Source organism: Andreprevotia chitinilytica DSM 18519 (assembly GCF_000711875.1).
GTDB classification, from domain to species: domain Bacteria; phylum Pseudomonadota; class Gammaproteobacteria; order Burkholderiales; family Chitinibacteraceae; genus Andreprevotia; species Andreprevotia chitinilytica.
Window position 1 is genome coordinate 1 of sequence record NZ_JONM01000022.1, and the last position, 57,671, is coordinate 57,671.

General features: G+C 61.3%; 50 protein-coding genes (1 of these 50 running past the window's edge). 42 read left to right on the top strand and 8 right to left on the bottom strand.

The features are described 5' to 3' along the window. Positions 1 to 141 (top strand): integrase core domain-containing protein (locus BR41_RS23755; protein WP_156970779.1); only part of this gene is annotated, 141 nt, incomplete at its 5' end. Positions 142 to 254: 113 nt separating this feature from the next. On the opposite strand, the gene BR41_RS17925 is transcribed toward BR41_RS23755, so the two are convergent. The 4 genes from BR41_RS17925 to BR41_RS17940 are packed head-to-tail and all read right to left on the bottom strand — an operon-like array spanning position 255 to position 2,874. Next, on the bottom strand, positions 255 to 533 hold the full coding sequence (locus tag BR41_RS17925) for a DUF7660 family protein (protein WP_035059786.1): 279 nt from the start codon (positions 531 to 533) through the stop codon (positions 255 to 257). After that, on the bottom strand, positions 530 to 1,612 hold the full coding sequence (locus BR41_RS17930; protein ID WP_035059787.1) for an AAA family ATPase: 1,083 nt from the start codon (positions 1,610 to 1,612) through the stop codon (positions 530 to 532). Before BR41_RS17930 ends, BR41_RS17925 begins: the two co-directional genes overlap by 4 nt. Further along, positions 1,609 to 2,169: a nicotinamide riboside transporter PnuC gene (pnuC, locus tag BR41_RS17935; protein ID WP_035059789.1), complete on the bottom strand. Its 561-nt coding sequence runs from the start codon at positions 2,167 to 2,169 to the stop codon at positions 1,609 to 1,611. The genes BR41_RS17930 and pnuC overlap by 4 nt, the downstream gene beginning before the upstream one ends. Before the next feature lie 45 nt (positions 2,170 to 2,214). Then, complete coding sequence (locus BR41_RS17940) at positions 2,215 to 2,874, bottom strand: NUDIX hydrolase (RefSeq protein ID WP_035059870.1); 660 nt, start codon at positions 2,872 to 2,874, stop codon at positions 2,215 to 2,217. A gap of 213 nt (positions 2,875 to 3,087) precedes the next feature. Between BR41_RS17940 and BR41_RS17945 the strand changes: the two genes are divergently transcribed. The 7 genes from BR41_RS17945 (at position 3,088) to BR41_RS17975 (ending at position 9,892) form a co-directional block, all read left to right on the top strand. Continuing rightward, positions 3,088 to 3,900 carry a cysteine hydrolase family protein gene (locus BR41_RS17945; RefSeq protein ID WP_035059791.1) on the top strand — a complete coding sequence of 271 codons (813 nt, stop codon included), beginning with the start codon at positions 3,088 to 3,090 and terminating at the stop codon, positions 3,898 to 3,900. Between the two features lie 25 nt (positions 3,901 to 3,925). Then, entirely contained in the window at positions 3,926 to 5,134 is a 1,209-nt protein-coding gene (gene pncB, locus BR41_RS17950; RefSeq protein WP_035059793.1) for a nicotinate phosphoribosyltransferase, read from the top strand. A gap of 269 nt (positions 5,135 to 5,403) precedes the next feature. Beyond that, complete coding sequence (locus BR41_RS17955) at positions 5,404 to 7,086, top strand: NAD+ synthase (protein ID WP_035059795.1); 1,683 nt, start codon at positions 5,404 to 5,406, stop codon at positions 7,084 to 7,086. 9 nt (positions 7,087 to 7,095) lie between these two features. After that, on the top strand, positions 7,096 to 8,145 hold the full coding sequence (locus tag BR41_RS17960; protein ID WP_035059797.1) for a bifunctional nicotinamide-nucleotide adenylyltransferase/Nudix hydroxylase: 1,050 nt from the start codon (positions 7,096 to 7,098) through the stop codon (positions 8,143 to 8,145). Beyond that, positions 8,145 to 8,696: a hypothetical protein gene (locus tag BR41_RS17965; protein WP_035059799.1), complete on the top strand. Its 552-nt coding sequence runs from the start codon at positions 8,145 to 8,147 to the stop codon at positions 8,694 to 8,696. The genes BR41_RS17960 and BR41_RS17965 overlap by 1 nt, the downstream gene beginning before the upstream one ends. Continuing rightward, positions 8,693 to 9,340 (top strand): DUF695 domain-containing protein, encoded by a 648-nt coding sequence (locus BR41_RS17970; RefSeq protein ID WP_035059801.1) that lies wholly within the window; start codon positions 8,693 to 8,695, stop codon positions 9,338 to 9,340. The genes BR41_RS17965 and BR41_RS17970 overlap by 4 nt, the downstream gene beginning before the upstream one ends. Before the next feature lie 42 nt (positions 9,341 to 9,382). After that, positions 9,383 to 9,892 (top strand): hypothetical protein, encoded by a 510-nt coding sequence (locus tag BR41_RS17975; protein ID WP_035059802.1) that lies wholly within the window; start codon positions 9,383 to 9,385, stop codon positions 9,890 to 9,892. An 85-nt stretch (positions 9,893 to 9,977) separates the two neighbouring features. Here the strand turns inward: BR41_RS17975 and dkgB are convergent, their stop codons facing one another. Beyond that, positions 9,978 to 10,784, bottom strand: a complete 807-nt coding sequence (gene dkgB / locus BR41_RS17980) for a 2,5-didehydrogluconate reductase DkgB (protein WP_035059803.1) — start codon at positions 10,782 to 10,784, stop codon at positions 9,978 to 9,980. 83 nt (positions 10,785 to 10,867) lie between these two features. Further along, the gene (locus BR41_RS17985; RefSeq protein WP_035059805.1) at positions 10,868 to 12,070 is read right to left on the bottom strand and encodes an MFS transporter; all 1,203 of its coding nucleotides are present in this window, start codon (positions 12,068 to 12,070) and stop codon (positions 10,868 to 10,870) included. Between the two features lie 638 nt (positions 12,071 to 12,708). On the opposite strand from BR41_RS17985, the gene BR41_RS17990 reads away from it, so the two are divergent. From BR41_RS17990 to BR41_RS18100, 23 genes are all read left to right on the top strand, one after another. Beyond that, on the top strand, positions 12,709 to 13,701 hold the full coding sequence (locus BR41_RS17990; RefSeq protein WP_035059807.1) for a sigma-54 interaction domain-containing protein: 993 nt from the start codon (positions 12,709 to 12,711) through the stop codon (positions 13,699 to 13,701). A gap of 162 nt (positions 13,702 to 13,863) precedes the next feature. Continuing rightward, the gene (locus tag BR41_RS17995; protein ID WP_035059809.1) at positions 13,864 to 14,097 is read left to right on the top strand and encodes a hypothetical protein; all 234 of its coding nucleotides are present in this window, start codon (positions 13,864 to 13,866) and stop codon (positions 14,095 to 14,097) included. Positions 14,098 to 14,536: 439 nt separating this feature from the next. Beyond that, positions 14,537 to 17,074 (top strand): type VI secretion system contractile sheath large subunit, encoded by a 2,538-nt coding sequence (gene tssC / locus BR41_RS23760; RefSeq protein ID WP_084187384.1) that lies wholly within the window; start codon positions 14,537 to 14,539, stop codon positions 17,072 to 17,074. A 32-nt stretch (positions 17,075 to 17,106) separates the two neighbouring features. Continuing rightward, positions 17,107 to 17,673 carry an Hcp family type VI secretion system effector gene (locus BR41_RS18005; protein ID WP_035059811.1) on the top strand — a complete coding sequence of 189 codons (567 nt, stop codon included), beginning with the start codon at positions 17,107 to 17,109 and terminating at the stop codon, positions 17,671 to 17,673. A gap of 219 nt (positions 17,674 to 17,892) precedes the next feature. Continuing rightward, the gene (locus BR41_RS23170) at positions 17,893 to 18,300 is read left to right on the top strand and encodes a GPW/gp25 family protein (RefSeq protein WP_051711302.1); all 408 of its coding nucleotides are present in this window, start codon (positions 17,893 to 17,895) and stop codon (positions 18,298 to 18,300) included. Next, positions 18,297 to 20,135 carry a type VI secretion system baseplate subunit TssF gene (tssF, locus tag BR41_RS18015; protein WP_035059813.1) on the top strand — a complete coding sequence of 613 codons (1,839 nt, stop codon included), beginning with the start codon at positions 18,297 to 18,299 and terminating at the stop codon, positions 20,133 to 20,135. The genes BR41_RS23170 and tssF overlap by 4 nt, the downstream gene beginning before the upstream one ends. Beyond that, positions 20,099 to 21,280, top strand: coding sequence for a type VI secretion system baseplate subunit TssG (gene tssG / locus BR41_RS18020; protein ID WP_035059815.1), 1,182 nt, complete (start codon positions 20,099 to 20,101; stop codon positions 21,278 to 21,280). Before tssF ends, tssG begins: the two co-directional genes overlap by 37 nt. Next, positions 21,277 to 23,907, top strand: coding sequence for a contractile injection system protein, VgrG/Pvc8 family (locus BR41_RS18025; RefSeq protein WP_051711304.1), 2,631 nt, complete (start codon positions 21,277 to 21,279; stop codon positions 23,905 to 23,907). Before tssG ends, BR41_RS18025 begins: the two co-directional genes overlap by 4 nt. 223 nt (positions 23,908 to 24,130) lie before the next feature. Next, entirely contained in the window at positions 24,131 to 26,881 is a 2,751-nt protein-coding gene (locus BR41_RS23175; RefSeq protein ID WP_051711306.1) for a DUF2169 family type VI secretion system accessory protein, read from the top strand. After that, positions 26,878 to 27,966 (top strand): pentapeptide repeat-containing protein, encoded by a 1,089-nt coding sequence (locus BR41_RS18035; RefSeq protein WP_035059817.1) that lies wholly within the window; start codon positions 26,878 to 26,880, stop codon positions 27,964 to 27,966. Before BR41_RS23175 ends, BR41_RS18035 begins: the two co-directional genes overlap by 4 nt. Further along, positions 27,966 to 28,520 carry a DUF3540 domain-containing protein gene (locus BR41_RS18040; RefSeq protein ID WP_035059819.1) on the top strand — a complete coding sequence of 185 codons (555 nt, stop codon included), beginning with the start codon at positions 27,966 to 27,968 and terminating at the stop codon, positions 28,518 to 28,520. Before BR41_RS18035 ends, BR41_RS18040 begins: the two co-directional genes overlap by 1 nt. A gap of 156 nt (positions 28,521 to 28,676) precedes the next feature. After that, on the top strand, positions 28,677 to 29,075 hold the full coding sequence (locus BR41_RS18045; RefSeq protein ID WP_035059820.1) for a DUF4150 domain-containing protein: 399 nt from the start codon (positions 28,677 to 28,679) through the stop codon (positions 29,073 to 29,075). A 194-nt stretch (positions 29,076 to 29,269) separates the two neighbouring features. Beyond that, the gene (locus BR41_RS18050; RefSeq protein ID WP_156970780.1) at positions 29,270 to 29,722 is read left to right on the top strand and encodes a hypothetical protein; all 453 of its coding nucleotides are present in this window, start codon (positions 29,270 to 29,272) and stop codon (positions 29,720 to 29,722) included. A 70-nt stretch (positions 29,723 to 29,792) separates the two neighbouring features. Next, positions 29,793 to 31,244, top strand: a complete 1,452-nt coding sequence (tssK, locus tag BR41_RS18055; RefSeq protein WP_035059822.1) for a type VI secretion system baseplate subunit TssK — start codon at positions 29,793 to 29,795, stop codon at positions 31,242 to 31,244. Further along, a complete protein-coding gene (locus BR41_RS18060; RefSeq protein WP_051711310.1) occupies positions 31,234 to 32,058 on the top strand; it encodes a DotU family type IV/VI secretion system protein in 825 nt (274 codons plus the stop codon). Before tssK ends, BR41_RS18060 begins: the two co-directional genes overlap by 11 nt. Positions 32,059 to 32,261: 203 nt before the next feature. Beyond that, on the top strand, positions 32,262 to 36,275 hold the full coding sequence (locus BR41_RS18065; RefSeq protein WP_035059824.1) for a type VI secretion system protein: 4,014 nt from the start codon (positions 32,262 to 32,264) through the stop codon (positions 36,273 to 36,275). Positions 36,276 to 36,277: 2 nt separating this feature from the next. Then, positions 36,278 to 37,402, top strand: coding sequence for a type VI secretion system protein TssA (gene tssA, locus BR41_RS18070; protein WP_035059826.1), 1,125 nt, complete (start codon positions 36,278 to 36,280; stop codon positions 37,400 to 37,402). Positions 37,403 to 37,484: 82 nt separating this feature from the next. After that, complete coding sequence (locus tag BR41_RS18075) at positions 37,485 to 38,675, top strand: hypothetical protein (protein ID WP_035059828.1); 1,191 nt, start codon at positions 37,485 to 37,487, stop codon at positions 38,673 to 38,675. 41 nt (positions 38,676 to 38,716) lie between these two features. Next, on the top strand, positions 38,717 to 40,828 hold the full coding sequence (locus BR41_RS18080) for a GNAT family N-acetyltransferase (protein ID WP_035059830.1): 2,112 nt from the start codon (positions 38,717 to 38,719) through the stop codon (positions 40,826 to 40,828). Beyond that, entirely contained in the window at positions 40,821 to 41,660 is an 840-nt protein-coding gene (locus tag BR41_RS18085) for a hypothetical protein (RefSeq protein WP_035059831.1), read from the top strand. Before BR41_RS18080 ends, BR41_RS18085 begins: the two co-directional genes overlap by 8 nt. A 108-nt stretch (positions 41,661 to 41,768) precedes the next feature. Continuing rightward, positions 41,769 to 43,151: a hypothetical protein gene (locus BR41_RS18090; protein ID WP_156970782.1), complete on the top strand. Its 1,383-nt coding sequence runs from the start codon at positions 41,769 to 41,771 to the stop codon at positions 43,149 to 43,151. A 54-nt stretch (positions 43,152 to 43,205) separates the two neighbouring features. Then, on the top strand, positions 43,206 to 43,949 hold the full coding sequence (locus BR41_RS18095; protein WP_035059834.1) for a hypothetical protein: 744 nt from the start codon (positions 43,206 to 43,208) through the stop codon (positions 43,947 to 43,949). 109 nt (positions 43,950 to 44,058) lie between these two features. Next, positions 44,059 to 45,087, top strand: a complete 1,029-nt coding sequence (locus BR41_RS18100; protein ID WP_035059836.1) for a hypothetical protein — start codon at positions 44,059 to 44,061, stop codon at positions 45,085 to 45,087. A gap of 18 nt (positions 45,088 to 45,105) precedes the next feature. Here BR41_RS18100 and BR41_RS18105 read toward each other — a convergent pair whose 3' ends face one another. Beyond that, positions 45,106 to 45,432, bottom strand: coding sequence for a hypothetical protein (locus tag BR41_RS18105; protein ID WP_035059838.1), 327 nt, complete (start codon positions 45,430 to 45,432; stop codon positions 45,106 to 45,108). An 81-nt stretch (positions 45,433 to 45,513) separates the two neighbouring features. On the opposite strand from BR41_RS18105, the gene BR41_RS18110 reads away from it, so the two are divergent. Next, positions 45,514 to 45,792: a 7(1) septoil knot domain-containing protein gene (locus BR41_RS18110; protein ID WP_035059840.1), complete on the top strand. Its 279-nt coding sequence runs from the start codon at positions 45,514 to 45,516 to the stop codon at positions 45,790 to 45,792. A 119-nt stretch (positions 45,793 to 45,911) separates the two neighbouring features. Here BR41_RS18110 and BR41_RS18115 read toward each other — a convergent pair whose 3' ends face one another. Continuing rightward, complete coding sequence (locus BR41_RS18115; RefSeq protein ID WP_156970783.1) at positions 45,912 to 46,472, bottom strand: SPOR domain-containing protein; 561 nt, start codon at positions 46,470 to 46,472, stop codon at positions 45,912 to 45,914. A 152-nt stretch (positions 46,473 to 46,624) separates the two neighbouring features. Here BR41_RS18115 and BR41_RS18120 point away from each other — a divergent pair, with 152 nt between their 5' ends. The 10 genes from BR41_RS18120 to ssuE form a co-directional block, all read left to right on the top strand. Further along, positions 46,625 to 47,404: an SDR family oxidoreductase gene (locus BR41_RS18120; RefSeq protein ID WP_035059844.1), complete on the top strand. Its 780-nt coding sequence runs from the start codon at positions 46,625 to 46,627 to the stop codon at positions 47,402 to 47,404. Between the two features lie 781 nt (positions 47,405 to 48,185). Beyond that, positions 48,186 to 49,304 carry an N-acetyltransferase DgcN family protein gene (locus BR41_RS18125; protein ID WP_035059846.1) on the top strand — a complete coding sequence of 373 codons (1,119 nt, stop codon included), beginning with the start codon at positions 48,186 to 48,188 and terminating at the stop codon, positions 49,302 to 49,304. A 119-nt stretch (positions 49,305 to 49,423) separates the two neighbouring features. Then, a complete protein-coding gene (gene aroA / locus BR41_RS18130; RefSeq protein ID WP_035059848.1) occupies positions 49,424 to 50,803 on the top strand; it encodes a 3-phosphoshikimate 1-carboxyvinyltransferase in 1,380 nt (459 codons plus the stop codon). Between the two features lie 235 nt (positions 50,804 to 51,038). Further along, on the top strand, positions 51,039 to 51,899 hold the full coding sequence (locus tag BR41_RS18135) for a phytanoyl-CoA dioxygenase family protein (RefSeq protein ID WP_035059850.1): 861 nt from the start codon (positions 51,039 to 51,041) through the stop codon (positions 51,897 to 51,899). Positions 51,900 to 52,097: 198 nt separating this feature from the next. Next, complete coding sequence (locus BR41_RS18140; RefSeq protein WP_051711312.1) at positions 52,098 to 53,234, top strand: pyridoxal phosphate-dependent aminotransferase; 1,137 nt, start codon at positions 52,098 to 52,100, stop codon at positions 53,232 to 53,234. Next, positions 53,231 to 54,475, top strand: coding sequence for an ATP-grasp domain-containing protein (locus BR41_RS18145; RefSeq protein ID WP_035059851.1), 1,245 nt, complete (start codon positions 53,231 to 53,233; stop codon positions 54,473 to 54,475). The genes BR41_RS18140 and BR41_RS18145 overlap by 4 nt, the downstream gene beginning before the upstream one ends. Before the next feature lie 185 nt (positions 54,476 to 54,660). Next, a complete protein-coding gene (locus tag BR41_RS18150) occupies positions 54,661 to 55,989 on the top strand; it encodes an ATP-grasp domain-containing protein (RefSeq protein WP_035059852.1) in 1,329 nt (442 codons plus the stop codon). A 66-nt stretch (positions 55,990 to 56,055) separates the two neighbouring features. Beyond that, a complete protein-coding gene (locus BR41_RS18155; protein ID WP_035059855.1) occupies positions 56,056 to 56,799 on the top strand; it encodes an iron-containing redox enzyme family protein in 744 nt (247 codons plus the stop codon). 178 nt (positions 56,800 to 56,977) lie between these two features. Further along, positions 56,978 to 57,259 carry a 2Fe-2S iron-sulfur cluster-binding protein gene (locus BR41_RS18160; RefSeq protein WP_035059857.1) on the top strand — a complete coding sequence of 94 codons (282 nt, stop codon included), beginning with the start codon at positions 56,978 to 56,980 and terminating at the stop codon, positions 57,257 to 57,259. 203 nt (positions 57,260 to 57,462) lie between these two features. After that, positions 57,463 to 57,671, top strand: partial view of an NADPH-dependent FMN reductase gene (gene ssuE / locus BR41_RS18165; protein ID WP_084187388.1) — the start only. Its footprint extends 454 nt past the window's final position; only the first 209 of its 663 coding nucleotides appear in the window; the start codon lies at positions 57,463 to 57,465; its stop codon lies off the right edge, out of view.

Genomic DNA, 57,671 nt, shown 5'->3' on the forward strand with positions numbered 1-57,671 from the left:
CATGCCCGAGTGATGATCGACGCGTGGCGGCGGGAGTACAACGAGGAAAGGCCGAAGAAGGCATTGGGCGGGCTAACCCCGCTCGCTTATGCGCGGCAGTTGGCCGCAGTGCAACCAGCCATATCGGGAGTAGGACTCTAAACCTAAATGCTACTCAAGGTGGGGGGACGTCGGATTTATTCTCAACCCCGGCGCAGGCTCTAAGCTGCACGCAAGCCCTCGATGCCCCTCTTGTCGAGTAGCGTGCTGGAGCGCTACTCATACATCTTCCCGCAGTACAAAAACATCGCAAACCGCTTCCACGGTGAGGCCTCGTTCAGGCCTTGTGTTTTGCCGAGGTGCGTGGTTTCCGCCCAGCGCAATGCGGCATCAAGGAAGTCTTCGATGGTGTGATTCTCCCAGCCATTGCTAGCGTGCCCGGTGTCATCCGCAGGCTGATTGGCTTCGGCTCGACGGTCGGCGAGTAGTGCATTGGCAAAGGTGAGAAAGGAGCTTGGATCGGTCACGTTCTGGAGTTGCTCATACAGGGTCATGTGACTCCTTGGGGGCTGTGCTGTGAACCGGGCAGGGGACGGAGATGCGTAGCAACCTTGACTATCCGTTGCGTCATCGATCCAGTCACCGCCAGCCACGGGGTGCCACGTTGAGTCAGCTCGGCCTCGTACCAGCGATGTTGTAGCAGTCTGAACTCATTGCCTTGCCGCGTACCATCTTGCACGAAATCGAAGTCCGGCGCGCATAGCACGACCAGATCATATGGGCGCTGGGCGAGTTCGATCAGCGCCGGTTCGGCTTTGCCAAACAGATGCTGACAATAGAAGAGCGTGGTGAGCGGCGAGGTATCGCAGATCAGGTAGCGGTTGGCGTGGCCGATGCTGCCGACCTCACGGGCAACCTGTTTTTGCGCGATGTGCAGTAGATCGTCATAACTCAATTGGCCGCCCTGTTGCTCCCATAATTCGCGCCCGTATTCCGCCACGTATTTCGTATCCAGATGCGCGGCGAGGGCGATGCTGAGGGTGCTTTTGCCCGTTGATTCGCCGCCCAGCAGGCAAACACGCTGGACGAAATCGCCATAGATTTCCGGTGCCATCGCGGCACGCTGACCATGAATATCTGCCCGTAATTTCGTGCCGGATACGCGGTTTGCGGTTTGGCTGCGATCAATGCGCACGTGCGTCACTTGGATCGGATGGCCAGCCTTGGCGGTGAAGTCGTCGGATAAAACTGCCGCAAAGCCATCGCCGTAATCTTCGCCAGTAAATGCCGCATCCACCATGCAGCCAAGAACTTCCAGGCATAACTGCGCTACGAAATGCCGATGAACATCGGCCGGCGCATCGTTATCCGACATGGGGTCGATTTGCCTGCCCGCCGCCCGCCATGCAGCGATGCGATCCGGCGTGACGACCAGTATTTCGGCCATCGGGAAGCGGGTTTTCAGCCAGCGTTCGCGCTTTTCCGGCTCACAGCCGGGCAATTCCGGTTGCGAGTAACTGATGATGAAAAGCCGCTCGCATTGAGCCTGCGCGGCGCGGATCAATGCCTCGTGGCCGATGTGCAAAGGAGCAAACTTGCCGACGATCAGCCCGGTCTGGAAGCGCGCGCTCATTGCTGCGCCAATTCCCTGCGCCAGCGATAGAGGCCATACCAGGCGTTGAACCAGAAGATCAAATACAGCCCGGCAGTAAAGTACAGTTCGCGCGCGGCATACAGCGGCACGGCGATAGTGTTGACCACCAGCCAGGCGTACCAGTTTTCCAGCCGCCGGCCCATCAACATGAATTGCGCGAGCACGCTGAAGGTGAGGATGAGTGAATCCAGCCACGGCGACCAGGCATCCGTAAAGCGATGCAACAGCGCTGCATAGCCGGCAGCGACTAACAGTGATAGCACCACCAGCGTTATGCCGAGTTGCTGTGAGGTACGGCGAATTGGCACTTCAGCACCTTGGTTGCCCTTCACCCAATTGATCCAGCCAAGGATGCTGCTGACGATGAAAAACACCTGCAGCGTCACGTCCGCATAAAGCTTGGCCTCAAAGAACACCCAGCCGTAGAGCACGCAGCCGATCAGACCGATCCACCATGTATGGACGTTATTGCGCGCTGCAAGCCAGACCGACGCGGCGTAACTGCCGCAGGCGGCGAGTTCTGGGGTGGACATCATGGGGCGGCTCCTTTGCCGGTATGGGGCAAGCGCAGTGCGCAGGCATCACATGGTCTTGTTGAATAACGCCAGCTTGGCATCCGGCCGTAAACGGTACAGTTGGGCTGGGCGGTGTTTGCCTTGGCGCATGGCATCCGGCACCGCCTCCAGAAAATCCAGCTCGCCCAGCTTGCGGCGGAATACGCTTTTGTCCAGCGAGATGTCGAGTACTTGCTCGTAAGTGTGTTGCAGCTCGGTCAATGTGAAGGCTTCCGGCAGCAGATGGCAGGGCAGGGATGAATAGGTCGATTTATCGCGCAGCCGTTTTACCGCATGGGCGGTGATGCGGTTATGGTCGAAGGGCAGGTCGGGCAGGACGTCGACCGGCAGGAGTTCGAAGCGATGTTCGGCATCTGCGATCAGCAAACTTTCGTGCACCAGCGCGTAATAGGCAATGCTGGCTGACCAGCCACGCGGGTCACGCACGCCGCCGCTAAAGGTGAAGAGCTGTTCCAGATACGGCGAGACAAGGCCGGTTTTCTGTTGCAGCACCCGCTCGGCAGCGGCCAGACTATCGCGATCTTTCTCGGGATGGATGTAGCCACCGGGCAACGCCAGTTGATGGGCATACGGGTCGCGTTCACGCCGCAGCAAGACGATCTTCAACACATCGCTGCTCAGCGTGAACAGGACGATGTCGACGGTAACGATGAGGGAAGATTCCATGACCATGCCTTTTAGTTATGTTCATAATAAAACTAAGATTGACCGTGGCGCAATCGGCATCAGCTCCTTTATGTGTAAAGAACTGGTTTTGTGGTAGTTTGAAATTTCCAAGTGTTGTTGGCGGTTTGCTTCTTTTATTTTTTGTTAGTTGCAAAATAAAAATAAGTCTGCCAAGATGGCTTCACCCACTGACCCTCGTATAGGGAGCGCATCATGACCAGCAAGGCCGCCAACGTACAACTCTTGATCATCGATCCGCAGAACGACTTCTGCGATATCGACGGCGCAGCACTGCCTGTCCCCGGGGCCAATGCAGACCTGCAACGCGTGGCTGCCTTGGTGGCGCAGCAGGGCGAGATGTTTTCCGCAATCCACGTCACGCTGGATTCCCACAATCCGCTCGATATCGCGCACCCAGCGTGGTGGCGTGATGCCACCGGGCAATCGCCATCCCCCTTCACCTTGATCAGCGTGGCCGATGTGCTGGAGGGCAAATGGCTGGCGCGTGATCCGGCGCAACAAGCCACCAGCCTTGCCTATGTGCAGGCGCTGGCCGAACGGGCGCGCTACCAATTGATCATCTGGCCAGAACACTGCCTGATCGGCAGCTGGGGCCACAATCTCCAGCAAGACTTGTTCGATGCCTTGGCGACTTGGGGCCGGACTCAGCTAAAGGCCGTGAACTACGTCGGCAAGGGCACCAACCCGATCACGGAACACTATTCCGCCATCCAGGCCGAAGTGCCGGACGCCACTGACCCGACCACCTTGCCAGATGCGCGCTGGATCGCGCAGCTGGCGCAGGCCGACACCATCCTCATCGCCGGGGAGGCGCTCTCGCATTGCGTTGCGAGCACGGTGCGCGATCTGGCGGATCAGTTGGGTGCGGCGAACGTCAGCAAGCTGGTGTTGCTGACCGATTGCGCCAGCCCGGTCGCCGGTTTCGAAGCCCTGGGCCAAAGCTTCATCGATGAAATGGTGGCGCGCGGCATGCGGACTGCTACCAGTCAGAATTGCCTAGCCTGACCATAACAGAATACGAGACCCCATCATGTCCACCTTCAACCCCGTGATCGAATCCCTGCTCGATACCGATCTCTACAAATTCACGATGATGCAGGAGATCCTGCACAGCCAGCCGGAGACGCAATCCGCATACGCCTTCAAATGCCGCAATCGTCCGACCACGCCGCTGGCATCGTTCCAGCGCGAGATAGAAGCGCAGCTCGATCACTTGTGCAGCTTGCGATTTGCCGAAGACGAGCTGGCTTATCTTGGTGGTCTGCGTTTCATCAAATCGGATTTCGTCGATTTTCTGCGCCTGTTCCAACTGCAACGCCGTTTCATCACCGTCTCGGTCGCGGCCGGTCGACCGGATGAGCTGGATATCCGTGTGCAGGGGCCGATGCTCCACTGCATGTTGTTCGAGATCTATCTGCTGTCCATCGTCAACGAAGTGTATTTCCGCCAGTTTCCGGTGGACGCGGCGCTCACCATCGGCCGTGAAAAGCTCGCGACCAAAGTCGCACTACTCAAGCAATTCGCCACGCAGCCACCGCTGCGCAACCCCTTCATCTTTTTCGACTTCGGCACCCGCCGCCGCTTTTCACGGGCATGGCATGAAGAGATGGTGCGAACCCTCGCGCAACAAGCCGGCACCTTCATGCGCGGCACCAGCAACGTCTTGCTCGCCAAACGTTATGGCCTGACGCCGATCGGCACCATGGCGCACGAGTATCTGCAGGCGTTCCAATGCTTCGGTTCGCGTTTGCGTGACTTCCAGAAAAACGCACTGGAACACTGGGTGCGCGAATATCGCGGCGACTTGGGGATCGCGCTGACCGATGTGGTCGGCACCGATGCCTTCCTGCGCGATTTCGATCTGTATTTCTGCAAGTTGTTCGACGGCGTGCGGCACGATTCGGGCGATCCGTTTGAATGGGGCGAGAAAATCATCGCTCACTATCAAGCCATGAAGATCGACCCCGGCACCAAGCAGCTGGTGTTCAGCGATGGTCTGACTCTGGAGCGTGCCTTTGCACTGCATCGCCATTTCGCCGACCGGGCGCGGACTGGTTTCGGCATCGGCACCGATCTATCCAACGATTGCGGGCATGAGCCGCTGCAGATCGTGATGAAGCTGGTGGCGTGCAACGGGCAACCGGTCGCCAAGGTGAGCGACACGCCGGGCAAGGGCATGTGTGAGGACGTGAATTTCCTCAACTATCTCTCTGACGTATTCAAGATCGCGCGCCAGTGAAGAATTGATTTTCAAAATAAGAAAACGGTTGTGACACCGGCGTCATGGATTTTGACCTCCCCTTCTTAAGTGGGATTGTGCGCGTGCGAATCTCATCACTGGGCAAATCAAAGATTTGCACGAAGAGATTCGCTTAGCCCGAGGATTTCGACGTTGGTAGAAATTTGAGGGGCCGCAGAAATCCCCCCTAGCCCCCTTCAAAAAGGGGGGATGTGGCGCTGAAATATTTTGAGGGCACGTTCTAAAACGCCATCGAAAGGAAAACCAAAATGACCCTCCGCATCGCCATGGCACAGCTCAACTACAAGCTGTGCGATTTCAGCGGCAATCTGGCGCGCATTCGCGCTGCCGTCGCCAAAGCGCAAGACGCCGATCTGATCGTGTTTACCGAACTGTGCCTGTCCGGCTATTACCCGCAGGATCTGGTCGAAGAGCCGGATTTTCCGGCACGGCAACAAATGGCGTTGGACGCTGTGTTGGCGCTCTCCCGCGAGACAACTGCCGCACTGGTAATCGGCGCAGCCACCCGTAATAAAGGCATCGGCAAGCCCCTGCACAACAGCCTGCTGGTGATCCAGCGCGGCGAGGTGCAGCTGGCCTATCACAAGCAATTGCTGCCTACCTACAACATCTTCGACGAGCGCCGCCACTTCGAACCCGGCCCAAACCAGCCTGCGTTGCTGACGTTGAACGGCACGCGCATCGGTTTCGTGATTTGCGAAGATGCGTGGAACAACACCGGTGCCGAATACGCCATCGACCCGGTGCAAAGCGTGGTCGATGCCGGAGCGGAATTGATCGTCAGCATCAATGCCAGCCCATCGAACGTCGGCAAGCCGGCGCAAAGGGCCGAGTTGTTCGCCGGCATCGCCAAGCACTGGAACGTGCCGCTGGTGTATGTGAATCAGGTCGGCGGTAACGACCAGATCGTGTTCGATGGCGCGTCTTTCGTGGTCGACCCGCGCATCGGCCTGGTGCAGCAATTGCCACTGTTTGAAGAGGCCGTCGAGATGGTCAGTTTCGATGGCGGATTTCTGCGCGATGGCGAGCGCTTGCAGGATGCCGTCCCACAAACGCTGGCCGACAGCGAGTTCTACTACCGCCAGATCGTGCTCGGCTTGCGCGACTACGCTGCCAAGATCGGCTTTCGCAAAGTGGTCATCGGCAGCTCCGGCGGCATCGACAGCGCCTTGACGCTGGCCTTGGCGGTCGATGCACTGGGTGCGGACAACGTCTGTGGCATTACCATGCCGTCGCAATATTCCAGCGCCGGCAGCGTGTCCGATTCGGTCGATCTGTGCCGCAATCTGGGCGTGCAACTGCTGGAGCACCCGATTGCCGATCTGGTCGGCGGTTATCGCGCCAGTTTCGAACGGGATTTCGGCGCGGTGCCGTCAACGCTCACGGTCGAGAACCTGCAAGCGCGGATTCGTGGCACGATCTTGATGGAATATTCCAATCACTTCGGCCACCTGCTGCTCACCACCGGCAACAAGTCCGAAATCTCTGTCGGCTATTGCACGCTTTATGGCGATACCAATGGCGGCCTCAATATCATCGGCGATTTGTACAAGACTGAAGTCTTCGCGCTGGCGCGTTATTTCAACCAACGCCACGGCCGCGAGCTGATTCCGCAAGCCATCATCGATAAAGAGCCATCGGCCGAATTGTCGGAAGGGCAGCGCGATACCGATTCGTTGCCGCCGTATCCGGTGCTCGATGAAATCCTCAAACTGCATATCGAAGGCACGCGATTGCGCCCGGCTGAATATGCCGCTGCCAAAGCCTTCGTAACCCAACTGCAGGCAAATGGCGAACAAGCGCTGATCGACCGCATCTTGGGCTTGGTCGCCAAATCCGAATTCAAACGTCGCCAAGCGCCGCCAATCATCCGTGTGCGCAATCGCGCCTTTGGCAATGGCCGGCAAATGCCGATCGCAGCACAGTATTAAGGAAACCCAATGAGCGAATCGCGTTACGACTATCTGGTTTACATCGGCCGCTTCCAGCCCTTCCACAATGGCCATTTGGCGATGCTGCAACAGGCATTGCGCCGCGCAGACAAAGTGATCCTCGTACTGGGTTCCGCCGGCGCCGCACGTAATACCAAGAACCCGTTCAACATGGCCGAACGCCAAGCCATGATCACGGCGGCGATTGTCGAGTGGGACGCCAGTCGCGTTGCCGATATCCAGTTCGTTGGCGTGCGCGATTATTACGATGGCGCTCGCTGGGTAGCCGCCGTGCAGCAAGCCGTTGGCGCTGTTGTGCCGGCTAACGCCAGTGTCGGCTTGTTCGGCCACTTCAAGGATGCCTCGTCGAGCTACCTGAGCGACTTCCCGAATTGGCCTTTGGTGCATCAAGACAACTTCGGCCAACTCAACGCAGCCGACTTGCGACAGCAGTGGTATGCCGATGGCGGTGATGTGACTGCCATCGCCGATCGACTGCCCGCCGCCGTCACCGCGCTCCTGCAGCAATTTCGCCGCCAGCCCCACTTTGCCGATCTGCTGGCGGAGTACCGCTACCTGGAGCACTACCGCACCCAATGGGCCGCTGCGCCATATCCGCCCATCTTCGTGACCGTCGATGCCGTCGTGCGCTGTTGCGATCACGTATTGATGATTCAGCGGGGCGGCCAACCGGGGCGCGGCTGCTGGGCGCTGCCGGGCGGTTTTCTCGATCAACGCGAACGCGTGGCCAATGCCGTGATCCGCGAACTGATCGAAGAAACCTGCCTCGCCGTGCCGTCAGATGTATTGCTGGCCGCCAAGCAAGACCAAGCCCTGTTCGACCATCCCGACCGCAGCCTGCGCGGCCGCACGCTCACGCATGCCTACTACTTCAATCTGCCGTTGAATGGACTGCCTGCCATCACCGCCGCAGACGATGCCGCCGCCGCCCGCTGGATTCCGGTGCGAGATTTGCTGGGCATGGAAAGCGCGTTGTTCGAGGACCATTTGATGATTCTGGATCGGTTTTTGGAGTTGTTTGACGGGGCGGAACGCTAATGGGTGTGGTCCGTAAACGTGGTGGCAGGTTTCTATCTGCACTTATGCTCGTTTATTTGAGTGGTGCATTGCCATTGGCAAGCGCAGCAGACCAATCACTTTCCTCCGTCGAATACCAGGGGCAGCGCGTGCCATTGGCACAGACCTATCGGGATTTTCGCGAGTATAAGGATGCCCCACACAATCTCACTGACAAGGCCATTCAACAGATTGAGCATCTTGTTCGCCAAGCCCGATTTGGCCCGGAGTTTTCTGGCATCGCAGATCTAAGCGCCGCGCTCGATCACCTTACCTTTCCCGGCTATGGGTCGTTCTACGCGAATCAGTTAGGCGCACGTCTTGATCCGCAGCTTGAGTTTGTTTATGTCGAAATTCCGGGGCGGCATCTGAATCGATACATTGCGCTTGAACGACAGTCAAATCAGCATCTGCGCGTTGTTGATGATTTTATTGCGGCTGATATGCCTGAAATAATCCGGGTTCATCGAAAACGTGGCGTGCTTGTCTATGAGACATCGAATGGAGCCAAGATTGATCCGCTTCGTAAATGAATTTACAGCAAGACGCTGCTCATTATTGGCGAATTCGTCATATACAGAACGCTTCTGCAGTGGCGGGGTTGTCGAATTGGATATGCGCGGGTAAATGTATGTTTACGATGTTTGTCACGTTCTTTCGAGCAATATTTTCTAAAGTGAAGTTGCTAATACATAGCGAAGTTACGATTGAAGTTTTGGCCGAGTCTCGGGAGTGGGCTGCGGTATCGAATACGAAGTCCAAGAATCCGTTGAGATTGATTCATAAGAAGCCATTTGTTATTCCACGTGATAAGAAGGGGTTTGATGGTTTCGTATCATTGTCTTGGGCGTATGATGAGGAAGGCTCCTCTCGATTACCTACGCAAGAAGAGCAAGTATTCATTGATGAATGGACAGATAGAATAAAAGAAAAATTTGAACACGACGGTGCGAGTTTCTTGTTGCTGTCTATGTCTTCAGATGGACTGCAGCAATGGGTCTTGATGACAAAAAAACCTGATACGGCTCAGTTTGAATTGATTGACGCAATGGGTGGTAACGAACGCGTGAAAGCGTTTTTAGGCGGGAGGTATCCAGCATTTGAGTTTTCATTGGTTCACGATGTGGAGTGGACTCATATGCAGCAGGTGCAGAAAATAATTCAAAGAAACACGTGAGCTGATCATTGAACGCTACGAATATTCAAGAGCCCTTTCGCAATGCTCGATCTAAATAGCCCCCGCTGGTCCGAATTACAACACGCATATGGTCCTGCCGGCGATATCCCCGCTCTCCTACGCCAATTAACCGAGCTACCAAGCGCAAAAGATGACGAGGAACCTTGGTTTTCCCTATGGAGTGCACTAGCCCATCAAGGTGATGTCTTTTCTGCCTCGTTTGCAGCGGTGCCGTACGTAGTCCATGCGCTAGCTAGTGCGCCAGATCGGGCCGACTCGGTTTATTTTCAGTTTCCCGCCTGGATTGAGGTGTGCCGGCAGAAGAGGGATGTTGAGGTGCCGGTTGATTTGCAAGCGGCGTATTTTGCGGCCTTGCAGCAGCTTCCGGCGCTGGTAGCTGTTGCCGCTAGCCGTGAATGGGATGCAGATTACATGCAATGTGCCTTGGCGGCGATCGCCGCAGCCAAAGGGCAGGCAAGCGTTGCTGAGGCGGTGATGGAACTCACGCCAGAGATTGCCGAAGAATTCATGGCGTGGTTCTACGAGCGCTGAGATAGCAAACGCGATGGCAGTGGAGGATGAGGAGGGCCGGCCGCCGATCCTCCCCCAATACTGGTCAATTGGGCTTACTAAAACCTCAATTCCAAACCGGCGCCAGCCCCTCCGGATCAACCAGCCGCTCGCCCCGATCCAGCCCAGCAATCCGGGCCATCTCCTCATCAGTCAGCCGTAGCGCTTGCGCCCGCAAATTACTTTCCAGATTGGCTCGTTTGGTTGAAGACGGGATGACCGCATAACCCAGCTGCAGCGCCCACGCTAACGTCACTTGTGCTGGCGTTGCGCCGTGGCGTTGGGCGATTTGCTGGATCACCGGGTCTTGCAGCGCTTTGCCGTAGGCCAGTGTCATGTAGGACGTGATCGGGATGCCGTGGCTGCGGGCGAATTCGGCGACTTTGCGGTTTTGCAGGTAGGGGTGTAGTTCGATCTGGTTGGTGGCGATTGCTGCTGCGCCGACTGCATCGATGGCCTGTTGCAGCAAGCCGGTCGTGAAGTTCGATACCCCGATCAGGCGCGTCAGTCCTTGGGCTTTGGCTTCGGCCAAGGCACCCATGAATTCGGCGACCGGCACGGCGTTGTCAGGGGAGGGCCAGTGGATCAGCGCCAGGTCGACATGATCGGTGCGCAGCTTGGTCAGGCTGTCTTTCAGGCTGGCGATCAGCTTGTCTTGGGCGAGGTTGTCGGTCCAGATCTTGGTGGTGAGGAACAAGTCTGTGCGGGCGATGCCACTTTCGGCAATCGCTTGGCCGACTTCGGCTTCGTTGCCATAGATTTGCGCGGTGTCGATCAGGCGGTAGCCGACGTCGAGACCCGCTTTGACGGAGTCGATGACGATTTGGCCTTTGAGGCGGAAGGTGCCTTGGCCGAAGGTGGGGATGGTCTTCATGGTGATGTCCTTTGGGTTGTCAGGCCCCTCACGCATTGGTCGGCGAGGGGTATTGATTGATGTGGAAATGTCGGGTTGTTGCCTTAGTGAGCAACGGGGATCGCCCCACCTGTCCGGGCTGCAAAACCGCTGCGCTTGTCCAGTACGCCGCTCCAGGTGGTGATCGCCAGCGACAGCAACACCACCAGCGCGCCGATCCACGGGGTATGCATCAGGCCGAGGTGAGTCACGATCAGGCCACCGGCCCAGGCTGCGCCGGCAATGCCGAGGTTGAAGGCGGCGATGTTCAGGCCGGATGCCACGTCGACGGCTTGCGGCGTAAAGCGCTCGGCTTGTTGCACTACATAGACCTGCAACCCCGGCACATTGCCGAATGCCACCGCGCCCCACAGCAAGACCGTCAACAGCGCCAGCCACGGGTTGTGGGCGGTGAAGGTGAACAGCAGCAGTACTAAGGCCAGCAAGGCAAAGATGATCTGCAGCGCCGGAATCGGGCCCTTGCGATCGGCCAGACGCCCGCCCCACAGATTGCCGGCCGCGACCGATACGCCGTACACCAGCATCACCCAGCCCACGGAGCCGGCGCTAAAACCAGAGACTTGCTGCAGGATCGGGGCGAGGAAGGTGAAGGGGATGAAGGTGCCGCCGTAGCCGATGGCCGTCTTGGCATACACCATCAGTAGCCGTGGCTGAGCCAGCACCTGTGCTTGCTTGGCGAGCGAGGCCGGCGGGGTGTGGCGGATATTGTTCGGCACGAAGATCAGGCTGCCGACGAAGGCGACCACACCCAAGGCGGAGACGGCCAGGAAGGTTTCACGCCAGCCGAAGTGCTGACCGATGAAGGTGCCCAGCGGCACGCCAGTCACCAAGGCCACCGTCAGACCGGTGAACATGATGGCAATCGCACTGGCGGCTTTTTCCTTGGGGACGAGACCGGTGGCAATGGTCGATCCGATCGAGAAGAATACGCCGTGGGCAAGGCCGGTCAGCACACGGGCCAGAACCAGCGATTCGTAGCTTGGTGCTTGCCACGCCAGCAGGTTGCCAAGGGTGAACAGCGCCATGAGCCCGAGCAGCAGCGTTTTGCGCGGAATGCGGCCGGTGAGGGCGGTCAGCAGCGGCGCGCCGATGGCAACGCCGAGCGCATACAGACTGACCAACAGGCCGGCCGAAGGAATCGTGATGCCAAGGTCGGTGGCGACGGTGGGGAGCAGGCCAACGATCACGAACTCGGTCGTGCCGATGGCAAATGCGCTGAGGGTCAGCGCGAATAGGGCAATGGGCATGGTGGTACTCCTTTCTCAAGTGAGATGGAGTGTGCCGCTGATTCATTTGCAGAAAAACGTGGTTTTCGTCAAAAGATTGTTGATTTTAGATCCACAATTGGACGGGCGTAGGGGGGCTGCATGGACCGTAGACGCCATCCCCTTAAAGCCTGTTTACGATCTTTTTCCGCGATGATGTCGGGGTGCTCCCCCTTTTTTGAAGGGGATGTAAAACCCCGGACCGCTCCAAGTTGGCAGTTTGCGAGCCTTTGAACAGCCTCTTAGCGTGCTTGCATGCAGCTGCAAGATCGGTGGATCAGCGTCAGGTATTTGCCACTTCTGACGCCGGTCTGTTCGCGCTTGGTAACAACACTGACGCAATAATGCAAAAATTGGCTGCCACCTCAGACAGATTTGTATGCGTGCAGATTATCTCGGATCGTATTCTGCTCGCACTGATCTCGCTTCCAGCCTGTCTTGCCGCCGTGGTGTAGGACAATTTCCGCACCACATTGCATGTAAGCAAATCAAATAGTGCCTTGCACCAAAAAATGGTCTACATATGAACGGTTTCTCTTTTGCTTACAACGTGGTGTGCGTGCCGGCCGGGTTTTGATCGGGTTTGGCTGCTCTTGTTGCCAATAGATCAGGTGCCGTGCATGGATAAGTTCTCCCAATTGAATCTGATTGGTTCTTCGCCGTCGTTTCTGCAGGTGCTCAAGCAAATCCAGAAGATCGCCACGGTCGACGTATCGGCGTATGTGGTAGGCGAAACCGGCACCGGCAAGGAGCTGGCCGTGCGGGCAATCCACTATCTGGGGGCGCGCCGCGACAAGCCGTTCGTGCCGGTCAACTGTGGTGCCCTGCCGGAGACGTTGATCGAAAGCGAACTATTCGGCCACGAGCGCGGGGCGTTTACCGATGCCAAGAACGCATCGCGCGGGCTGATCGCCGAAGCCGATGGCGGTACGCTGTTCCTGGATGAAGTCGATTCGCTCGGCCTCAAGGCGCAAGCGGCGCTGCTGCGGTTTTTGCAGGATCGCACCTACCGCCGAGTGGGCGGGTCCACGCAGCGTCAGGCTGATGTGCGCATCATTGCCGCCAGCAATGTGCAACTGGAAAAGCTGGCCGAATCCAGATTGTTCCGCCGCGATCTGCTGTACCGGCTGAACATCCTCACCCTGCGTGTGCCACCGCTGCGCGAGCGGGGTGAAGATGCGCAGGAGCTGGCGCATGTGTTTCTCGACCGCTTGCGCCACCAATACCGCATGCCGGACAAGCATCTCCACCCCGATGCATTGGCTTATATCGCCCGGCACGATTGGCCCGGCAATGTGCGCGAACTGGAGAACATGATCCACCGCGAATTCCTCATGTCCGATGATCAGTTCGTGCGGCTGGGGCAGGGGGAGCATCATCCCGTTGCTGCAATTGAGGCGTGCAGCAGCGAGAGCGGCACAGGTAGCGGCAACGTCGAATACAAGATCGCCAAAGCGCAGGCCATTGCCCATTTCGAGCAGCATTACGTGCGGGAGCTGCTGGTGCGCACCAACGGCAATCTGTCACGCGCCGCACAACTGGCCGGGCAAGACCGCAGCGCCTTTGGCAAGTTGGTGCGCAAGCACGGCTTGAGTTACGACAACTCCAATTGAATCCGGCATCGGGTCGGGCATTGCATTAGATGCCTTTGGGCCGCGGATTGGAGCGGCGCTGCCCAGGCTTTCCCGCATAGGCGCGGGCAACGTTCGGCCCGATGATGCAATGCGCTGTGCAACCGCCTTGCTGTCCGGCATTCACGAACGAATACTCCACGCATGAACACAGATTTGATCAACAGCACCGCCATGCTGATCCAGCGCTATCTTGCCAACCGTCCCGATGCGGCGGATACGTTGGAGGGCATCCACATGTGGTGGGTGGATTGGCCACGCTCGCCGGAATGCATGTCCGTGACGCTGGCTGCGCTGGAGCAACTGGAGGCGGACGGCTTCGTCGAACGTGTGCGCATTGCCGGCAACGAGCTGTGGCGACGTCCGCGCGGGGATTGAGTTGTGGGCGTTTGCCATCATGAAAAGGCCGTCATTGACGGCCTTTTTGATTTTTACCGCCACGTTTTTCCCGGGCATTTACCGTCTTCCTCCTGGGTAAAAATCCTCCCGCCCGGGTAAAAAAATCCTCCCTCCCTTGCGCTTTTCATCTTCCCTCTGTGCGCTACGAGTTTTGAGAAACTCGTTCCAAATCAACGTCTTGATCTGCCTGATGCCGCTGGCATGGAAATTGTTAGATCAATGCCCAGTTGATTCCGCATTCCACCCGGCTCGCCGAACCTAATGCCGGAATCCACCGTTGGCGAGCTGAACCCGATGTCGGCGCAATCCGCGCCTGGCATTAGAGCCAAAACAAGACGGAGCCCCGTTCGGGGCGGTGGGGCGGCGTGGCGCAACTTGTTTGCGTGGCGCGGCTAATTCAGGTCATGGAGCGTGTTAGATGAATTTGACGAATGACGATAAGGTCCAACAGAAGCTGCTGCGGGTCCGCCCGCCGCGCGTGAAGATCACCTATGAGGTAGAAACGGGCGGAGCGATCGAGCAGGTCGAGATTCCGTTCATCGTCGGTATTTTCGCCAGCTTGTCGGGCGATACCGCAGTAGGGACGGGGGTATTGCCCAGCGCCAGCAGCCAGGCACCGGATAGCGTGCAGCCGGCCACCAAGCCGCTGTCGGCCTACAAGGATCGGGCGATGGTCGAGATCGACCGTGACAGCTTCAATACCGTGCTGAACAACTCGGCGGTCAGCGTCAATCTCTCGACGATCAACAACAGCATCGATGCCCTTACCCCGCCGATTCCCGGTGCGCCACCGGCTTCGCCGACGCTATCAGGGGCCTTGTCATTTTCCACCTTTGACGACTTTCTGCCCGGTAACGTCGTTTACAACATTCCCAAGTTGCGCGAATACGCCAAGGCTCGCGCCGGCATTCGCGAGCTGCAATCCAAGGCCGATGCCTCGGACGCAATCGCCCAACTGCTTGATGCCATCGTGGCCCTCAACAACGCCACCACGCTGAAAGCCAGCATTACCAGCCAGCTGCCAGCCGCAACGGCCACTGATACCCTCGGCACGCAAGCGGCATCCTGGGGGATTACCTCCGGCGCGGTCGGTGGCTCGGCCACGTTTACCGGCGCGGATGTGAATACCTCGGGCGCGGTGAGCATTCCGGTAACGGCGACCTACGCGGCATCGGGCTCGGGCTCGGTGACCGTGAGTGGGACGGTCTCGCTGGCGTTGGCCGCGCCAGCCAGCGGCACGCTCACAGGCGTCATCAGCGGCACCAACGTCATTGACGGTTCGGGCACCATCCAGCTGAAGGGCACGCTCACCGGCACTGTGACGGCCAGCGGCAGCTTCAGCGTCGCGGTCTCCGGCAGCGCCAGCGTCGCCGGTACCTTGCTCACTCCGCTGCAACCGTCCTTCGATACCAGCTGGCCGCCTGCATCCGGCACCATTGCGCCGCGCTTGCTCGGCGAGATCGTCGGCCCGGCTCCCGCCGCAAGCGATACGGTTGCCAGCGCAGCTTATGAGCAGAGCATCATCAATGCCTCCACCTTGCTGGGCTATTTCTCGCAGCAAGTGTTGAGCCAGCCGGTGCCCAGCAGCGGCAAAGCTGCCCGTGCCACACAGTTGATCGATCAACGCGTCGTCGCGATCGATGCCGGCCTCAGCCAGCAGCTTTCCACCATTCTGCATGCCCCGAATTTCCAGCGCCTGGAAGCCACTTGGCGCGGCCTGCACGATCTGGTCTTCAACTCTGAGACCGGTGGCCTGCTCAAGCTGCGTGTCTTCAACGCCGCCAAGCAAGACCTGATCGACGATCTGGATCAAGCCGTCGAGTTCGACCAGAGCAAGCTGTTCAAGATGATCTATGAGGCCGAATACGGCACTTACGGCGGCTTCCCGTATAGCCTGTTGATGGGGGACTACGAATTCAGCAGCAGCGATGCCGATATCGATCTGTTGAGCAAATTCACGCAAGTGGCTGCCGCTGCCCACGCCCCATTGATTTCGGCCGCATCCCCGGCACTGTTCGGCCTGCCGGATTTCAGCTTGCTCGCCAAACCACGCGATCTGTCGCAAATCTTCGAAGGCATCAGCTGGGCCAACTGGAACGCCTTCCGTGATACCGAGGATTCGCGTTATGTCACGCTGGTGTTGCCGCACACGCTGCTGCGCCAACCCTACGACTACCGTTTGGCTGCCGTGCCAGGCTTCAACTTTGTTGAAGACATCACCGCCGGCGGCACGCCACTCGATGCCACCGTCAACAATCCGGGTGACCCTGCCACGCCGATTACCCCCGGCAACAAGAATTTCCTCTGGGGGAATGCGGCCTACGCCTTGACCGGCCGCATCACGAACGCCTTCGCGCTCTATCGCTGGACCGCAGCGATCCGGGGCGAAGAGGGCGGTGGTCTGGTCGATGGCCTGCCGTTGTATATCTACCCGTCCGATCTGGGCGCACCGGTGGCTTTCTGCCCGACGGAAGTCTCGATCACCGACCGGCGCGAGAAAGAACTGAACGATCTCGGGTTCGTGGCGCTGTGCCACCGCAAGAACACCGCGCAAGCCGTGTTCTTCGGCGGCCAGACCGTCAACCTGCCCAAGCGCTACGTCAGCGATTCGGCCAATGCCAACGCCAAGACCTCGGCCATGCTGCCGTACATGCTCGCCGCCTCCCGCTTTGCGCATTACATCAAGGTGATGATGCGCAAGAAGATCGGCAGCTTCCTCACTCGCGGCAACATCGAGTCGTATATCAACACCTGGATCGCCCAGTACGTGCTGCTGGACGACAACGCCAGCCAGGAAGTGAAGGCCAGCTATCCGCTGCGCGCTGCCGAAGTAGTGGTGACCGAAATCCCTGGGGAACCCGGCTCCTACAACGCCACGCTCTTCATCAAGCCGCACTTCCAACTGGAAGACCTGCATACGTCGATCCGCCTCGTGGCCGATCTGCCCAAGGTCTGATCGTTGAAACTACCTGACAAGGAACAAGCAACATGGATCTGATTCTCTTAGAGCCGGGCGACCAGGACATCTTCGGTGGCGACAACAGCTGGACCAACGGTGGCAGCCTGATCGACAACACCTGGCGCGATGGCGTGCTCAACCTCAAGAAATGTATCGAGCTGGTCTCGATCCATCACGGCATGAAGCAGCAGGTGACCACTGACGTGAGTAACTCGGCGCGGACATCCGGCCGCCCGGTCATCACCGAATTCACCTGCGTGAAGTACGTCGACAAGACCTCGGTCAAGTTCTACGACTACTGCCTGCGCGCCCAGCCACTCGGCAAGGACAAGGGCCAGCCGACCAAGATCTATATCGCCCGCAACTCCGGCGATAAGACCGCCAACATCATGACCATCGCCCTGCGTGATGCGCTGATCAGCGAAATCCAGTTCCAGTCCCACCCGGACGACATGCCGACTGAGCAGTTCAAGATCAGCTTCACCGAAATCGTCTGGACCTACACGGTTCAGCTGGCCGATACCGGCACCGCCGGCAATATCTCGTCCGGCTGGAGCGTGTCGCGCAACCGGCCGATCGGGCAGTTTACGGATTGATGGTGGGCTGAGCTGTCTTGTGATTTCCCCTCGCCCACTTGTGGGAGAGGGGCTAGGGGAGAGGGTGTTTGTCAAGGGCGCGGTCCTTTTCAGCACCCTCTCCCTAACCCTCTCCCACTAATAGCTGAGCAAGGCGAAGCCTTGCACGCGAGGGCGAGGGAACGAAAAGCCTTGGTCAGATACTTGATAAGCCCTTTGTGCCGTCGCTGGAGTGTCGTCATGTATTTCCTGCTGGAGCGTCTGGCGGCCAGTCCGCAAGCATTGCGGACCATCGCCATGCCGCACGATGCCGAGTTCGCCCAGGGCGAGCTGGAAGCGCTGATCGTGGCGCAGATCACGCGCATCGTCGCTAACCGCCCCTTGGACAAGGACGACGCCAACCTGCTCTACAACTTCGGCATGCCCAGCGTGGTCGAGGTCGCCATGCACAGCGATGGGCAGCTGGCCCGCTATGCCGCCCGGTTGGAAGCCATGATCCGCAAGGCCGAGCCGCGCCTGGAAAACCCTCGCGTCAGCATCGTCCCCGGTGAAAACGAATGGAACCAGAAACAGTTGTTCATCACCGGTTCGATTCGTTGTGATCAGGAACTGCATCCGTTTCAGTTCACCGTGAACGAATCCGCATGAATACCGCCGATACCAAGCTCAAGGATTTCTTCGTCGAGGAGCTGCAAGCCCTGCGCGAAGACGCGACCGAGTTTGGCCGCAATTTTCCGGCAGCGGGGCGCGCGCTCGATCTGGGGCGCGGCGTGTCGGCCGACCCGCAAGTCGAGCTGCTGCTGCAGTCCTTTGCCTATCTGTCTGGCCGGCTGCGCTATCAGGTGGAAACCGGGCTGGCGGACGTGCCCAACTTCCTCACGTCCTACCTCTATCCGCATCTGTCCGCGCCAATTCCGTCAATGCTGATCGCCAGCATCGACGTCAAGCCGGATGGGGCCAATTTCACCCGCGAGACGGTGCTGGAGCGGGGGCGCTATTTCACCGTCACGGCGCGCAACAACGCGCAAGACCAGTTCAAATGCCGCTTTCGCACGCCCTGCGATACGCAGCTGCTGCCGCTGCTGATCACCAAGATCGAGCTGCTGGCGCAGGACGAATTCCCGGCCGATCTACAGGGCAAGAACCCGACCTCCATCCTACGGGTACGGGTGCAGCGCCAATGCAATGAAAGCGTGAAAACACTCAATCGCCGGCGCATGCGTTTTCACATCAAGTCGGACAGCATGGATGCCTTCCGCATCTATGAATGGTTTGCGCTCAATCGCTATGAAACCGGCCAGAACCCGATCGGCGTGTGCGGCGATGGCGATACCAGCACCATTCAATACCTGCCGGCCGAAGGGTTCCGCTGGGTGGGTTTTGGCGACGACGAAGCGCTGTTCGGCGATACCCTCAACACGCATCCGGGTTTTCGGCTGCTGCAGGAGTACTTCTCCTTCCCGGAGAAATTCTTCTTCTTCGATCTGGAAAACCTGCCGCTGGATCAGGCGCGGGATTCGTTCGATCTGCTGTTCTTCAGCGATGCCGCTGTCGATAAAACGCTGGAAATCCGCCAGGACTCGCTGTTGCTCAACTGCGTGCCGCTGGTGAACCTGTATTCACAACGTCTTGAGCCCTTCCAGCTCGACCAGACCCAATACGAATACCAGTTGATGGGCGATATGCGGTTCCACCGCTTTTGCGAAATCCACACCATCACCGAACTGACCTCGACGCGACCGGGTGGCGTGCCGCGCCCCATTGCGCCGTATTTCTCGCTCAACGATTTCGAAAACGACGATGCGCTCGATTACTTCTATATCGCGCGTCGCAGCGAGAACCCGAGCGGCGCCGTGCCCGGTACCGAAACCCATGTGTCCTTCCTCGATACGCAGTTCACCCGTGATCAGACGGTGGACGAAGTGGTTGGCGGCACCGCGCTCTGCACCAATCGCTGGTTGCCGGAACAACTGCGCATCGACGACAGCCTGCGGGTGGAGGGGGCGGCGCCCATCGTGGCGACCACCATCATCAGCAAGCCCACGCCGCACCAGACCCCCCGCTTGATCGGCGAGCACCCGTGGGCGCTGGCCTCGCAACTGGCGCTCAATCACCTCTCGCTGGCGGACGGCCCGCAGGCGCTGGGGGCGCTCAAGGACATTTTGCGCACCCACGTGCCGGCCAAGAATCAGGAGGCGCAGCGCCAGATCAACGGCTTGCTCGAATTGAAATGCACCCGCGTGCGCCACCACCGTGGCACCGATGCCTGGCGTGGTTTCGTACCGGGGCTGTGCATCAAGCTGGAAGTCGATCACAGCCAGTTCGGCAGCGGCAGCGCCGTGCTGTTCGGCGAAATCCTGCACCACTTCTTCACGCTGTATGCGCCGATCAACATGACCGTGGAACTCGCGCTCAGCACCAGTGACGTCAAAGGAATATTGAAAGAATGGCCACCGATCCTCGGCACCCAGAACCTGCTCTGAACGGCGCAGGCGGCGGGGCCAAGGGGCCGCGCCTGAATGACCTGATGCGCGCGCAATATGCGCGCTTCGACCCGTTCCAGCTGGTGCGCCTGCTGTGTTGGCCGGAAGGCCATGCCGGTGGCGAACCGGCGATGTCCGGCCATATCGGCAAACGTGTCACGTTCAAGGCCGACTGGTCGGCGGCGTTCCCCGGTGTGGAAGTCACCGCCTGCCGCCCGGTGGTCGCCCCGGTGACCGATGTCGTCCGCGCCAGCAGCAAAGCCAGACAGCCACAGCGCTGGTCGCTGGCGACGCCGAACTATTGCATTGGCGGCGAGCTTGGCCCGCTGCCGGAAACCTATACCGAATGGCTGCGTGATCAGCAACGCAACGGCGATGTGACCGGCGCGGCGTTTCTGGACTTGTTCAACCATCGCTTCAACGTACTGCGGCACGAGCTGAAATCCGCGCAGGACATCAGCCTCAACCGCATGCCGCCGGAGCACTCCACCCAAGCCGATTACCTCGCTGCCTTGGCCGGCCTCTATTCGCCGCACGTGCAGCAGCAGATTCCGCTGCCGCGCCGCGTCTGGCTGGGCTTGACCGGCATGCTGGCCATTGCGCGCCATAGTTCCGCCACGCTCAAGCGGGCGCTGCAGCTCTATCTGGGCGCACCGGTCAGCATCGAGCCCTTGGTCGGCGGCTGGTTCCGGCTGGAAAGCAACGAGCAGCAACAGCTGGGCCGCTGCAACAACGCCCTCGGCCGCAGTGCCGTGATCGGCTCGCGGGGGTGGGACGAAAGCGCCGGCATCCGCGTGAACGTGACCGAGCTGGACTACGCGCGTTTTTGCAGCCTGTTGCCCGATCCGGCGGATGCGGGCGGGCAGGGCGGCGAGGTGAACAAAACGCCGTTCAATGGCTTCGCCGGCATGCTGCAGCTATTGCTGGATCGTCGCCAGGATTGCCACGTGCGTCTGCAAGTACGCACCGATACTTGCCCCCAATCCCGTCTGACCGGCAACGCCAAGCGCACTGATGCTTATATCGGTTTGCGGCTGGGCCAGACCGCGTGGCTATCTGCCGAGGAGCCGGCGAAAGCAGAGAGGTCGGCACGGCGCGAAGCGAACTATCTGCTGATGGCCTTCCCTGATGAGGTGCCGGCATGAGCCTGCCCAGTTCCGTGCTTGGCCGCACCGCCATCCAGCCGCTCGCCCCGGCGGGTAGCCCGCCATCGAGCCAGTTCCCGCTGCTGTTTCTGCACGTGGCGTTTTTCCTGTCCGGGCAGCGCATCATCAGCGACGAGACCTTCCGGCTGGAAAGCTTCCAGGGCCAGGAAACGGTATCGGACCTGTTCGAGTACACGCTACAGCTGAACGGGAATAGCGACGCCAATGCCACGCCGCTGCAGTTTGGCGACCTGATCGGCAGCAGCGTGACGGTAGGGATTCAGTATCCGCACGATGTGTTCCAGTACTCCGAGCTGGAGCGGGAATCGATGACGGCCCGCTTCCAGAGCGCGATTCGCGGTGACGCGAATGTGGCGGGGCTGTCGCTGTTCAACGGCATCGTCACCTCGTTCGCCAGTGACGAACCCGGCGTCTACCGCGTCACAATGAAGCCGGCGCTGTACCGCATGATGCTCACCAACAGCTATCAGGTGTACCCACAGATCAGCGTGCGCGACCTGATCGCCCAGCTGATGAAAAAGCACGGCATCACTTACTCGGTGGATGGCATCAGCGGCGACAACAACATGGCGATCAGCCGCGTGCAGGATTGGCTGCAAGCCGGCGAGAGCGACTTTGCCCTGCTGCGCCGCCTGCTCGGCAAGGCCACCATCTATTACTACGTGACGCACACCGCCACTGATCATCAGGTGGTGTTCGCCAACCGCGCCCATTACACCGACGTCTACCCGGCCGATCTCTATCCCCCTGAGCTCTACCCCAACGGCCGCGCCCTGCGCTATACCTTCACCGGAGAAGACGAGCTTGGGCTGGCGCAGGAAGACGTCGTTACCCAATACAGCTACCAGCAATCGCTGATCAGCAGCAGCGTGCAGACCGTGTTCACCCGGCAAGAGGAATCGTGGGAAGTCGACCCGATCCCGGTCTATCACAGCTACGCCGCCGGCGATGTCAGTACGCCCGGCGAGTTGCCGTTCAACCAGTACCGCATCTTTCCCTACGGCGTGAGCCAGCAAGAGGTGCAGCAGGCCGTGTCACTCACCGGCCAATCGCTGCAGACATCCGGCAGTCGTTTGTCCGGCGGCAGCCATTGCACGCTGTTCCGCGTCGGTGCCCGCTTCACCCTCACCGGCAAGGACACGCTGCCGTTGCCGGTGCTGCCGGAGCTGGACGACCAGCAATTCGTGCTGCTCGAAGTCAAGCACGAAGCCTCGGCCGATGGCGGCTACAAGAACGATTTCCAGGCGGCGGAAGCGGCGGGGCTGCTCACGCCGTTCTCCATCGAAGAGACCCAGCAAGGCTCCGTGCTGGCCAAGGTGGTCGACCACGGCGATGGCACCGTGCCGAGCGATTGGCGCTATTACACGCCCGACAATTTCGACCCGGAAAGCTGCGCGCTGATCGATACCCAGGCATCCCCCGGCACGCTGCAGGCCAAGGGCGTGTACGTGCGTTTTTCCAATGCCGAGGAAGATGCGAAGCCGGTCTGGATCAAGCTCGCCTCGCACATGCAGACGGTGCCCGAGCTGGGCGTAACCGTGGTGGTGGCGCGGGCGCAGGATGAGGCGGAACTGCCGGAAATCCAGAGCATCGTCCACGCCAACGGCAGCCGCGTCGTCACCCCATCCGGCTGGACGGCCGATACCCGCGTCGGCAGCAGTTACTCCACCAGTTATGGCGACGGCAAGAGCATCCGCTTTGGTGCAAGCTCGGCCTACGATCTGCAAGGCGCGGTGGACATCGTCACCGACGCCTATGGCAGCGGCCAATTCCGCGAGGCCAGCTTTTCGCAAGGCGCGAGCTACAGCTATTCCCGCTCCGAGACGATGGAGCAGGGCCTGCTGAACGAATCGCACTCCTACGGCTCATCGAACGGTTTCAGCTGGGCCAAGCAAAACTACAACTTCAGCGCCGTGGGCACGAGCTTCAGCGAATCGGTGCACGGCACCTACGATTCGGCCTCGGTGCAGCCCGGCAACCATCCCGAAGCTGCCGGTGCGGTGCTCGCCAGCGTCACCACGGTGAACGGTAAGACCTACACCGAAAACACCAATAACGATGACGTGACCAACATCAGCACCACCACGGGCAACACCGACAGCACCAGCACCTATAACGGCGACCTGAGCAGCACGACCACCCATAACGGCGACGTGAGCAACACCACCACGCACCACGGCTCGGTCAGCTCGACGACGACGATTTCGGCCGATTCGGATAACACCAACACCATCACCGGCACCAGCACCTCGACGAACACGACCGGCTCATCGGTGAGCACCAATCTGACGGGCGCGGCCTTGAATACCAACCTGACCGGCGCGCAGATGAGTACCACGCTGCAAGGCGCCACGCTGTCGATGGAGCTGACCGGTTCCAGCGACAACCGCTCGATCACCGGCTTGAGCAACCGCCTCAGTGTCGTCGGCGCGTCCCTCGATACCACCATTACCGGCTCGGCCACGCACGTCACGCTCACCGGCAACAACAACGTGATCGAACTCGTCGGCCCCGGTTTCAAGATGACCGAGCAGGCAGAACGGCCGGGCGTGGATATGACGGATGTGAACATCACGATTATTGCTGTGGCGCAGATTTATCTATGAACAGCCCTCGTTTGCTCACTTCACAAGCGCTACCTGTTCCCCCCTTCCGTGAAGGGGGGCTAGGGGGGATTTCTGCGCCCGTGGAATCTGCAATGGCGTTTGCTATGGCGTCGAAATCCCCCCTAACCCCCCTTCATAGAAGGGGGGGATATCAGTGGAACCTGGCGCGTGTAATGGATGTTTTACCGGCATTGGGAACGGCTTCCCAACAAGGCCGCACCCCATGAAATCCATCAAACCCCTCAGCCTCGGCCTGCTGCATCGCCCCTATCGCATCGGCGACGAAAACCGCTTCGTTGTCGCGGCGTTGGGCTTTTTCAAGCTGGGGGAGACCAACGAGCGCTTCCTGATCGACAACCTGCAATGGCCGCAAGTCGCCAAGGCATTGGCCCCCGGTCAGATGCTCGATGAAGTCATGCCCAAGCCGGTTGGCGAAGTGCTGCTTAACGGCACCGCCCATGCGCCGGAAGGCAAGCCGGTCGCGGCGATGGCCGTGTCGCTCAAGGTCGGCACCCTCGAAAAGACCCTGCGCGTGGTCGGGGATCGCACCTGGAGTTACGGCCTGCTGCCGTTCTATCGCATCAGCAAGCCCAAGCCGTTCACCAGCATGCCGCTCGATTACGCGCACGCGTTCGGTGGCAAGAAGCTCCCGGCCAATCCGGTGGGCATCGGCTATAGCGGCAACCCGTTCGCGGCCTTCGTCGGCAGCAATCAAGGCGTGTTGCCGAATATCGAAAACCCCGCCCAACCGGCGCGGCTGCACTGGCGGCGTTATGACCCGGCCGGCTTCGGCCCGATCAACATCAGCTGGACCCCGCGCATGACCCTGCTGCGCGCCATGCAGCGGCCGGACGTGAGAAAACTCACTGCGCAATCGCCGCTGCCCGGTTTATCGGCCAATGTGGACCGCACCTTGTTCCAGCTCGCGCAGCCGGATCAACGCCTGCCCGGCTTTTTCAGCGGTGGCGAGCCGTATCGCCTCACCGGCATGCACCCGGACAAAGCAGCGATCGAAGGCCGTCTGCCCGATCTGACCGCCCGCGCCTTTATCCAGCGCACCAGCCAGTCCGGGGAAGTGGCTGACGAAGTACCGATGCACTGCGACACGGTCTGGTTCTTCCCGGAGCTGTTGCTGGGTGTGATGATCTGGCACGGCGAAATCGCCATTACCGACAGCTTGGGGCTGGACGTGAGTACGGTGCTGGTGGCCTACGAGCGCATCGGCTCACCCCGGCCGGTTGACCACTACGGCCGCGCCATTGCCCGCCGCAACGACCCGGCCACGGCGGGGCACGATGTCTTCAATGAGTCGCAACTGGCTGCTGATTACACGCCGGTCGAACAAGCCCGCCGCCAGGCCACGCAACACATGGAGCAAGCGGCCTCCTCGGCTAAACAGCAAGCCGTGCTCGACGAGCAGATGGCGGATTTCTGGGCCAAGAGCGGCCTGAAGCCGCCGGCCGATTTCGTGCCGCCCAAAGTACCGGCGCCCCCCTTTGCCATGCCTGCGCCGCAGCAAGTGAAAGACAAGGATTTCGATGTCGGCGCGCTGCTGGATGCCGCCAAGGCCTATACGGCCCAAGCTCAAAAAGACGCCGAACAGCAACAGAAAGAAGCCGGGAAAAAACTCGCCGCGCTGCCGCCCGTGCCACCGCCCACGGTGCGCGAGCAGCAACAGAAAGTGCTGGCGCGGGCCAGTGTGACGGCGAGTGATTTGCAGGGGCAGGCGGTGTTGTCGCCGGAGTGGCGCAGTTTGTTGGATGCGGCCGCATCTGCTCCCCCCTTCCCCGAAGGGGGGCCGGGGGGGATTTCTGCGCCGGTGGATAAGGCGATGGCGGTTGATACATCGTCGAAATCCCCCCTAACCCCCCTTCGGGGAAGGGGGGAACTAGAGGCGACCATCGCACAGCTGCCGGCCCAACAACGCAAAGCCCGCCTCATGTCCCCCGAAGGCGAAAAAGACGCCGCCAAGCTCGATCCGGTCGTCGCCGCGTGGCTGGGGCAGCAAGTGGCGCTGTGGCATGCCGGTGGCGCATTCCTCGCCGGCCGCGATCTGGCGGGGGCGAAGGTGGCCGGCATGGATTTCTCCGGTGCGGATTTGCGCGAGGTGATGTTCGATTACGCCGACTTGAGCGGGGCGAAGTTTGTCGGCGCGAATCTGCAAAACGCCGTGCTGACCGGCGCAGTGCTTGATGGCGCGGATTTCTCCGGCGCGAATCTGCAAGGGGCCAACCTGAACCTCAGCCGGGGGCGCTCCATCTGCTTTGCCGGGGCGAACATGAGCCGTGCCCAGTCCGACAACGCGCACTGGCTGGCGGCGGATTTGAGCCGGGCAAAGCTGGCTGGCTGGCGTGCCTCCAGCATCGATCTTTCCGGGGCCTCGCTCGACGACGCCAGTCTGGTGGGCGCGGTGCTGCCGAGCGCCAACGCACCCGATAGCCAATGGCGGCGCGCCAATCTCGACAAGACGGTGTTGTTGCGCAGCACCTTGCGCGGGGCGGATTTCAGCGGCGCGGTGCTCAATCGCGCCACCTTGATCGAATCGCAACTGGCCGGCAGCGATTGGTCTCGCGCCTCGTTTACGGCCGTGGTCGCTGGGGGCGAAAAAACCGACTGGCGCGGCGCGATCTTGCGTGGTGCGAGCGGCGAACGCAGCAATTGGCAAGGTACGTCCATGACCGGTGCCGATCTCTCGGGCGCGCGGCTGAACGCCTGCGATTTCAGCCGCTGCGACCTCTCCGAAGCCACCTTGGCCGGCGGCGTGTTCGGGTCATGCGTGTTCATGGCCGCCAAGCTTAATCGTGCGCAGGCGGCGGGGGCGGATTTCTATCAGGCGCTGGCGCAGAAAGCGGATTTCAGCGATGCCGATTTGAGCGGGGCCAGCCTCGTACAGGCGAATGTGGCCGAAGCGTTGTTCGTGCGCACGCTGCTGACCGGCGTCGTGATCGAACCGACACGGAGGATTGCGCAATGACCGCATCCACCATTGATTGGGCCGCTATCGACAAGGCCTTGCGCCTGCAGCAGCCGATCGAAAAGCAATCCTTCGCTGGCGTGGATGCCCGCGGCCGCTCGTTCAGTGGCGCGGTATTCAGTGCGGTGGATTTTCAGGGGGCGCTGCTGGCCGGGGCGGATTTCTCCGGCGCACGGTTTATCCAGTGCGATCTCACCAAAGTCGATTTCACCCAGGCCAAGCTCGGCAAGACCAGCTTCATCAAATGCGCGGCAAGCGGAGCGCAGTTCCCCGCCGGGCCGCTGAACCTGCTCAATTTCATCGAATGCGATCTGCAAGGCAGCGTGTGGTGCAAGGCGCAGCTGGAAATGTGCTCGTTCGCCAACAGCCCGCTCAATCGCTCGGTGATGCAGGCCGTCAAGCTGGAGCGCTCGGTGATCAACGGCTGCACGCTGGCGGGGGCGCAATGGCAAGACCTGCTGCTGGATCAAACCGCGCTCAACGATGTGGATTTGCGCGGCGTCACCTTCATCGGCCTGCGGGCCGAGCGGGCGGTGCTGATGCAGGCCAATCTCAGCGGCATGGCACTGGCCGGGGTGTCGCTGCGGCAATGCGTGCTGCAGCAAAGCGATTTCACCCAGACCGATCTATCCGGCGCGGACTTGAGCGAATCCAACTGCCACGCCGCCATCTTCCACGGCACGCGCATGGCCGGGCTGGTGGCCACCAATGCCATGTTCTTCAAGGCTGATCTGGTCGGACTCGATCTGCGCAATACCAAGCTCGACGGCGCAATTTTCAAGCAGGCCACGGTGAGTGGTTGCCGCTTTGACGGCGCGAGCCTGCCGCAAAGCATCTGGCACGACGCCGTCCTCAATAACGTGTCGTTCGCTGGCGCGGATTTGCGCTACAGCCAGTTCGACCATGCCCGTGGCAGCGATGTGAGTTTCGATCTGGCCAAGCTCGATCACGCCAGCCTGCATGACCTGGTGCTGGATAACGCGACCTTCAAAGGCGTGCGCCAAAGCACGGTGCGCCCGACCGACCCCTTCAAGCTGGCGGCGCAACAGCGCAGCCGCGCAGCGACGACCACGGAGACTTCTTGATGCATACCTATCGTCAGCCCCACAAAACGCAGTCGCCCGCGCAACCGGCCTGGAACGAATCCACGGTGGTGGTCGAGCTGGGGGAAGGGCGCTTCTTGCTGGAAGACGGCCGCATGGCGATGCAGTCCTTGTCGTGCCTGGTCGAAACGCACATCGGCGACCGGGTGCTGGTGGCGGCATGCGGCAATGGCGATTGCTACGTCGTGCACGTGCTGGGTCGCCCGCAACTGGAAGAAGTGTCCTTGTCTGTGCCGGGTGCATCGCTGCTGCGTATCCAGCAGTCGATGCTGGATCTCGCCAGCACCGGCCATATCGCACTGCGCTCGCTGGCGGACGTGGAAATCAGCGCCAGCGGCGGCGCCATCCGCCTGACTGCGCAGGATTTGTTCCAGAACGTGAGTGGCTCGGTGGTGGAGAACATGCGGCATTACGTGGCACAGGCCGAGCACTACTTGCTGGAGGTGAAACAGCTGCTGCGTCAGCACGGGCAGCAGGTGATGGTGACGGCGGATAGTGATGTGAAGGTGGATGGGGAACGGATTTCAATGGGGTGAGATCGGTACCTGCGATGGTTTTCTCCCCTCTCACACTTGTGGGAGAGGGGCCGGGGGTGAGGGTCGTGCAACCTGCTACGTTCTCGTTAGCACCCCCTCCCTAACCCTCTCCCACCAAGTGGGAGAGGGGACAAAAAAACAGAGCAAGGACCAAAAATGTTTGCCAACACCAACCTCGGCGTCATGAATTTTGCGTTTCCCGATTTCTGTAACACGCCCACGCCGATCGGGCCGATTCCGCTGCCGTATCCGAACATCGCGCTGTCGTTCACGCATATCCCGTCGCAGTTCCAGGTGATCTTCGGCGGCGGGCTGGCGGAGAACCTGCTGACGGAAGGCACGATCAGCAACGGTGATGAACCGGGGGTGTTGGGCGGGCTGATCTCCGGCATGTTCATCGGGCCGGATCGGCAATTGCTCGGCAGTTTCAAGGTGTTGATCTGCGGCATCTTCGGCACCCGCCTGACGACGCTCACGGGCCAGAACGGCATGATCCCCAACATGGTGGGTATGTCGATCACGCCGTCGCAGTTTCGTGTGATTTTGCTGGGGTAGGGGTGATGGGATTGTTTGGGAGGTTGGTTTCGATGGTGGTGAGCCCCCGCTCTAATGAAGGAGCCGCTGCTGTTATTCCCCCCTTCCTTGAAGGGGGGTTAGGGGGGATTTCTGCGCCGGTAGAACCTGCACTGACGGTTGTGATGGCATCGAAATCCCCCCTAACCCCCCTTCAAGGAAGGGGGGGATGGCGTTTGCGTTGCTTTTCGATATTGCTGGCCGTACTCACCCTGAACCTCTCCAGCTGCGGCCTCTACACAACCGTCTTCGGCCCACCCACCACCACGATCAGATCGATCCAGGCGGTGGCGGAGCTGAACGCCAACCAGAACATGGCCGCGACCGTGGATGCGGTGTTCGTTTACGACAGCACGGCGCTGACCTTGCTGCCGAATAAATCCAGTGATTGGTTCGCCAACAAGGCCGCATTGCAGAGCGCCCTGGGTAGCCGTATCGAGGTGGTGTCGGAGCAAGTCGCACCGCCGAGCATCGTCGATTTCGTACTGCCGGCGCGCCACAGGAGGGCGCTGACCGTTTACAGCTACGTGGACTACGTGGCGGGCAATCTGGGCGTGACCGACATCACGTTTTACAGGGCAGCGCAGATCCAGCTGACGCCAAGCAAAGTGGTATACACCGGCCAATGAAGGCCTGGGCGTTTACACCGGCCAATGAAGTCCGACGACTGACCTCGGCCAGTGAAGGGAAGGAATGACAATGCAGACCGAATATCTACCGAATGCCTTGCAGTGGTCCGAAGGCTTGTTGCTCTCGCCGCAGCACTTGCAGCAGAACGACATCCTCTGGCATGAGCGCCTGCATTATCTGGCGCAAAGCCTCGACCCCACGTTCTGGGGCGTGCGCAAGCTGGTGCTGGATACGGGGCGGCTGGTGCAGGGGCAGGTGTTCATCTCCGAGCTGGAAGCGATTCTTTCCGACGGAACGGTGATCCAGTTTCCCGGCAACTTCAGCAATGCCCAGCCGCCGGTGCAACTGTTCGCCGATACCGCTACCGTCATCACCACCGGTGTGCCGCTGCGCATCTGGCTGGTGCTGCCGGAGCGTGGCCGGATGGCGGCGGCGCGCAACAATCCGCAGCGGCGTTTTTTGTCGTTCAGCGACAACGATGTCTATGACGAGAGCGCGGAATCGGAAAAAGAAGCGGTCGCCGTGGATCGGCTGCTGCCCAAGGTCAGCCTCTATGCCGGCGTGGTGCCGCCACCGCTGAACGATGTCTGCCCGCTGCTGGAAGTGACCCGCGATGCCGACAACCACTACAGCCTGACCACATTCCACCCGCCCATGCTGTGCATCGGCGCATCGGATTTTTTGGGCGAGCGCAGCTTGCAGCAGCGGCTGGCCGACCTCAAGCAGACCATGTGGGAGAAGCTGCGCGAGCTGGTGCGTGAAACCGGCGCGGATTCGGACAATGCAGATGTCTCGGCCGACAATGCCACGCAGGGGCAGCTGACCATTGCCCGCCACCTGGCGATGAGCCTGCCGCTGCTCAGCATCATGGCGGATAACCCGCAATCGCGGCCGATCAACATGTACGCCATGTTGGCGCAGGTGGCCGGGCAGGTGGCCCCCATCGGCGCGAACCCGATGCCGCCGCTGCTCGATGCCTATAACCACCTGCAGTGCTACGAGCAGTTCGATACCGTCATCCGCTACATCTCGCGCAAGCTCGATTCGGTCAATACCCGCTACCAGACGTGGACCTTCGCCCGCGTGGGCAGCGCCGGTTTCGGTCGCCGCCTGCCGGACAACCATCCCGACAACGTGGTGATCGAGCTGCGGCCGCGCGATGGTCAGACGCTGGAGTCGCTGACCGCGTGGCTGAACGACTGCGCCATCCACGGGCTGTCGCTGCTGCAGGATCTGCAGGACCGTCGTGTGCTGGGTGCGCATCGCGCGCCGATGTCCGCCGCCGAGATCGCACAACGCGGCCTGCGCAACGGCGGTCTGTTCTTCCTGCTGCGCAACAAGCCGCTGGATGCCGGCGGCAAGCTGGTGCCGGCCTACCGTGCTGGCGATACCTTGCTGATCCGCGGGCTGGGCGATAACAAGCAGGCCCCGGCCGACATTGTGCTGCACTACTTGCGCGCTGGCAGCAGCCGGGACGGGGTGATCCCGACCGTTTCCGAAGAGGTGACGGATGCGGTCTGAACTGGCTGAACCCACATTGCTGCCACGGCGGGTGGCGACCCGGGCCGGAACGGATGCGGTGGTCGAACCGGGCCCGCCGCTGTCGCTGTTCGGGGCGTTCTGCGCCTTCTATGAAGAGGTCGCCGCCATTCGTCTTGCCAACGCGCAGGGGCGCTTGCCGGCGTATCTGGTGATGGGCGACGAAGCACCGCCCACCACTGGCGCGGACATGGCCGCCCGCGTGTCGGCCCGGCTGGAACGCCTGTTGCGCCAGCAGGCGGCTCAGATGCGGCATGGCGGCAGCGAGGTGCAGATCCGCATCTATCGGCTGGCGCAATACGTGATGGCGGCGTTGGCCGACGAAATCATGCTGCTGGAGTTCAACTGGCCGGGCAAAAAGGATTGGCCCGCCGTGCTGCTGGAAGCTCGGCTGTTCCAGACCCGCGTCTCCGGCGGACGGTTCTTTGAGCTGCACCAGAAGCTGCTGGGCGTGCAGCGGCCGGCGCAGCTGCATGTCGAGCTGGGCATGGTGATGTTGTCCGCGCTGCAACTGGGATTTCGCGGCGAATTGCGGGGCGACCATCTGGCGCTGCAGCTGGCCGATGTGCGCCACCGCTTGTATCGCTTCGTCAGCACCCGGCGACCGGAGGCGGATGGCACGCATGCCTTCCAGCAGGCGTATGAGCAGCAGCGCAGCGGCGCGCAAGACCAACGGCTTGCCCCGATCAAACCGTGGATTCGTGCGGCGGGTGCGACGTTGCTGGGGCTGTCCTTGGCATCGGTGCTGGTGTGGCTGGTGCTGGTGCAGTCGTTTTTGTTTTCGATTCGGTCTTAGGGGATTGTTCAAAGTGTCTGCCACGTTGCTCGCGGCCATGATTCCCCCCTTCCTCGAAGGGGGCTAGGGGGGATTTCTGCGGCGGGAATAACGGCAGTGACGGTTGCAAGGACGTCGAAATCCCCCCTGACCCCCCTTCGGAGAAGGGGGGAATGTGCTGTTGGTGTACTTAAAGGTTTGTTCATTAAAAAAGAGGCGCTGCATTGTCCTTCGGTTTCCTGCTAGTCCTGTTGCTGGCTGTCCTGCTCGGTGTTGCCGCCGCGTGGTTGATCTGGCGCGCCAATGCGCCGGCAGGGGCAGTGTCGCCGCTGGATAAGTGGTTTGCGCCGCTCGCCAATGTCGGGACCTCGGCCGATGCGCGTTACAAAACGCCGTGGGTGCTGTTGCTGGGGCAGGCCGGTGCCGGCAAGAGCAGCTTGGTGGCGTCGATTCCGCCGTGGCTGGAGCAGGGCGTCACCGACAAGCAGAAAGCCTGGAGCGTCGACGGCACCGCCTGGTGCTACTGCAATAAGGGCGTGCTGATCGACCCGGATAGCGGCCTGCCGGATGCGGCGGACGGCACGCCGCTGGCATCGAAATGGACCACGGCGCTAAAGGGCATTCGCAGCCTGCGCCCGGAGCGGCCGATCGATGGCGTGGTGTTGTTCATCTGCGCCGAAACACTGCGAAATGGCGACGGCAACGCCATCCAGACACAAGCGGACAGCGCATGGCGGCAGCTGACGCAGATTCAGGACACGTTCCAGTTCTCGCTGCCGGTCTACGTGGTGGTGACGCGCAGTGACGAGATCAGCGGGTTCTCCGCCTTCTGGCGCGCACAAGCGCCAGCCTGCCGCGAGGAAATCTTCGGCTGGTCGGCACCGGCTACCAGCGAGAGCGAACCCCCGGCGCAATGGAGCGCGGCGGCGTTCCGCTCGATGGCGCAGAGCCTGGAAACGCTGCAGATTCGTGTGGAAGGAGGGAGCCTTGAAAGCGGGGACGGCAATGCCGACAACGCCGATCACCAAGACACCCCGCAGGGCACCGATAACGATGGCTTTTTCCTGTTCCCGACCACACTCGCCAAGCTCGAAGGCGCATTGACGCAGTGGCTGGAAACGGCCTTCCGCGCCAGCGCGTGGCGGGCCGGATTTACCTGCCGCGGCATCTATTTCACCGGCAGCGTCGAGGCCGATGGCGAGGTCAAACCCAAGCCGCGCACCGACCTGGTATTCGTCGATGACCTGATCAACAGCAAGGTGCTGGCCGAGCCGCTGCTGGCCTCGCCCACGCAAAAAACCATCTGGTCCCGCGATACCGTCATCCGCAGCCTGCAACAGGCCGGCGTCGCCATTGGCGCGACCTTGCTGTTGTTGCTCGCGTTGTCCAGCCTGAATCTCTATCGGCAAACGCACACGCTGTCGGCGGGCGTCGCCAACCTGCAACGCGCTGCCCAACTGGTGAGCGCCAATCGCTGTGCCGGCAAGGAAGACGTGTTCCGCTTGCTGGCCGGCATGTCGCAACTCGATAGCACCATGCTGATGCCGTGGGCGCTGGTCGATCATCGTGTGACGGATCGCACCGCCAACACCCTGGAACAAGACGTCTTCGCCCGCGCCGTGCTGCCATCGATTGCCTGCCAGCTGGAGCAACGCGCACAACGGGTGCAAAAGGTGGGCGAGGCGCTGCCCGGCCCGGCCACGCCCGACCAATACCCCTACCTGCAATACCGCGCCGCGTTGTTCGAGGAACTGCGCAACGTGCGGCAGCTGGAAGAAAACATCGCCCGCTACAACGCGTTGGCCCTGCCGGAGCGTGCCGGTTCAGAGAAAGAAGCGCTGCAGGATTTCGCCGTGCTGGCCGCCTATGCCTACGACGTGCCGGAAGTCGAAATCACCCGCTACGAGAAAGGCGCGTTCCCGAGCGTCTTGCGCGCCGTCGAAAGCGTGCCGACGCTGCAACTGGCAGCCAACGTGCGCAAGAGCTACAGCCAGCAGATCGACCGCCTGGCCGATGGCCTGGATGTGCAGCTCTTCAACGAGGTGAAGGTTGGCGGCACGCTGATCGACAATCTCAACCACAACCGCGAACCGCTGCTCGGCAATGCGCGCCAGCTGGCGTGGTGGTTCAACTGGACGCGCTCGTCGTGGCGCTCGCTGGCCGATAACCCGTGCCAGAAAATCTCGGTCGAGCTGCAGCAGGAAACCGGCCGGCTGATCCAGCTCAATGCGCCTGCGTACGGTGGTGCGGAGGGGCTGGGGGCGCTGCCCCGCAAGTTCGACGCGACCAACTGCGGTGCCAAGGCATTCCAGACGCTCGATACGCTCACGCTGTCACCGTACGGTCAGGTCTTCGTGCAGGTGAACGGTGCGCGTGACCTGAACCCGGCGCTGGTGCCGGAACAGGCCGGCCTGAACGCCTTGCTCAATCTCGGCTTCATGCAGCTCAACCCGGTGCGGCCGTTCCATTGCGTGACGCCGATGGTGGGCTGGCGCGAAGACACGCTCGGTCAGGCCAAGGGCTTCATCAGCGAATACCAGCGCTTTGCCCAGCAGCAGAATCTGGCCACGCTGGCGGCGGATACCACCAAGCAACCTTTGTATGCACGGGTGGCGCTCGACCAGCTGGAGCGCTCGCTCAACAGCACCATGAACGATGCCCAAGTGCCGGAAGCCAGCCTCTCCACGCTGCCCGCGGTCAGCTCGCAACCGGTATCCGGCGCGGAGGCCGAGCTGGCACAGGAAAGCAGCGCCTTCAGCCGCGCCATCGGCCCCCTGTCGTCGATTGTCGATTCCTACACCCAGCTGGGTTTTGCCAGCAGCGGCACCACGCTGACCAGCTGCATGCGCACCATGGCGAGCGGTCGCTTGAGTGCAGTGAATGCGCTGGCGGACGATGGCCAGCTGTACAACCCGAGCACGCCGCTGGGCCAGAGCAGTTTCTTCGCGCCGCAAGGCACGCCGGCGTTGAACAACTATCTGGCACAGCAAGCGGCGCGGGCGCAGGTGCTGGTCGGCTACGCCAGCCCCTTCGTGCAACTGCTGCGCAACTCCACCGGCGTGAACGAGACGACCGACCCGAGCGCCACCACGGTGGATTACTGGGCCAACACCATCGACCAGCTGAACCGCTACCAGCAGAAAGACCTGAGTGGCACGGTCGGCCAGCTCAACGGGCTGCTGACCAATATCAACCCGATGACCGACCAGAACTGCCACACGCTGCTGGCGGCCAACCCGCTCGGCGCGTCCAGCAACGACTTGTTCTTCTCGCGCCGCCAGCAGCTGTTGAACGACACCACCAGCCGCTGCAACGGCTATGTGCAGGCCAGCGCGATGGATGCGTGGCAGAACCTCACGCGGCGGTTCCGCGATCTGGCCGGCCGCTATCCGTTCGGCCCGCTCTCGGCGGCGGATGCCGACCCGCAGACGGTGCGGCGCTTCTTCACCGACTACAGCGCCAACAGCGCGGCACTGCGCAACGCGGTGAAGGCCTTGCCATCGTCCTTTACCGACGAAGGCAACGAGTTCCTCGATCAGCTCGACGAGTGGAATACCTTCTTCAGTACCAACCTCACCGCGCAAGGCGATATGCAGCCGGTGCATCTGGTGCTCACCTTCCGCGCCCAGCAGGCTTATTCGCAAGGCACCGAGCAACTGGTGTCCTGGCTGCTGAGCAGCGGCACGCGCATGGCCGGCTTCCCCAATCAGGCGACCACGCTGGATTGGCCGTACGGCCAGATGATGGTGCTCGATCTGAACTGGGCCGACCGCTCCTTGTGGTCGCCCGGCGTGGATAGCAAGCAGGCCGACCTGCAGGTGCAAAAGCGCACGGCATCGTTCGTGGCGCTGGGCAACTGGGCCTTGCTGCGGATGATCGATACTCACGTGCCGACGCATGCGTTGCCAAGCGGCGCCGCGGGCAAGGGCGTACTGCTGGAATTCAACGTGCCGGTGTCGACCGCCCCCGCCACCGGCATGACGCAGCAGACCGGTACCACGCGTGGCTATCTGGGCATCGTGTTGCAAGGTACTGACCCGACCACCAAGGCGGTGCTGACGCTGACGCCACCGAGCAATGCCCCCTTCGTCGCGCCGCAAGTGAAGACCGTGCCGATCAGCAGCAAGAGCACGACATCGACCAGCAAGTCCACGTCCAAGCCGGCATCCACGACGGCATCGAAACCGGCGTCTACCTCGGCATCGAAACCCAAACCCACCCAAGCCAGCGGAGTGTGAGCATGAGCCAAGACCTTCCTTCCCCACTCATCGCCATTGCCGAGCGCTATTTTCTCGATCAGCTTGGGGTTTCGCTCGAATCGATTCTGGCGCCGGTCAGTGCGCAGCAGCCTGAGGGTGAATCGCTGCGCGGCAGCGCCATCTACCGCGCCATCCAGCAGGCACGCGAGTTCGACGACCCCAGCCTGCCGCAAGGGCAGTGGGAGCGCGATCTCAAGCAAGCCGACTGGGAGAAGGGCAGCGCACTGGCGCTGGAAGCCCTGGTGCATCGGAGCAAAGACCTGCAACTGGCCGCGTGGCTGCTGGAAGCGCGGCTGAATATCACCGGGATGGACAGCATCGCGCCGTGCATGGTGTTGATGGATCTCCTCTGCCGCCGCTACTGGCCCACGCTGCATCCGCAACTCAAGAACGGCGAGGCCACGCACCGCGCCAATCTGGTGAGCTGGATCAACGAAAAACTGTTGTCCACCATCCGCCAGACCCCGATCACCGCCAGCGGCAACCGTGAATTCTGCTGGGCCGACTGGGAGCAGGCGCGGCGCAACGAGGCGATCCGCGCCGAAGGCGGCCGCAATGCGCAGCCGACCGAAGGGGCGACGCTGGCGGAGTTCAACGCCGCTGCCTCCGCCACGCATCGCGATAGCTATCTGTGGCTGTACGACACGCTCAAGCACGCACTGGAAGCCATCGCCCAGTTTTCCGCCACGCTGCGCGAGTACCTCGGGCCGGATGCGCCGGGCCTGCACAAACTCGCTGACCTGCTGGAACGCATCCTCTCGCTGGCCGAGGCGGAGTTGTACCGGCGCGGCATCCGCCCGGAAGCGGTGCTGGCCGACATGGCCGAAGAAGCGCAGGACGACACGCTGTCCGAGGAACAAATGACCAGCCCGCGCCAGCTCTCCGGCCAGATCATCGAGCGCGAGGAAGCCTACGCCCGGCTCGCCGAAGCCGCCGATTTCCTCATGCGGCTGGAACCGCACAGCCCCGTGCCCTATCTGGTCCGCCGCGCCATCGAGTGGGGCAACCTCAACACGGTCGAGCTATATCAGCAGCTGTTCCTCAAGTTCAACGGCCAGATCAGCATCTTTGAATTGCTGGGGCTGGAAGGGCAGCAGGCGAAGTAGGGGACAGCGTGTTCGCAGGATGGGTATTGCTGGTGCTCAACCTAGCCTACGGGCTGGGGTGAATTGAAATCAGGATGTCGAAATGAAGCAAAGTCAGGAAAAGCTGGATAAGTGGGCGGTCAAGTCACTCTTGCGCAGGGAGGCCATGATGCGGCCGCCGCGGCAGTGGACCAAGGCTGGCAAGAGCCCCAGCGCGCAGATGCAGTCCATGCCGCAAAAACTGCAATTGCGCCAGACGCTCATTACCGAGTTTGGCTCCGTTGCCAAAGTGGTGCGCGCGCGGCCCTTCGGCAAGCCGGTCATTCCTTTGCCCAAGTCGGGTTTCAGCAGCTATCAGCCGACGCTGGAGCAATGGAAGGCCCATCGCTTCGGCGCAAAAGCGCTCAAGAACACGCTGAACGCGAAGAACCCAAAGGTATCGAAGGGCGAGTTCGACAAGAAGGGGATTTACTCCCGCTGGCGCATGCCGCAGCGCAAGCACAAGTTTGGGGGTTCCGGCCTGGACGAAATGACGCGCACCGCCTTTGCCAGGGATACGCTGGCTGCCTTGCACAAGGCGGCCATTCCCGGCCTGAGCCTGATCAAGTCGGCCCAACTCCTCTCGATGAACCGGGGCAATACCGACGCGCTGGTCTGGTACAAGGGCAATGAAATCGGCGGCCATCCGGGCGGGCTGCGTGAAGCGCCGAATTCCGACAAGGGCGTGACACACGGGCATGGCAGCCTGGACAACGCGCGTGCCAAGGCCGCCAAGACCGAATTCCAGCAGCTGCTGCCCAATCTCCAAAAAGCCCGTCCTGGCGATGTCTACAACGCGATTGGCCGCGTGAACATGCGCACCGAGGTGGAAACCGTCGCCCATATGTCGATGCAGTACCAGGAAACCATGACCAAGCCGCGGCCGTCGCCCAAATCGGTCTATCACGCGCAATTTGGCGATCTGTCGAATAAAGGTAATTTCGAGCAGATGGCCCGGTATATGCACAACCACCGCGAAAAGCAGAAATGGGATACCGCCGGCAAGCTGATGCGGCATGACTTGCAAGGGCATGTCCCGCAGGTGATGCAGGATTATCTGAAGCGGGCCAAGGGCGACCACCATCTGGCCCGGCAGATGTTCCAGCACGCTGCGACCCGACAGGTTAAGCCGGAGACGCGGGTCAATTCGGCCAATACCTCGCAGGCCGAGCACGTGCCAAACACCACCACCTTGCGCGATGCGCCCAAGCGCAACCGTGCGCTCAGCCTGCCGCGCATCTCGTTCCAGAAATGACGACCGGGTTTGAACAACGGCTTGAACAGGGGGAGTCGCGCATGGATTGCATCGATGATCGGCTGCAACAGGTACAGGCGCGTTTAGCTGCGGTCGCGGTCGAGTTGGCCGCGCCTGCCATCGCGGATGAACTGGCCTCGCCCCGCCTGGTCGATGCCTGGGCGGATGCCATCGTGGCCGCTTGGCTGGCGGCGGAAGCAGCCGGCGGCATCGACCTGACCTTGCCGCTACAGCTAGTCGATCTCGCTCCTGGTCGTGGCCGCTTGGCAGCACAACTGTTGCCGCGCCTGAACGACAAGCTGGCCGCCATCGGGCGCGGGCATTGGCAATGGCGTTACCTGGCATGTGCCGGGCAGTTGGATGAGGTGGACATCCATCCCGGCAATCCACTCACCGTGTTGGCACTGGGCGCATTCGGCTGCCATGCCCCGATGGTGTACGGCATCCATTATGGCAAGTTGCTGGATTGCCAGATTCGCAACATGCCGACGGAAGAGGCGGGCGTTTACGAATTGGCGTTCGATTGGCTGCCCGCCGAGCTGACCACCGCGCCAAGCGCCGCCTTGCTCGACGACTACCGCATCCAGCTCAACAGCGCGGCGGTCTCCATCCCGGAGCAGGCGCTGACGCAGCTCGATGTGCTTGCCGAGCGATCCGGCGGTCGCTACCTGTTGCTGGCGGCGGACTACGGCGTGACCGAACTGCGCGATATCCGGCTAGGCGCGCTGAGCCTGCCGGCAAGCTGGACAGTCGGTCAGGACGGGCTGCCGGTGAATTTCCACGCGCTCACTCGCTGGCAACAGCAGCAGGGCGCACTAGTGATCAACCGGCAGGACGAGTGCGGCGGGCTGACGCTGCACGTGGCGTGGCGGGATGACCTGCATCCGGCCGCCATTGCCGTCGATGCGCTGGCGGATCGACTGGCTACCGCCCACCCGGCCGATCACGCCGCCATGCTGGAAGCCGCGCAGAACATGCCGCCCAGCCTGGCGTTGTTGCGCGCCAGCCAGCACGACCCCTATGTGTTCTCCCGCATGCTGCCGGCGCTGCTGGAGCAACTGCCCGACGCGGATCGTGCTGCATGGTGGGCCGCGCTGGATACGGTCTGGCGGCATGCTGTCGCGCTACCGGTGGATACCAACTTTGCCATCGAGCTGGCATGGCTGGCGGGGGCGCTGGATCACTACGCGCTGGCACGTGCAGTGCTGACTGCAATGCTGGAGGTTGAGCCGGGGCATGGGGATGCCGTGTACTGGCTGGCCGAGATTGAAGCGCGGACGGGGCGGGCGGATGTGGCGTTGGGGGTGTTGGGGCGGATGTTGGGGTCAGAGTTGGATCAACAGGGCCGCACTCCAATTCCCCCCTTCCCTGAAGGGGGGCCAGGGGGGATTTCTGCACCATCTCAACTTGCAATGACGTCGAAATCCCCCTCAGTCCCCCTTCGAGAAGGGGGAGGTGGCGCATCTCAACTGGATACTTCTTCTGCACATCCGTCAGCGCAGAACCTGCTTGAAACCTTGCAGAGCCGCATGGCCGATGCACCAACTCCGCCACTCCGCCGCGGCCCCCTCACCCTCGACCCCCTCCACCCCGACCACGCCCCGGCGCTATTCCACCAATACCGCGATCCGCAAATCAGCGTGATGGTGCGGCTGGATGGCTTCGAGTCACTCGCCGATGCGCAAGCGTGGATCGCCGATCTCGCAGCCACGCCGGAACGCCAGCACTTGGCCGTCATGCACGCGGATTTCGGCTTGGTCGGCGTGCTGTGCCTGACCCGGATCGACAATGCCGCCTACTTCCACTTCTGGATCGGCGCGGATTTTCAGGGGCGGGGGTTTGGTGAGCAAGCGGCGCGGCTATTGCTGGATAGCCCGGCCGTGCAAACGCTGGATGCGCTGTTCACCTCGGCCTTTGCCGATAACTACCGCTCGCAAAAAACGCTGGCGCGGCTGGGCTGGCTGCCCTTGCCGATCAAGGCGCTGCCGCCGGACGACGACATGCTGTTTTTCCACTATCCGTTGCAGGGTGCTCCATTGCCGGGGGCAGATGAGCAGGCGATGTTGATCGCGCAGCTGATCGCGTTTTGCAGCCAGTCCGATAGCGCATTCCGGTTTGCCGCCGACCTGAACAAGGCGCATGCAGATGAGTAGCGTTGGCTCCAAGCGCAAGCGGACGCACTCGGATGAAGATCCCAAAGACGGCAGCTACTTTGAGGCGGATCGCGAGAAGGGCAAGAAGAAGGCGCGGCCAGGCTTGCCCACGTCCATACGCAAGCAGCTTGAACGAGAGCAGAACCTGCAATTGAGTGAGGATGGCACCCACACGACATTCGATAGTGCCGTCAGGCCTGGTAAGAAGAACAAGCTGGATCGGAACGGCAAGGAGCGGATTCCGCAGAGTGACGATGCGCGCGGCAGACCGCGCCCGGATCTGGTGAAAAGACCGGCAATCGATCACAAGAAGCAATATGCGCTGTTCAAGCGTGCTTATTTCGAAGCCGTGAATGAAGCGCGCGAAGACGCGAAGCAGGGCAAGGAACGTCGATCCTCGGTCGACTACGCCCAAGCATTTCGCGATGCGCATGAAGACGTCAGCAATTTGCGGTTGGTGACGAAAGAAGAGCATGACAAGTACGGCAAGACACTACGGGCGGATGAGTTCACCGAGACACAAGTTGCCAAAGCCAAGCGGAAACTGCTCGAGTTTCTTCCCCGTATCAAAGCCAGCTCCAAAAGAGAAGCTGTCTTTGCCGCCAAGCGGCCGGACTGGTCGCCGCCACTGCCAGACGGCCAGCCGCCGCCGCAACCCACCGTGCGCACACGCAGCCGGACTGCGGCCTCTGAGTCTCCCGAGTTCACGGCATTGGCTGATACCGGCCGCCGTGGCCGCAAGTCGAGCGGCGGCTCTACTTCCGGTTCTTCTTCTGGCTCAAGTTCTTCCCGTTCAGGCTCGAACGTCGGGCGCAAGAAAGGGGGCCAGTGAGGTAGTCATGGGCCTGATGGAAACGATTGGTAATGAAAACAACGCGGCGGGCAGGGGGCTGCCCGCCGCGAAAAGCAGGCGAAATGTCTTTTGGCGAGGAGGATGCCAATGAGTAGTCCTTTTGGTGGCGCCTTTAGTGGGTCGAGTAGTGGATCGGGCGGTGGGCACCCCGGTGGATCGAGTGGCTCGTCCGGCCCGAGCGATCATTCGTCGTATGGCCCGATGCGCAGCAAGGTGTCGCAACGCTTGCGGAGCATGGCGACGATGGCCGCGGCAGGGGGCGATGCCGCTCAGGCGATCCGCTACGACCGGGCGGCGGCGAAGCGGTCGGGCGCGGATGAGGGGACCAAGCGTCAGCGCTCGCGCTCTTACGAGCGTGATTCATCCAGCGCCAGCCTGCCGACCGCGCCGATGCCCAGTGTGGGGTTCCATTTTTCCCTGCCGCCAATGACACCGGATGGCACCGCGTCGACGAGTTCAGCGCCATCGATTGCGCCACCGCCGTTTTCTCCGGACAAGGTGACCGGCACCACGCTGGGCACCGATGTGCTGTCGATGAGGGAGATGGTGCGGCCCGCGCTGAAATTCGCTCATCCAGAACTGCAGAAGCGCCCGCAGCCCGGCACCGGGCTGAAGTACCACGACTTTTCCACCAAGTCGTTTCCCAGTCTCGACGACTACAACCGCTATGCCAGCGAGACCGGCCTGAGTGTGGATTCGGGCGTATCGCGCCAATGGCAAGCCACCGATACGGCGCGGCCGGTGGCACTGTCGCGGCGCGGCTCGGTCAGCAGTTTCACGATGAATCAGGATGGCAGCGTGAATAGCTTTCGCTTCCATTCGCTGCCGACGACCGAAGCACTGCGCAGCGGTGCGGGGAGCTCGGACGAGTTTCATCAGGCGTATGAAGCATCGTCCCAGCGCGTGCAGACCAAGACCAAGAACTCGGTCGGCAACGATGAAACCGTCAACGCGGTCTTGGCCGACCACGCCAAGATCGGCTTTGGCCCGAGCGGTTTCGAGGCCACCCGCATGACGCACGGGGTCGGGTTCTCCGGCAAGGGCATCGACCGCGACCACACCGGCGAGGCTGCGCCGCTGTATGAGCCAGGCGTGAAGCAGGCCAAGCGTGATCACAAGAAGGGCACGCCCACCCAGACGTTTCACTCCGAACCGATGATGCACACCGCCGACAAGCTGGTGCGCGAGGAGCAGCAGTGGCCAACGCTGGGCGAAGACCGCGGCATGGTGTCGATGGTGACCAGCTTCCCCAATCAGGTCTGCTTCAACTGCGGCCGCATGTTCAATCACGAAACACCGCAAGACAGCGTGACGTCGGGCATGTCCGGCATCGAGTTCGGCGGCCAGCACCCCGGCCCCATGCCGACCAAAGCACGCAATAGCTCGGCCGTTAAATCCACGCCGTTTGCCACGCTGAACCCCGAAGCGAGCAACAAGCGTGAGGTGAAGGCGATTCATGACTGGAAGTGATGAGCGGCAACCCTTTTTTCCTGTGCGCGCAGATCACTCACTGCAGGACACCAAATGGATTCATCACAACGCAATCAGACGGCCACTTCGCCGTTCCCCGGCAGCCCACAAGTGCGCCGCTCTCCCCGCAATACCGAAGCGCCGCCGATGGTGAACAACAGCAGCATCTTCCAACCCGTGATGGTCAACCTGGAGGAGATCTCCAAGAGCAAGAGCGGCTTGTCCAAGCTGGGTGCCGCCCAGACGAAGACCAAGAAAGAGATCTCGAAATACGTGCCGCACCGGCTGAGTGAAAGCGATGCCAAGCCACTGCTGGATCACTTCGAGAAGGCGGATATCAAGCGCAAGCACGGCAAGAGCTATGTCGCCGATACACCGGATGGCACCAGGGATCGGCCGTTGTCGGTCTTCGGCGTTGCCGAGGATGTGCAGCACGATCGGGATACGACGCCAGCCACGCGCAAGAAAAGCAAGAACGAGGATTCATCGCACGGCTTTCCGCAGAGCCAGATCGCCAATGCGTTCGAAGCAGACATGGTCAAGCGGATGTTCTCGGAGAACTACATCGGCAATCAGGGGACGACCAAGGCGATCGAGGATCACATGGCCTCGATGCCAAGCGACGACAAAAGGAGTGGCCACATCGCCAAGATCAAGATGGGCACCTATCAGCCCGGCGATAGCAGCCAGTCGGTCACCACGATGCAGGATGCGGTGCTCAAGCGCAGCAACTCCGGCAACCACATCGATGTGCTGTTTGCCCTCCAGCACAACAACGCGGACGTCGATCGAAAGTGAGTCCGGGCCGGCGGGCGCATGACCGCGTCTGCGCAGGGCATTTTTTTCAACACACCGTGCAACCTTGCGTGGCCATACGACATGGTGATGTAACAAGCAGGAGGATGTGATGAGTTCATCAGAAGAAAAGAAACGCACCGAACACGCAACGAAGGACAACAGCAGCGGGCCGCGCAAGACGGTGAAGTTCAACTTGCAGCAGCCCCAGTCGACGCCGCGTGCCAACAGCAACGCCAGCCATAGCCCGACGCACAGTCCGCCGCTGCAGAGCAGTTCGCCCAGCAACCAGCTCAGCCCGATGATGAGCAGCTCGAGCCAGCATTCACCGCCGCTGCAAAGCATGTCGAGCACGAGCATCAGCTCGATGCAGCCGCTGAATCTCAATGCGAATCCGTCGCTCGAGCCCAGCTCGATGCTGAGCAGCAGCTCAAGCCAGATCAGCAAGCCGAAAACGCTCTCGTCCAGCAGCCTGATGCCGCCGCCGCCCCCCAAGGCCAGCAGCCTGTTCATGAGCAGCAACGCCAATCGGCCCATGCGCAGCCTGCTGCCGACCTCCAATCTGCGGGCGCAGTCCAGCCAGTTCATGCAGCCGATGCAGCAAGAGTCGCTGCAGCCGCAACTACAGCCGCAAGCGCCGAAGCTCACCCCGGATGAAATGATGACGGCGGCACGCAGCCTGACTTCCGCGATGCATAACACGGCGAAGACCGACAAGGAATTCAACAACTTCGTCATCAAGGGCAGCACCGCCATGATGGTGCATGGCGTGAATGTGCAGCCGGGGGATATCGACATGCTGGTCGGCAGCATTCCGCACGCGGCGCGGGCCGCCAAGGAGATGGGCTACAAAGCGCAGCCTACGGCCATGAAGATGCGCGTGGAGCAGGAAAAGTCATTGCCGCAAGTGGATATGCTGCACGCCGAAGACTGGGGCGAGATGCAGAACCTGCAAGACGGCCGGATGATGTACGGGGTGCGGGTGCGCTCACGCGAGGCGCTGCTCAAGGATTTGCGCAACGACAAGCGCCCCGAAAAAAGCGCCCGCAACCGGAACGCGATCCAGACACTGGAGACGCAGGCCGAACGCGAAAAACACATGCAGATCGTGCCCTACGTCAAACCGCCCAATGAGAAATGACCCCGGCTAGAACAGAGCCTAGAACCGCAGCTTGACGCCGATGCGCGGGCTACCGGTGACGTCCGGTTGCCGGGGGTAGGCCTCCGGCACCTGCAGCTGCTCCGTTTCATGCACCGACAATTCGTGCGAAAGAATCGTCTGTACGCGCACCGGTAGCGGCTCGTTGATGGTTTCCAGTTCCTGATGGCGCGGCGAGTAGGGGTTCTGGCCCCATTGGCGTAATGCCTCGGCACGGCGGTCGGGCTCTTCCGGCGACGACACGGCCAGAACCGGGCGCGATTCGCCATTGATCCGCTTCACGGTCACACGGCGGCCCAGGTAGTACAGCAGTTCAGCAGGATTCATGACGGATGAATGATCAGGACGATGCTGGCAGTATTGGCGGGCACCGACCGGTGCGCAAGGCGAGACGGAGAGACGCAGAGGATGGCAAGAATCTATCAGGCCGCCACCATGGGCGAGGCGCATATCCGCGTCGCCATCGTCACGGACCGCGGACGGGCGGATTTGCTGGTGCACCGGGTAGCCAGCTACGGCATGGCACACGGCGATGCCCGTTGGTACATCACCCGCGACAAGCAATCCGCCACCGCCTGGGTGTACTTCACCAGCCCCGGCTTTGCGCAGGTATCGATCTGTTTTGTGGATAGCTATGGCGAAGCCGGCTGGCAGAAACCAAACCCGCACAAGGGGCGTTTCGGCTGAGCGCCGGTTCAACGGAAAACGCGCATTTGCAGGATGGGCTGAACACGCAGCGATACCCATGCGGCTTCGTTGAACGTGAGCGATGGGTATCGCAAGCTCAACCCATCCTGCGCATTTGCTTAACCCTTCGGTGGCGGTGGCAGCAAGATCACCGGCAGCGGCGCGCTGCCATGCAAGACCGTATCCAGCAGCGGTTGAGCGCCTTGCGCTTCCGGCACGCTGGCATACGGGCCGACGGCCAACACGTAACCGGGGTTGCCGAATTGATCCACCACCGGCACCACGAGGTACGCCAAATGCAGCGGTTTGAGCTTCGCCGCAGCGGCATCAGCAGAAGCCGAATCGCCGAACTGGCCGACCTGAAGCGCATATTGGCCCTTGGCTGGCAATACCGCTGGCAACAGCAAATCAACGGCGGAAGCCGCATTGGCTGGTGGGCCGGCCGGTTTGGCCGCAGCGGCCGATGCCGTTTTACCTCCGGCGGATGCCGCACTGGCCGCAGCGGGCAAATGCGCCGCGCCGCTGGCCGCAGCAGCTGCCGAAGCCGCCATACCCAAGGCATTGGTCAGCGGCTTGGCCAGCTGCGCGAGATCAGCCTTGAACGCGGCCGGCACAGACAGGCCCGCCGCCAGCATCAGCACGCCGAACAGGGCAACCAGCAGGATCAGGCCAAATTTCATCGAATATGCTTTGTGAGTAATCTGAGGCGGGACGGCCTCGTTATACCCTTGGCGGCCGGCATAACTCAAGCGGCCTGAAATGTCCTTCATGTAGAAATGCAATAACCCCTCCCTACAATGATCCGCTCACACACTCGACTAGAGGGTTGGACATGGATCTGGGAATCGCTGGTCGCACCGCATTGGTCTGCGGCGCGAGCAAGGGCTTGGGGCGGGGGTGTGCGGATGCGTTGGCTGCCGAGGGTGTGCGGCTGGTCATCGTGGCCCGTCAACAGGATGCGCTGGAGCGGGCCGCTGACGAGATCCGCACCAGGACGGGGGCGCATGTGCAGGCCGTTGCTTGCGATATCACCACTGTCGATGGCCGTGCCCTGGCGCTGGCGGCTTGCCCGAATCCAGACATCCTGATCACCAACGCCGGTGGGCCGCCGCCGGGGGATTTTCGGGATTTCAGCCGGGATGACTGGATTGCCGCCCTGGATGCCAACATGCTCACGCCCATCGAACTGATGCGCCAAGCCGTCGACGGCATGATCGCGCGGCGGTTCGGGCGCATCGTCAACATCACCAGTTCTGCCGTGAAAGCACCGCTGGATATCCTTGCGCTCTCGAATGGTGCGCGCTCCGGGTTGACTGGTTTTGTCGCCGGTTTGGCCCGCAAGGTGGCGGCGCACAACGTCACCGTCAACAACCTGCTGCCGGGGGCGTTCGATACCGATCGCTTGATGAGCACGATCAAGAGCGGCGCGGCTGCGCAAGGCATCAGCGTCGATGCGGCGCGGGAGCGGCGGCTGCATGGCGTGCCGGCAGGGCGGTTTGGCACGCCGGCCGAGTTCGGGGCGGCTTGCGCATTCCTGTGTGGCGCGCAGGCGGGCTATATCACCGGGCAAAACCTGTTGATCGATGGTGGGGCTTATCCGGGGACGTTTTGAGTGCCCGCGTCTTCACTGCCGTCCTCGTAATGCTTTGATCTCTCCGTTCCCCTTTTCGCGACGGGACGAATAACGACACCGGCTCTCCGCGCCGAAGGCAACGCCCATCGAGTCATGTAGGCCGGGTCGTTTGACCCGTGCGGGCTATGTGTGAATTGCTCGTTGAATTTGCGGGTTACGCCTTTTGGCTAACCCGCACTACGTGGCTGCTGCCATCCCGCTGCTCGAACGTTTCAACCTCCGCATCACCCTCCTGGCTTTTTTCCTTCCTGCCAGCCCATCCGATTCAGCACTGACTGGGATTGACTGGATATATCCAGACGGTGCGCGTCAGTGCGGCCGACTCCCCCTTGTCTTGTGCCTGTCGTGTACGAGTCATGTTTTGCGGGGTGAGGTTTTTGTTGCAATGCAATAAATAGATTGGGTTTTTTGTATTTCTTACATTTGATTTTGCTGTTTTTTGTGACGGTTCGGTGATGTGGTTTGTCATTTTTCAGTCAATAAAATCAAATAGTTGTTGCGTTTAATCACAACAATTAATTCACGCGACGGTAAAGATTGGCACGCTAAACTTGTTGCGAATTTAAAAAGCAATAAGTCAATTTTTTGTAAATACATATTGTTTGTGTGAAAGATATATGTGTGCTTATGAAAGCTTTTGGGCTGGTTTTGCCATGCCGGGAAATGAAGCGGCACACCCAGTCGGGCGATGGCCGGATTGCGATTGCGCCGTGATGTGCCGGCTACTTGTCGGCGATTTGTTGAATTGGGAGCTTGCAATATGTTGCGTCTGAAAGGTCGTCGGGTCGTCATCTTTGCCGAGGGCTACTTTGGCCCCGTTACCAGCAAGGTGGCGACGTCGTATCTGCGCTATTGCCATGAGGATTGCGTGGCGGTGATCGATAGCCGCCTTGCCGGGCAGGACGTCGGCGCCGTCCTTGGCTACGCCCACGGGATTCCGCTGGTGAGCTCGCTGGAAGCCGCGCTGGATTTCGAGCCGGATGTGTTGCTGATCGGCGTCGGTTTGTTCTCCAACGAGTTGCCGACCGCATGGCGCTCGCAAATCGCCGGGGCGCTGGAGGCCGGCCTGGACGTGGTCAGCGGCCTGCACTTTCGCATTGCGCATGACCATGCCTTCAGCGAAATCGCCTCGCACTCGGGCAGCCGCATCTGGGATACCAAGGAACCGCCGGAAATCCTCGTCACCAGCGAAGCCAAGCTCGGGGAGCTGGATCGTTTCGTGATCCATACCGTGGGCAGCGATTGCCGCGTGGGCAAGAAAACCGCCGCCATCGAAATCATGCAGGCCGCCAAGCGCAAGGGCTTCAACGCCGGCTTTGCCGCGACTGGGCAGAGTGGCATCTATATCAGCGGCAACGGCGTGGCGGTGGATGCCGTGCCGTCCGATTTCGTGGCTGGCGTGAGCGAAGCGCTGGTGCGGCAAGTGGCCGAGGATCACGACTGGATCGTAGTCGAAGGGCAGGGCTCGATCTCCCACCCGGCGTATAGCGGCGTCACGCTCGGCCTGCTGCACGGTGCCATGCCGCAAGCGCTGATCCTGTGCCACGAGGCCGGGCTCACGCATCACAAGGGCTGGCCCAACGTGCCGCTGCGCCCCTTGAATGAACTCATCGCGCTGTACGAACAACTGGCGGGCTATCTGCGCCCGGCCAAGGTGGTCGGCATCAGCGTGCATTGCGGGCAGCTGAGCGAAGACGAGGCGGCTGATTACATCCAGCGCATCGAAGAAGAAACCGGTTTGCCCACCACCGACGTGATCCATTTCGGCGCGGACCGGCTGGTGGATGCGTTGGCGGCCTACCGCGCGACCTTGCCGGCCAATCTGGTGGCCCCGCGTTCGCAAGGGCTGAGTGCGGTGCGGGAAGTGCACGCGGCTTAGTGCGCTGCGTCCTTAAGTCCCCTCACCCCCGGCCCCTCTCCCACAAGTGTGAGAGGGGAGCAAACCGTCTGTTCGATTTCGATTGATTTGGTTTTGATTTGGATAAGGAGGCAACTCACATGAATGCTCATCCGCTGTATCTGCAAGTCATGCCGCTGCGCAAGTTGTCTGGCCGGGCGATGATTCCGTCGTCCAAGCCGGAAACCCAGCGTGCCATTCTGGCCGCCACCCTGGCGCGTGGCCGCTCGCTGGTGTTCAACGACCTGCGTTGCGTTGAAACCACCACCATGAAAGAAGCCTGCCGGGCCATTGGCGCGGTGATCGACGAGAAAGACGGCTTCCTCGAAATCCACGGCGTCGGGCGCGATATCAAAGCCGACCGGCGCGTGATCGATGCGCTGGGCTCCGGCCTCGTGTTCCGTGTCTTCACCGCGCTGACGTGCTTCTCGTCCTCGGCGGCGGTGATCACTGGCGACACCATTCTGCGCAACCGCGTGATGCTGCCGCTGTTCGATGCGCTCGATCAGCTTGGTGCGCATATCGAATGCATCGGCGACGAAGGCAAAGCACCGGTGGTGAACTGGGGTGGTGGCCTGAAGGGCGGTCGTTGCGTGTTGCCGGGCAATGTCAGCTCGCAATTCATCACCGCCGTGATGTTCGCCGCGCCGCTGGCCGAGCAAGTGACCGAGATCATCGTCGAAGGCGAAATCCTCTCGATCTCCTACATCCGCCAGACCGTCGATACGCTGCGCCGCGCCGGTATCCGCGTGGAAGTGAGCGACGACTTCTCGCGCATCGAGGTGCATCCGGGCGAGTACCAGCCGGCTGAATACCGCATTTATGGCGACTTCACCTCGTCGTCCTATCTGATCGGCGCGGCCACCTTGTTCCAGGGCACCACGATTTTGGAAAACATCAACAGCAACAGCCTGCAAGGCGAGCGCGCCATCATCGATGTGGTGAAGGCGCTCGGGCTGACGGTCGAGTTCGACGACCACAACAACCGCCTGCTGCTGACCAATCCGCATGCGCAGATCACTGGCGAATTCGAGTTCGATGCCAGCGATTTCCCCAACATCGTGCCGACGCTCGCCGCCATTGGCGCACACGTCAAAGGCACCTTCCGCGTGGTCGGCGGTTCGATCACCCGCCTGCACAAGTCGCCGCGCATCAAGGCGATGGTGAGCGAGCTGGCCAAGCTGGGCGTGGACATCAAGGCACTGTTCAAGGACGGCGTGTACGACGGCTTCGAGATTCATGGCAAGGGCGAGGACTACGCGGGTGATGTAGCGCTGTCGAGCTGGGGCGACCACCGCATCTTCATGTCGCTGTTCGTGGCCTCGCTGCGCTGCCGCCGGCCGAACCTGCTGGATGGCTATCTGGACGTCAATTGCTCCTTCCCGGACTTCTTCGAGCAATTCGCGCTGCTGGGCGTACACGCCCGCGAAGTGGTGCAAGCGCTGCAGGAAGACGATGCGCTGGCGCTGCAGGAAGGGTGAGGGGTTGGGTTTTTGCCTCCCCCTTTCATGCCTGAACGAATTAATAAATTCGCACGGCAAAGGGGGATTGGGTGTGCGAATCCAGGGATTCGCCCAGCCAGGGGATTTCGACGTCGATGAAATTTGAGATGCCGCAGAAATCCCCCTAACCCCCCTTCGAAAAGGGGGGAATGTAGCGCTGAAGATTTTGAGAGCAGTTTCTTACCCAATCGATGACTTATTGGTGGAACGAACCATGATTTCAGAGCAACAAGCCCGGTTTTATGCCGACAACGGCTACCTCGTCGTCGAGAAGCTGTTCGATGCCGAGCAGGTAGGCGCAGCCTTGGCGGCGATCGATGAACTGCTCGACCCGGACAACGCCGACAAGGCGTTCGAAGTCGAGCCGCAAGATGCGAACACCGTGCGCCGCATCTGGTCGCCGACGCAAAAACACGATGTGTTCGAGCAACTGGCCGCCGCCCCGGCGCTGGTCGATAGCGTGGCCAAGTTGATCGGCGAGAACGTGCTGTTCCACTACAGCAAGCTCAACATGAAAGGCCCGAAAGTCGGCAGCGTGGTCGAGTGGCATCAGGATTTCTCGTACTACCCGCACACCAATTCCGACCTCGTGGCCGTGCTGATCTTTCTGGATGCCGCCAGCAAGGAAAACGGCTGCCTGCGCGTGATTCCCGGCTCGCACCGTCTCGGGCTGCAATCGCACGACGTCGATGGCTTCTTCCGCGGCAAGGTGCAAAACATCAACGAGGACGTAGCGGAGCATCTGGAAGTCCCCGCCGGCGGCGCGGTGTTCCTGCATTGCCTGACCTTGCACGCCTCCGCCCGGAATGAATCCGATCTGCCCCGCCGCACCTTTTTGCCGGCGTACCGCGCTGCCGATGCCTTCCCGATCTATTTCGGCCCGCACGCCGCGCACAACGAGCCGGGTATCAAGTTGCTGCGTGGGGAGCCGGCTCGCGTGGCACGAGTGGAAGCCGGCGTGCATCGCTTGCCGATTGCCGAGCGGGATTTCGGCTCGCTGTACGAGGTGCAGGAAGGCTCGCACCTGAGCAAGCCGATGGAGCAGATGAAGACGGCGGGGTATGCGGTGGTTTGAGTTGCCGCTGTCGCTACCGCTGTTTTTCTCCCCTCTCCCACTTGTGGGAGAGGGGCCGGGGGTGAGGGCCAGGCAACCTTCAATGACCTTGCTAGCACCCTCACCCTAACCCTCTCCCTCCCGTGCAAGGCTTTTGCCTTGTTCAGGGACTGTGGGCGAGGGGACTTAAAAGATCGCATCCACGCTAGAGGTTTCTTCATGGATTGGTCCACGCTCGTCGCACCCCAGTTGCGCGCGCTCAAGGCGTATCAGCCCGGTATCACCGCCGAGAAATTGCGGCGGGAAAGCGGTTTGACGGAAGTGTTCAAGTTTTCCAGCAACGAAGCGCCGATCAAGCCCTCGCCGTTGATCGAGGCCGCCATGTGCGCCGCGCTGGGCAACGCCAATCGCTACCCGGATGCGCAAGCGCTGCTGGATAAGCTGGCCGAGCATCTGGGCGTGCCGGTGGCCAGTCTGGCGCTGGGCAACGGCTCCATCGATCTGATCGAAGGGCTGGTGCGCTTGTTTGTCTCGGCCGAGCACAACGTGGTGCTATCCGAATTCGGTTATTCGGCCTATCCGGCTTTTGTGCTCGGGCAGGGGGCGAAGATTCGCATCGCCCGGTCCGGTGCAAACTTCGGGCATGACATCGACAACTTGCTGGCGCAGGTCGATGCCGATACCCGGCTGCTATTGATCGACAGCCCGACCAATCTCTCTGGCGCTGAACTGGCCTACGCGGACATCACCCGCTTGCTGGAGCAACTGCCGCCGCATGTGGTCGTGGTGCTGGATGAGGCGTATGCCGAGTTCGCTGGCAATGCCGAGAAAACCGCCAAGCTGCCGCAGCGTTATCCCAACGTGGTCATCACCCGCACGTTCTCGAAAGCCTATGGTCTGGCCGGCTTGCGTGTTGGCTATGCCATCGCCGATGCCGGGCTGCTTGGTTATTTCCATCGCATCCGGCCGCCGTTCCCGGTCGGTGGCGTGGCCTTGGCCGGTGCCTTGGCCGCGCTGGAAGATTCGGCGCATCTGGCGCTCATCCTGAATGCCACACGCAGCGGGCGGCAGCGATTGCTTGAGGCACTGGCAGAAGAGGGCGTCACGGTCGTGGCGGGCACCGGCAACTTTGTGCTGGCGGATTTTGGCCCGGCCGCCAAACCCGTCTACGAAGGCCTGCTGGCGCTTGGCTTCATCACTCGCGCCATGTCGGCTTATGGCCTGCCGACGCACATTCGCATCTCCATCGGCGCGGCGGCCGAAATCGAAATGTTGATCGTGGCCATCGCGCATTTGCTGCAAGCCCATCTCAACCCGCATGCCGATCAACGCCATTCCGCCTTGGTGACCTCATGAATATCGTCATCGTCAACAACCTGCCGCGCTTTCCGGATACGCCGCGCTGGGATTTCGAGCTGGTGCGCTACGAGGATTTCATCGATCACGACGAACACACCGTCAGCTATCTGGTGAACCAGCGCGGCTTATCCGGCGTGACCGCGCCGGCCGGCAGCTACAACCTCTACCTGTTCGATAGCCTGAGCGATGCCGACGCGTATCGGCCGGTGCTGGATGCCATCACCCAGGCTGAGGGGCAGATCGACCGGCTGATCGTGTTCTCGGAAGGGCTGCAAGACGTGGTGGCCCAGCTGCGCGGCGAGTACGACATTCCCGGCAACGGTCCGGAGCAAAACCGCCTCGGCCGCGACAAGCTGGTGATGAAAGAGAAAGTCGCCGCCGCTGGCCTGCGCGTGCCGCGTTTTACTTCGATACGGGCCGGCCAAGTGGATGACGCCTTGGCGTTCGCGGTTGAGGCGGGTTATCCGCTGATCCTCAAGCCGGTGGACGGGCAATCGAGCGCAGGGGTGCAAAAGCTCGATAACGAAGCTCAACTGCGCGCCGCCATCACCGCCTTGCCGGCGCAGATTCCACATGATCTGGAAGAGTTCATCGACGGTGAACTATTCCATGTCGATGGCCTGATCAACGCGCAAGGCCAAGTCAACTTCGTCGTGCCGTCCCGCTATGTGAACACCTGCCTCGACTTCACCTTTGGCGCACCGCTCGGGGCCGCCATGATCGCGCCGGGTTCCGAGTTGTACGAGGCGGTGTGCCGGTTCTCGGTGCAGTGCATCGAGGCCATCGGCCTGCGTGGCTGCCCGTTCCATCTGGAGTTGTTCCATTCCCGTCACGGCGAACTGGTGTTCCTGGAGGTCGGCGCGCGCGTCGGCGGGGCGGATGTGCCCTACGTGATCGACAAGACCACCGGCGTGAATCTGTTCGGCGAGTGGCTGCGCATGATCATGGGTGAAGAGGCCTCTGTCCTCGCCAGCATCCATGCCGTCGGCGGCTGGCTGATGTTCCCGCGCCCGGATGGCTTGCCGTTGCGAGTCGAGGCGGTCAGCGATTTCGAAGGCCAGCTCGCCAGCCTGTACCGGCAACTGGTGCCGCAGCTGGGCGAGGTGATCGAGCACGAGGAAGGCTACTGCTCGATGCAGTCCGGCCGGTTTTTGTTCTGCGCCGATTCGGCCGAACGGGTGGAGCAGGACATGCAGCGGGTGATGCGGGAGTTTTCGATCAGGACGGTGGCGGTTTAGGTGGGGCATTTGTTCCCTCTCCCTCCCGTGCAAGGCTTTTAGCCTTGTTCAGGGACAGTGGGAGAGGGCTAGGGAGAGGGTGGTGAACAGGTAGTTGTACTTGCTAGCACCCTCACCCCCGGCCCCTCTCCCATCAATGGGCGAGGGGAGAAAAGCAGGCTTCTCAGAACATTGGATCTCTAGTCATGGCAAAAAAATCGCTGTTGTTGTTCGCCCACCAAGGCCGCTCCTACCTGGCTCTGGTACTGCAAGCGCTGGAACGCCTTGGCGTGCACTGCCTGGTGCTCAGCTCCCGTCCGCGTGATCCGCGTGATCTGGATGAGCTGCAACGCCTGGGGCCGGCGCGGCTCTGGCATGTGGAAGACGAATACCTCGCGGAATCCCACGTGGCGCGGGTGCTGCAAGAGGCACAGGCCGAGGGCTTTGAGGTGATCGGTGCCTTGGCGACGTTTGAAGGCTATCGGGCGCTGATGGCGCAGACCAACCGCGCCCTGAACGCGGTGGATGCCGATCCCGATGCGATCGCTCACTGCATGGATAAATACCTGTGCCGCCAGAGCTTGGTGGAGCAGGGCTTGAGCCGCTCCACCGCCACCTTGCTGGATGCCGACACGCTCGATGCCCTGCGCCTGAGCGGTCGCAAACTGTTCGTCAAACCCCGGCGCGGCGCGGGCTCGTTTGCCTGCTTCCGGCTTGATGACTCCCTCACGGTCGACAAGCTGCACGCCTTGCAGCAGCAAATGCGTGACGACTTGGCCTTCCGCGCCATCTTCGCCGGCCAGTTCGACTTCATCGCCGAGGATTACATCGCTGGCGACGAATACAGCTTCGAAGTGTTAGTGGCGCAAGGCGAGAGCTACGTGATCGGCGTGCATGCCAAGTATCTCGACGACTCCACCGGCACCACGCTGGAAACCAGCAACTCCTGCCCGGCCCCGCGCCTGACCGATGCGCAGCAACTGGCAGGCGAGCGCTACATCGACCAGTGCCTGTCTGCACTGCATCTGTGGGAGGGCTGCTACCACATTGAGGCCCGCCACGATCCGCAAGAGGGTCATTGGGACATCATCGAAATCAATGCCCGCATGGGCGGCGCGCTGATCAATCAGAGCATCGGTGTGTTCACCGGCGGCTTGTCGGTGCTGGAGCTGTGGGTGCGCGCGCTGTGCAGCCGCAGCGAGCCCGAGCGCGCTGTCTTCCGTACCGAACTGAGTGCCCTGCGTGAGAGCACTCGCCGCGCCAACAACGCCATCGTGCACGGCACGGTGTTCTTCAGCCGCTACGGCGAACGCAATCGCACGCTGGAACGCATCTCGATCGAGCACCTGCCGCGCCAACCGGATATCTACGACATCCCGGTGCGGGAGGGCGCGCGCTTGCCCGATTCCGAACGCGGCATCTTCATCCTGAACGCGCTCTGGAAGGTGGATCTGGCCGACATCGCGCAGGAATTGAACGCGCTCTCGTCGATGCTCGACGAGACGCTGGTGGTGCAGTACTCCGACGCTGTTTGAGGGCGGCCCAGCCCTCCCGAACTCATGTTTCACCCCATCCGACAACCCCATCGCAAGGAGCAGGTCATGAATCGTGTCACCCACTGCGGTATCGAACGCCCCGCACCGTTTTATTCGCTGGCCGACGGCGCCCAGGTTCGCGCTCGTCTCGACCACTATCTGGACCAGAAAATGGCCGAATGGGCCGAGACCGTGCCCTACGCCAACCATCTGGAAAGCAAGAACCTCAATAGCGCGTGGTATCGCCGCCATACCATCGAGCACGTTTGGCGCATCCGCCTGAGCCGCTCCGCCCACACCAAGGCGCTGCACGCCATCACCAAGATTTCCCCGGAAGCCGCCCAGCTCTACGCCGAGTATCAGGCCGAAGAGATGAACCACGACGTGCTGTTCATGCAGGACTGCAAGGCAATGGGCGTAACGCAGGAAGAGCTGCTGGCCACCGAGCCGTTCCTGGCTACCCGCCTGCTGCAAGGCTTCTTCTACTTCATCACCGAACACGAACACCCGCTCGGCGTGGTGGCCTCCAGCTATCTGGTCGAATACACCACCGCCAAGCTCACGCCGCGCCAGATCACTTCGCTCAAGGAGTCGCTGGGTGAGGACAAGATCAAGGGCCAGCTGGCGCACATCAACACCGACCTGGGCGACGACCATGCCGGCGAGATGTGGCGGATTCTGCGCTACCTGATCAACAGCGAAGCGGACGTGGAAAAGGTGCTGCGCTACTTCGACGACATCCAGACCATCCTGGCGCTGTATTTCCGCGAGCTGTACGACGCGACGATTGAGGAAAAGCTGGCGGCTTGAGGGGCGTTTGAGCGCGTTTTTATTCCCTCTCCCATGTGGCTGAGCAAGGCAAAGCCTTGTACGCCAGGGAGAGGGTTAGGGAGAGGGTGCCTGAAAAGGGCGCTGCAATTTGCAAGACCCTCTCCCCCAGCCCCTCTCCCGTAAACGGGCGAGGGGAGCCAGTTGGCCGGAGCAACAAATGCACAAAGTCACCATCAGCAGCACCGGCGAAGAATTCTCGCTGCCCCATAACGCGCACCTGTCAGATGCCGCCGAGCTGCAACTGGCGGGCCTGATTTTCGGCTGCCGGGCCGGCGCATGCGGTATCTGCGCCATCGAGGTCGTGGCCGGCGGCGGCAATCTTTCCGTGCCCGAAGACAGCGAGACGGACTTCCTGTCGTTTCTCGGCTACGAGCAGCGGCCGGTGCGTCTGGCCTGCCAATGCAAATTGCAGGGCGACGTCACGATCAGGCAGTTGTAGGTACGGTCTGCAAAGTGGAGGAGTGCTCACTACGTAAGTGCCGCAGGTTTTTGCCTCCCCCTTTTCGAAGGGGGACTGAGGGGGATTTCGACGTCGGTGAAATTTGAGATGCCGCAGAAATCCCCCCTAACCCCCCTTCTAAGAAGGGGGGAATGTACTGGCTGCCTTGCTTGGCGCTAGTCAAAGCCACAGGAATCGAACGCATGCCCTATGTCATCACCCTGTCCGGAAGCCCGGCCGACCGTTCGCGCAGCACGCACATGCTGAACACGGCGGAGGCGTTGTTGGGCGAGCGCGGCATTGCCGTGCGCCGGATCGATATCCGCAAACTGCCCGCTGCCGCATTGATGGTGGCGGACACCAGCAACGTGCAGCTGCGTGAAGCGCTGGAAGTGGTCGAGCACGCGCAGGC

What these genes read in the sequence shown, in the direction of transcription:
- BR41_RS17945 (WP_035059791.1), top strand. Translation starts at nt 3,088, where the DNA reads ATGACCAGCAAGGCCGCCAACGTACAACTCTTGATCATCGATCCGCAG.
- pnuC (WP_035059789.1), bottom strand. Translation starts at nt 2,169, where the DNA reads ATGATGTCCACCCCAGAACTCGCCGCCTGCGGCAGTTACGCCGCGTCG.
- dkgB (WP_035059803.1), bottom strand. Translation starts at nt 10,784, where the DNA reads ATGAAGACCATCCCCACCTTCGGCCAAGGCACCTTCCGCCTCAAAGGC.
- BR41_RS17960 (WP_035059797.1), top strand. Translation starts at nt 7,096, where the DNA reads ATGAGCGAATCGCGTTACGACTATCTGGTTTACATCGGCCGCTTCCAG.
- BR41_RS18045 (WP_035059820.1), top strand. Translation starts at nt 28,677, where the DNA reads ATGTTTGCCAACACCAACCTCGGCGTCATGAATTTTGCGTTTCCCGAT.
- BR41_RS23170 (WP_051711302.1), top strand. Translation starts at nt 17,893, where the DNA reads ATGTATTTCCTGCTGGAGCGTCTGGCGGCCAGTCCGCAAGCATTGCGG.
- BR41_RS18035 (WP_035059817.1), top strand. Translation starts at nt 26,878, where the DNA reads ATGACCGCATCCACCATTGATTGGGCCGCTATCGACAAGGCCTTGCGC.
- BR41_RS18110 (WP_035059840.1), top strand. Translation starts at nt 45,514, where the DNA reads ATGGCAAGAATCTATCAGGCCGCCACCATGGGCGAGGCGCATATCCGC.
- BR41_RS17955 (WP_035059795.1), top strand. Translation starts at nt 5,404, where the DNA reads ATGACCCTCCGCATCGCCATGGCACAGCTCAACTACAAGCTGTGCGAT.
- BR41_RS18005 (WP_035059811.1), top strand. Translation starts at nt 17,107, where the DNA reads ATGGATCTGATTCTCTTAGAGCCGGGCGACCAGGACATCTTCGGTGGC.
- BR41_RS18095 (WP_035059834.1), top strand. Translation starts at nt 43,206, where the DNA reads ATGGATTCATCACAACGCAATCAGACGGCCACTTCGCCGTTCCCCGGC.
- BR41_RS17975 (WP_035059802.1), top strand. Translation starts at nt 9,383, where the DNA reads ATGCTCGATCTAAATAGCCCCCGCTGGTCCGAATTACAACACGCATAT.
- BR41_RS18105 (WP_035059838.1), bottom strand. Translation starts at nt 45,432, where the DNA reads ATGAATCCTGCTGAACTGCTGTACTACCTGGGCCGCCGTGTGACCGTG.
- BR41_RS17990 (WP_035059807.1), top strand. Translation starts at nt 12,709, where the DNA reads ATGGATAAGTTCTCCCAATTGAATCTGATTGGTTCTTCGCCGTCGTTT.
- BR41_RS18160 (WP_035059857.1), top strand. Translation starts at nt 56,978, where the DNA reads ATGCACAAAGTCACCATCAGCAGCACCGGCGAAGAATTCTCGCTGCCC.
- BR41_RS18120 (WP_035059844.1), top strand. Translation starts at nt 46,625, where the DNA reads ATGGATCTGGGAATCGCTGGTCGCACCGCATTGGTCTGCGGCGCGAGC.
- BR41_RS18145 (WP_035059851.1), top strand. Translation starts at nt 53,231, where the DNA reads ATGAATATCGTCATCGTCAACAACCTGCCGCGCTTTCCGGATACGCCG.
- BR41_RS17985 (WP_035059805.1), bottom strand. Translation starts at nt 12,070, where the DNA reads ATGCCCATTGCCCTATTCGCGCTGACCCTCAGCGCATTTGCCATCGGC.
- BR41_RS17925 (WP_035059786.1), bottom strand. Translation starts at nt 533, where the DNA reads ATGACCCTGTATGAGCAACTCCAGAACGTGACCGATCCAAGCTCCTTT.
- BR41_RS17970 (WP_035059801.1), top strand. Translation starts at nt 8,693, where the DNA reads ATGAATTTACAGCAAGACGCTGCTCATTATTGGCGAATTCGTCATATA.
- BR41_RS18150 (WP_035059852.1), top strand. Translation starts at nt 54,661, where the DNA reads ATGGCAAAAAAATCGCTGTTGTTGTTCGCCCACCAAGGCCGCTCCTAC.
- BR41_RS18115 (WP_156970783.1), bottom strand. Translation starts at nt 46,472, where the DNA reads ATGAAATTTGGCCTGATCCTGCTGGTTGCCCTGTTCGGCGTGCTGATG.
- BR41_RS17940 (WP_035059870.1), bottom strand. Translation starts at nt 2,874, where the DNA reads ATGGAATCTTCCCTCATCGTTACCGTCGACATCGTCCTGTTCACGCTG.
- aroA (WP_035059848.1), top strand. Translation starts at nt 49,424, where the DNA reads ATGAATGCTCATCCGCTGTATCTGCAAGTCATGCCGCTGCGCAAGTTG.
- BR41_RS18140 (WP_051711312.1), top strand. Translation starts at nt 52,098, where the DNA reads ATGGATTGGTCCACGCTCGTCGCACCCCAGTTGCGCGCGCTCAAGGCG.
- BR41_RS18040 (WP_035059819.1), top strand. Translation starts at nt 27,966, where the DNA reads ATGCATACCTATCGTCAGCCCCACAAAACGCAGTCGCCCGCGCAACCG.
- pncB (WP_035059793.1), top strand. Translation starts at nt 3,926, where the DNA reads ATGTCCACCTTCAACCCCGTGATCGAATCCCTGCTCGATACCGATCTC.
- BR41_RS18075 (WP_035059828.1), top strand. Translation starts at nt 37,485, where the DNA reads ATGAAGCAAAGTCAGGAAAAGCTGGATAAGTGGGCGGTCAAGTCACTC.
- BR41_RS18085 (WP_035059831.1), top strand. Translation starts at nt 40,821, where the DNA reads ATGAGTAGCGTTGGCTCCAAGCGCAAGCGGACGCACTCGGATGAAGAT.
- BR41_RS18135 (WP_035059850.1), top strand. Translation starts at nt 51,039, where the DNA reads ATGATTTCAGAGCAACAAGCCCGGTTTTATGCCGACAACGGCTACCTC.
- BR41_RS23175 (WP_051711306.1), top strand. Translation starts at nt 24,131, where the DNA reads ATGAAATCCATCAAACCCCTCAGCCTCGGCCTGCTGCATCGCCCCTAT.
- tssG (WP_035059815.1), top strand. Translation starts at nt 20,099, where the DNA reads ATGGCCACCGATCCTCGGCACCCAGAACCTGCTCTGAACGGCGCAGGC.
- BR41_RS18155 (WP_035059855.1), top strand. Translation starts at nt 56,056, where the DNA reads ATGAATCGTGTCACCCACTGCGGTATCGAACGCCCCGCACCGTTTTAT.
- BR41_RS18060 (WP_051711310.1), top strand. Translation starts at nt 31,234, where the DNA reads ATGCGGTCTGAACTGGCTGAACCCACATTGCTGCCACGGCGGGTGGCG.
- BR41_RS18025 (WP_051711304.1), top strand. Translation starts at nt 21,277, where the DNA reads ATGAGCCTGCCCAGTTCCGTGCTTGGCCGCACCGCCATCCAGCCGCTC.
- BR41_RS18090 (WP_156970782.1), top strand. Translation starts at nt 41,769, where the DNA reads ATGAGTAGTCCTTTTGGTGGCGCCTTTAGTGGGTCGAGTAGTGGATCG.
- tssC (WP_084187384.1), top strand. Translation starts at nt 14,537, where the DNA reads ATGAATTTGACGAATGACGATAAGGTCCAACAGAAGCTGCTGCGGGTC.
- tssF (WP_035059813.1), top strand. Translation starts at nt 18,297, where the DNA reads ATGAATACCGCCGATACCAAGCTCAAGGATTTCTTCGTCGAGGAGCTG.
- BR41_RS17995 (WP_035059809.1), top strand. Translation starts at nt 13,864, where the DNA reads ATGAACACAGATTTGATCAACAGCACCGCCATGCTGATCCAGCGCTAT.
- BR41_RS17930 (WP_035059787.1), bottom strand. Translation starts at nt 1,612, where the DNA reads ATGAGCGCGCGCTTCCAGACCGGGCTGATCGTCGGCAAGTTTGCTCCT.
- BR41_RS18125 (WP_035059846.1), top strand. Translation starts at nt 48,186, where the DNA reads ATGTTGCGTCTGAAAGGTCGTCGGGTCGTCATCTTTGCCGAGGGCTAC.
- BR41_RS18100 (WP_035059836.1), top strand. Translation starts at nt 44,059, where the DNA reads ATGAGTTCATCAGAAGAAAAGAAACGCACCGAACACGCAACGAAGGAC.
- tssK (WP_035059822.1), top strand. Translation starts at nt 29,793, where the DNA reads ATGCAGACCGAATATCTACCGAATGCCTTGCAGTGGTCCGAAGGCTTG.
- BR41_RS17965 (WP_035059799.1), top strand. Translation starts at nt 8,145, where the DNA reads ATGGGTGTGGTCCGTAAACGTGGTGGCAGGTTTCTATCTGCACTTATG.
- tssA (WP_035059826.1), top strand. Translation starts at nt 36,278, where the DNA reads ATGAGCCAAGACCTTCCTTCCCCACTCATCGCCATTGCCGAGCGCTAT.
- BR41_RS18080 (WP_035059830.1), top strand. Translation starts at nt 38,717, where the DNA reads ATGGATTGCATCGATGATCGGCTGCAACAGGTACAGGCGCGTTTAGCT.